Origin of the sequence: Sphingomonas mollis (assembly GCF_016427505.1) — a bacterium.
GTDB classification, from domain to species: Bacteria; Pseudomonadota; Alphaproteobacteria; order Sphingomonadales; family Sphingomonadaceae; genus Sphingomonas; species Sphingomonas mollis.
This window is the reverse complement of the sequence record NZ_JAELXS010000014.1, coordinates 1-40,922: the sequence shown is the minus strand read 5'-3', so window position 1 is coordinate 40,922 and position 40,922 is coordinate 1. Positions and strand designations below refer to the sequence as shown.

The window sequence follows — 40,922 nt, the reverse complement described above, 5'->3', positions numbered from 1 at the left end:
GCGGGGCAGCTCGGTGCGGTCGATCTCGTCGTCCGCATTGCGGTCCAGCGTCCGGAACCGCCGCGTCATCGAGCTGCTGTAATCCAGCCGGTTCCGAGGTTGCCTAAACCACGCAGCCATTCACGAACATCGGCGCTGCCAACTCCATCGCCCTACGTGCCTCACGCCGCCAGGTAAACAGCTGTGACGGACACCGTTTCACTTGGTAGTGGCAGTTAAACTGCCATATAAAATACTGATTTATAGACGTATTTTTCCCAAGCTCAGACCGGCGCGCCCGGGAAAAGCCTATAGTGTCAATGTAGGCTCAATGTTCATTCGGCGGATCTGTCCACGCGTCACTCCAGAGCCATCGATGAAACGACCAAAGGAACGACGATGCTGTGGTTTAAAGAGCAGCTGCCAATCCGGCAAAAAACGCTGGTCTTATTGGCGGTCACCATTGCATCTACCGCGCTCTCGGTGGCGGTGCCATTCGTGGCGGCTTTCGTCGGCTATCCGATCATCGGCGGCCTGGCAGGCTTTGTCATCGCCGCAGGCATGATCATGCTGGCGCATGGGATGCGTGAAGCGATTTGCGAGCCGTATATATCGACCGTCGTTCGCATGGAGGCGCTGGCCGGGGGCGACCTCGATACGATGATCGCATACACGCAGTATAAGGACTGCGTGGGTCGCATGACGAAGGCGATGTTCACCTTTCGCGAGACTGCGATCGCCCATGGACGACAGGCTGAAGCGCAGCAAGACCTGGTAGCGGTGCTGACCTCACACCTGACGTCGTTACGTAACGGCGACCTCACCGCGCTGATCAAGGCCGATCTCCCGATTGAGTATGCCGCGGTAAAGAGCAATTTCAACGATGCTATCGAAGGGATCCGTGCCCTCATCGCTGCCGTGTCGGATAGCGCGACTGCCATACGGATCGGATCGAGCGAGATCGCGCAGGCCTCGGAAGATTTGGCTCGTCGCACCGAGAGCAATGCAGCCTCACTGGAGGAGACTTCGGCCTCGGTGCTGCAGATGGACGGCCGGTTGCGCGCAACTGCGATGGCAGCGACGCGAACTGTTGAGCGAGCTGACCAGGCAATGGCCACTGTTCATGGGGGTCGGGCCGTTGCGGATGAGGCAGCTCGGGCAATGGCGGGCGTTTCAGAAAGCGCAAAAGGTATCGATGACGTTATCGAAGGTCTCGATAAAATCGCCTTTCAAACCCGGGTACTGGCTATGAATGCTGCGGTGGAAGCCGGCCGGGCGGGCGACGCAGGGCGGGGTTTCGCCGTAGTTGCCGACCTTGTGTCGGCGCTCGCAATGCGCGCCGAGGAAGAGGCGAAGCGCGCTCGCGACCAGTTGACGGTTACCCAGACCCAAATTGTAACGGCAGCCGACGCGGTGGCGAAAGTTGATAGTGCGCTGGCCGGCATCTCAAACGACGTGACGGAGGTCAACGCGCTACTGGCGACCATGGCGGCTGACAATCAGGCGCAGTCAACAGCAGTCTCCGAAATCTCGTCGGCCGTCGAGACCATGGACCGGTCAACGCAACAGAATGCTGCCATGGTCGAGGAGACATCGGCCGCGGCACGCAATCTCGCCAGTGAGGTTGCGACTTTGACCAGCAAAACGAGCCACTTCAAAATTTCAGTGCGCAATCAGCAACAAAATCGACGAGACATCACCAGGCCAGACTATACCAGGTCACAGAGCTATTCGTCATCTGGTGATATCTCAAAGCAATTCGCTCCGTTGACCGCCTGTGGCGACGATGATGACTGGAAGTCAGCTTAGATCGATCGGCTGACATCAAGGCGGACCTTACCCGTCCTCATACGCTCCCACCAAGATCTGGCGTTCTCCGAATAAATCAAAGGCTCTTGTCGAAAAGAGTCGTTGATTGATCGTGGCCGCTTTTTGAAAGGCGGGGGCAAAACGAGCGATGTCCAAAGACATCATGCTCTCCAATATCAAGGGTTATGCATGCGTCATCATGCCGTCGAGCCGCTCGTGACTAAACGATGCATTCATCGCTCCTCTCGCCTTGGTCAGGCGACAACAGAGCAGGGCAACAGCGAGGGCGTACCCTTGCTTTATCGTCCGACCTTTTGGCGATCTGCCGCAGCTTTGGTGTTGATGACCGGTACACCCCTGCCACTCTGGGCCGAATTGAATACGCCTATTGCAGCACGGGTGCTGACATTTCTGTTGCCGGCGCCAAAGGGGCCGATGCAGGCGGCGATCATATTCAACCCAGATAATGCCGCATCAATTGCCGATGCATTGGCGATCGAACATGCCATCGGCAGCGGCATGCCGGTCGGCAACACGGTTATCCGAACCAGGCGGATCGCCACCACGACACTGGATGGCCTGCGTGGCTATCGTGCTGCCTTCGTTACTGCCGGCCTGCGCAAGGAGCAGGAGGCCATCGCCGCTGCGGCGATCCGCAATTCTGTCGTGACGATCACGTCGGACCTTGCTTGCGTACAGGCCGGGCGGTGCGTGGTTGGCATCGGATCAGGTCCGCACACACAAATCACCGTCAGCCGCGCCGCATCCCGTGCGGTGGGTGCGAGATTCGGATCGGCATTCCTGATGCTGGTCAAGGAGATATGACCGTGAACTGCATGCGTTATCTTACTGCGGCGTCTGCCGTTGCTTTCGCAGCGCATCCTGCGATGGTCGGCGCTCAGACGATCGACTATCAAGCGCTTCAGGCAGTTGTCGGAGAGCCGGTCACCACCAGCGTGACAGGTAAGCCGCAACGTGCGTCGGAATTGCCTGCGTCGACGCTCATCATCACCGCAGATCAGATCGCCCGCTCGCCGGCGCGCGACGTGCCGGGCATTCTGAAAAGCTATGCCGGGATCGACGTCAACCGCTGGACAGCAGGACAAAGTGACGTCGCTGTGCGTGGCGGCGTGCAGACATACAATGCCCGATTGCTCGTGCTCGTCGACGGGCGGCAGGTCTATCTCGACCATTATGGCATGACCGACTGGAATCTGCTGGGGGTGTCCAACCAGGATATCCAGCAGATCGAACTGGTACGTGGACCCGCCAGCGCCCTGTTCGGCTTCAACGCCGCGAGCGGTGTGGTGAACATCGTGACCAGAAAGCCAGGGTCAACAGGTGCATTGAAGGCGACACTGAGTGCCGGCAATCACGGCGTCAGTCAGATGACGGCATCGCTGTTTCTGCCGATCACCGACTTCGTTGACGCCAAGCTGACCGGGGGGCGGCTGCGCGAGGACGAGCGCGACATTCCCCCCGGCATCGTCGGCAGGCCCCAATATCCCGTCGAGGCCGATCACGTGTCGGGAGAATTCCACTTTCAAGCCGACAGGACCAGCGCAACGTTCGGTGGGGGATACGCGTCGAACCGACAGCTCGAGTTCCTCCCGAGCCAATTATTGTCGAACCAGTTATATCGTAATGCCGACGTGCATGCCACGGTCAGGCAGGATACGGCCTGGGGCGGCGTGTCCCTCGACGGATTCATCAACTGGCTGGACGCGCGCTACGGCACGGATGGGAGCATCGGCGGCTTGACCCGCAGTCTCGAGCTCGCCAACCGGATCATGGTAGGCAAGGTGTCGGCCCTTTATCGCTTGGGCCGCGCCAATACGCTGCGCGTTGGTATGGAATACCGCAGCAACCGTCTGACCAGCGATGCACAATATTCCGATGTTATTTCTTATGAAGTAGCCTCGGCGAACGTGATGATCGATCTGAAGCCGACCGATCGGATAACGACGACCGGAGCTATCAGGATCGACCGTTTGTGGCTGGATCAGTCCGGCGTCATCGCGCTTCCGGCCGTGAACGATCCGGCGGAGTATGACCGGTTCTTCGATCGGATCAGTTTGAACGCAGCGATATTGCTGCAGGCCGGGTCCGATGGCCGGTTCCGTATCAATGTCGGTCGTGGCTATCAGTTGCCATCATTGACGAATTACGGTTTCCGCCTGTCCGTTCCCCTGCCGCCGCCCTATTCGATCGTTGTGGCCGGATCGCCGACGATCGCCCCGGTAGCTACCTGGAGCGGGGAGCTCGGCTATACCCGGCAGCTGCGGGGTTTCCGTGTCGATGCAACGGCGTTCTATACCCGCACGACCGGCACCATCGCGCCTCCCGTGCTGGCCTCACCCGAGCGGACGACGCTGATCTTCACGTCAAAGCCCACGATCGTACAACGATACTATGCCGCAGGCGACTATACGACCTATGGAACCGAGCTGTCGGTCGCAGGGCATGTGTCTTTTTTGACATGGCGGGCAAACTACACCTGGACGCATACGCGCGAGTCACTCGACGATCAGGGTTCACCCGCACCCATACCGCTGTCGCCATCCCTCACGACGCCGCGGCATAAGGCGAACATCGTGTTGGAATATGATCCGGGGGGTCAATGGAATTTCTCGACGGTGACCCGTTATACGGCCGCTACACGGCAATTCGCCACCGCCCCGGCTGTTCCGCTGGGGCAAGTAGCGCTGTTCGATGTCGACAGTGCGGTCGCATTGGACGCCCGGGTCGGCTTTCGCCCTTCCAGGGCATGGGAGGTGTTCGCCTCTGGTGAAAACCTGACAGTGGCCGGTGGCGCCTCGCTATCGCCGCTTCCGGCCGATCGGCGTGTCCGCATTGGATTGCGTCTCGGCCTGTGAAGCGCTCGTTTGCAATCCCGCACCACATGCTCACATTTGCGGATCGTTGCGCCGACCGTATCGAGTTGCGTGCGCGTCTCGCTGACCAGCCGTTCAGCAGGAAGGTGGCAGCGACACCTGTATTGCTACTGGCGCTCGTTCTGTTCATCGTCGCTATCAGTACGTTTGCCCTGATGATCGCCGACCGCAGCGTCGGACGGATCGTACGCACCGACATGCGCGACGTCAGCGAACTCAACATGGCGGCATTGCGCTTCGAATCGGTCGATTCCGCGCTGTACAGGTTATTGGTTGCGAAGGCTGCCAACCCCGAGACTGCGGTCGGCTTGCGTGCCGACGCGATAACGCGTGATCTCGGGATTGTACAAGGCCAGCTGATGGAGTTCCAGAGCAGGCATAAAGACGATGCGGCCGCACTGGACGCCGTTCAGGCCGATCTGGAACGCTATGGCGCGACAGTGAAGGTCATCACGTCGATGCTCGATGTCGATTTCGCGAGCAGCGCCGAAATGGTCGCTCCGTTCCATGCCCACGCTCGCCGCGTTGAGAGCAGGCTCAGAGCGATGGCGGCGGCGGGTGTGGAACGTGCCGACGCCGACGCGGCCGATGCCGTCTTCACAACGCGGGTAACCGTGATTGGTATCCTCTGCGGTTCGACGTTCGCCGCGGCGCTGGGAATGGTCATGGCCTATGTGATCAGCCGTTCGACCGTTCGATCGATCACCGGCATCACGACCGCCACCGATACCGTCATGCGCGGGGAAGAACCTGATTTTGCCGCACTGCGCCGCGGCGACGAACTTGGCCAGATGGTCCTCACCCTTCAAAGCTTCCATGAGCAGCGGTGCGAAACCAGATTGCTGGAACGACAGGCCACGCTACTTCGTGAAGACGCGCTGCGACAGGAAAAATGCCGGATCGAGGCGATCCGCCGCACCCGCGACGAAGCCGAGGCGAGCCGTCGCCGGGACCTGGCCGCGCTCGCGCAGACATTCGAGGCCAGCGTATCGACTGCCATTTGCGAGGCGCAGAAAGCAATGGCGCATCTTGACCATCACGCTGGCAACCTCAGCGAGGCGAGCGACGGCGATCGCAGGTTGGCCGTTGACCTCGATACGATTGCACGCCTGTTCACACAGGAAATGCTTGATGCCAGCAGAGCTACCCAGTCACTCAGTTGCGCGTTCGATACGATTGACCGCGCAGTCGAGGAGACCCGACAGGCGGCACATTCGATCATGCAGCATGCATGCAGCGCTTCCAGAGCGGTGGCCGGATCGCAGGCACAGGCGGCGACCATCACACATATCGCCGGCGTCATCGACGACATCGCGAAACAGACGAATATGCTCTCGCTGAATGCAGCGATCGAGGCGGCACAGGTCGGAACGGCCGGCGCTGGCTTTGCCGTTGTCGCAGCGGAGGTAAAATCGCTGTCAAAGCGCACCGGTGCTTCCACCAACGACGTGCGCCTTCAGATCAATGCGATGCAGCAACAGATATCAACCGTCGTGTCGAGCACCCGGAGCTTGACAGAGCTTATCGCGGACATGGACACCATTACGGAACGCGTAGCTGCAATGTCGCGGGGACAATCGTCGTCGATCGACAGGATCAACGGGCAGATCGGACAAGTGAGGGAGCGGACTGGCGCCCTTGCCGATGCAAACGAACGGATCAGCGCTTCAGCGGAAGAAAACCTGAATGCTGTGTTGCGACTTCGAACTGCAGGCGTGACGCTGGATCGAGCACTTGCCGGGCTCGCAAACGATGCGCAAGCATTCACTCGAAAGCTGCTCGTGGGCTGAAGCAAGGGACCAAGCAATCCGTTTATCTGCTCGAAGGGTCATTCACTGTGGCAGACGCCTGTGACATCCCGATATGCTTTATACCGTAAGCGCGGCGTGAAGGCCGCAGATTATGCGGCTTGCGCGGTAGGCTGATTTGCCGGGGACATCAGCGTGGTTGATACACCGCCTTGTTATTGAGCGTGGTTCTTTTGTGAGGCGAGTTTGCCGGCTTGACGGCGGATAGCGATGACGGCGACGGCGCGGCGGATGAAGCGTTCGTCGATGTCTTCGGCGTTGTAGGGGCCGCCGTACCATTCGCGCAGGCGGTCGTGTTCTTCGTGTGTCGGGTTGATCTTTCTTTGGTCTGACGGACACGCTGGGTTAGCCGGTCATGCGCTGCTCGGCTTGCTCAGGGGTCAGATACCCGAGGGCCGAGTGCATCCGACGCCGGTTATAGTAGCCTTCGATGTATTCGAACAGTGCCTGTCGGGCTTCCGCCTTGGATCTCCCATCGGCATTGGTGGACCAGTTCAACCGTCAGGGTGTGGAAGAAACTCTCCATCGGGGCATTGTCGTTAGCAATTGCCGGTGCGGCTCATCAAGGGCACGGCGCGGATCGCCGACAGGTAATCGACATAGGCACCGGCGGCATATTGCGGCCCGCGATCCGGTGGCAGATGAGGCCGGGCGCTGGACGCTGCCGCTGAGCGGCCTTCATCATGGCAGCGAGTGGCGGTTCGGTTCGCATATGGTCACGCATCCCCTCCGTACCCTTTCCAACGATGCTGCGCATCGCAGTAACCTTGGTCTGCTCCGCCCACCCGACGATCTTGCGAGTTGCCAGATCGAGTACCGCGGCCAGATACAGCCAGCCTTCGCCGGTTGCGATGTAGGTGATGTCGGCGAGCCAGATCCGGTTCGATGCTTTTGCTACGAAGCGTTGCGCCAACAGGTTCGGGGCAATCGGCAGATAGTGACGGCTGTCGCTCGTGCATGGTCGGAACCGGCGCCCGGCCAGCGCGCGGATGCAGTGACGACGCATCAGGCGCTCGATACAGTCACGGCTGCACTGCCGGCCCTCCGCCCGCAGGGCGGCATGCATCCGGGGAGACCCGTAGCGCCCCTGATGACGCACCTGGAGCCGATGCACGTCGCCGAGCAGCGCCATGTTCGCCGTCGTTCGCGCGATCGGGCACGTCAGATGCCACTAACCACTTGCCGAACAGCGCAAAGCCGCACGATTTCGCAAGGGCGACGGATGCAAGGTTGTCGAACTGGCAACGATATTGCGGCTCGTATCCCTCCCGGTGCGAAAAGTCGCTGATCGTCAGGACGACCGCGCGTGCGAAACCTCTTCCCCGAACATCGGAAAGCGTCAGGACGCCCAGGTCCGCGACCGGAGCGTTTTCCCAGCGACATGCGCTGGCGGCGCTGACCAATCGATCGCCGTCAAAACAACCGAACACCGCCCAATGATCGAGTTCGACGAACGCATCGTCGCGGTCCTGCTCTGATGCATCGGCTTGGAACGCCTCGAACGCAGCGCGATCCTCGATTGTGAGGCGACGTGCGGCAGTTGATCGACCGGATACGGCGTGTGTGTCCGCAGGAAGGTAAAACAGATAATCGGGATCGTGCAGGCTGACGCCGCCGCGTTCCAACAGGTCCTGTATGTCGGCAATCGACGCGACATCCGCCGCGGTAGGATGAAACCGGTCGATCAACTCGGGTCGCAATACGGTTCGCACCCAGCCATCGACCCCTTCCAGCACCATCGCCGGGCGTTTGGGGTTCAACTTTTCGCTTACCGCCCACGTCGAGCTGCCGTCACCGGCGAACGCTTCATGCCAGTAGTCCAGAACGGGCTTGGGGAAGATCGTCATGCGGCTGCCTTACCATAGCGGTACGCTGCCCCGTCACCCCACTTTCCCGTCGGGATCGGATAACGGGAAGCCGACCAGGCAACCCATGCCATATTGCGACACGTCCGGGTTATCCTGGACGCGACCGCCCGGTCGTGGAATGTCATTCGAGGAACGCGGCCCGGATCGGCAGCATCGCGGCGCCGATCGCCGCGGCATCGTCGCCGATTGCCGACGCCACCACCTGCGGTACAGGACGGCGATGACCGCGCCGAACCGGGTTGGTAAAGTGCAGCTTCCCGATCATCCGATCGGCCAGCTCCGGAGGCAGACGTCCTCCCAGCACGATCGTCGCAGTATCGAGCACGCCCGAAATCGCTGAGACTATGAGGTTCAGCGACGGCGCGCACCGATCGAGCCACTCTTCGACGGCGGGCAGAGACGGATCGAGATCACGCAGCATGGCGCGCAGGCCGTCATAGGAGGTTCCGTGCTCCGCCAGATGGCGGCGCAAGCTTTCGAGGTTGGGCTGCTGCCATCCCTCAGGCAGGATCGACGCGAATTCGCCGGCATTGCCGCTTGCCCCGCGCAGCGGCGCGCCGCGTGCCATCACGCCGCCGCCGAAGCCGGCCGCGAAATAAAGATAGGCGAAGTCGGTGCACGTTCGGCCGACCCCCAGCATCGCCTCGCCCACCGCCGCCACGTTGCCGTCGTTGTCGACCCACACCGGCCCGCCAAGAACCTCGGCGAGCAGATCGTCAAGCGGCAGCAGCGCCCATGGATTGAGCGCGGCGGGCGGGTTGAGCCGCGCGCCGTCGCCGATGAAATAGCCCGTCACGCCGCAGCCGATGCCCAGCAGGCGCGTCGGATCGAGACCGGAAGCCGCGACCGCCCGCGCGATCAACGCGGCGATCTGCCGCGCCCCAGCGTCGAAATCGGTCCGGTCCAGCGGTGCCGCCGCACGGAAGCGGATCGTGCCGGCGAAATCGACCAACACCAGCGTGACCTCGTCGGTCATGACCGACACGCCGACCGAGAAGGCCGCATCGGCCGCGAGGCGCAGCGGCGCGCCGGGCTTGCCGCGCCCGGCGATCTCCGGCGCGCCTTCCACCACCAGACCGCGCTCCAGCAGGGGTTCGATCAGCCGGCCGACCGAATGCGGGGCGAGCGCGGTCACGCGCGCCAGCTCGGCGCGCGAGGCGGCGCCGCGGCGCGAGAGGAGCGACATCACCACCCGCTCGTTCGCGGTCGCCGTCCGCTGTCCGTCTGCTCGGAGGAAGCGGGGATCGAAGGTGCCGGCGAAACGGTCGGTCATTCTGATGTTTGCGCCTTGCCGCGCCACGATTGTCAAGCGCCCCGGCAGGAGCAGCAGCGCGGCCATGAGACGCCCGGCCGCTGCGCCGACGGCGAGATCGTCAGCCCCGCAGCCGTGAAATGGCTGCAGCCATCGAGCGTCCCGTCATCGCCAGCCTCGCGCCAGCTTACCAACCATCGTATAGCGAGCATAGCTTCCCGCCCCCCGCGCGGGCCGTGGAAGCAACGCCCAACCGACGAAATCGGTGACGCCCACGATCGCGCCGAGCAGTAACGGCAGCGTCACGCCGCCGATCGCACGCAACACAGGCCGCACCAGCATACAGGCTGACCAGCGCCTGGATCGTCACCAGATCGCTGGCGGTCCACAACAGGCTCGTCACCCCATGAGCGACGTAATAAGCGGCGTGGACGCGAGCAGGTGTCAGCGAATCCAGCGCACCTTGTAGAGGTGAATGCCGTCGAGCGCGATGCGCCGTCGGTCGCTGCCGTCCGCCGCCATCACGGTGAAACCGCGCGCCCACCAGCTCTGCTCGGCCTGCACCCATGCGATCCTGTCGCCCGCCGCGCTCACCGACTTGATCCGCAGCGCGGGGTTGAGCGGCGCATAGGGCGCGAAGCTGCCGTCGTCGGGATCGAACCGCCATGCGCCGTCATCGGTGGTAACAAGATAGCGTCCCGTCTCCATTGGCGACAGGTCATGCCCGTCGCGACGGCCCGGCAAGGTCCAGCGCGTCGTCTCGTGCAGCCGTGCCCCGTTACCGCGGCCGCTAAGGCGGAACGCCTGCACCAGATCGTGCGACAGGGCGAACAGCCGCTGCCGCTTCGCATCCCAGACCGCGCCGTGTCCCGAAGGGAGCGGCAGGGTATGGATCACCCGCTCGCTGCGTCGCCGATCATAGAGCTGCAAACGGTCGCCGACGGGCGCGATCGACAACGCGATGGCGATCCGACCACCGGGCAACAGGTCCGCCGAATGCGCCATCGGCACACGCGCGCGAAAGACCACCCGCCCCGACACGCGATCGATCAGCACCGCCCCGCCGGTCGAGGCGGTGACGAGGATCAAGCGCCCGTCGTCGACCGGCTTGCACTCGTCGATGTGCGCGAGCAGCCGCTCACGATAGTCGGCGGGCAGCTCGGACGCCTCCCGCGCCGTCCAGCGCCACGTCTCCGCCGCGCGCCCATCCTCGATTCGCACTTCGCGGACCTGATCATCGCCGCAGGCATAAGCGAGCGGGCGCTCAGGTCCGACCGATCCCGACAGAAGCGCCAACCACATCAGCATGATTCATCACCGTTCGATCCCGGCAAGCCGCCATAGCATGCCGTCATCTTTATGTCACCTATAGTGAATAAATGACATGCAGATTGCTTCTCAGGGGGATATGAAATGTTGCGATTCACGGGGACGTTGCGGGCGATTATGCTGTCCACCGCCGTTCTTCCGCTTCCCGTTTTCGCGCAGGAGGCACCGCCACCGGTTTCGCCGGAGGCGACGGACGACATCGTCGTCACCGGTTATACGCGCCAGAATACTCAAGCCATCGCCGCCAAGCGCGACAACGACCGGATCGGCGAGTTCCTCGCCAGCGACGAGATCGGCCAGCAGCCCGATTACAACATCTCCGACAGCTTCCGTCGCCTGCCCGGCGTCACCACCGTGTTCGACGAGGACGAGGGCCGCTATGTCGGCATCCGCGGCCTGAGCCCGAACTTCACGGTCGGGACGCTCGACGGCGCGGTGCTGGCCACGGCAGAGCGCCAGAACCGGCAACTGAACATGGAGGCGATCCCGACCACGGCCGTCTCGGGGCTCGAGGTCATCAAGTCGCGCACGCCCGACGTCGAGGGCAACGCCATCGGCGGCATCGTCAATCTGCGCAGCCGGTCCGCGTTCGATCGCGGTATCCGCACCTTCGTCGGCAACGCCTTCATCGGCATGTCCGACAGCCGTGGCGTGCCGGGCAAGGGCTTAAACCGCCCGTCCGACGACGGCCTCAATTATCGCGCGGACGCGACCTTCGCGACCCGCTTCGGCGCCGACGAGCGCTGGGGGCTGGTGGTGACCGGCGCCTACAGCCGCAAGCGTCGCGACCAGGAGCGGCTCAACCCGACCAGCTACACAATCGTCAACGGCGTCACCGTGGCGAGCGGCATCATCTCCGCGGCCTACCCGAACACGGTGGATCGCTACGGCGGCACCGCGAAGCTCGAATGGCGCCCCGATCCGCGCGTCCAGGCAGAGGTGTCGGGCACCTATTTCCAGCAATCGGATAACGAGCTGCGCCATCAGCAGCAACTGACCCGCGGCACCGTGGACACCGCCCGCACCGCCAGCGATACCGCGCGGGTCAATACCGCAGGCGGCTTCCTGCGCTTCAACGACTTCCCGCTCGAAAAGCCGCTCTATGTCGCGCAGGGCAGGTTGCGGTGGACCGGCGACGACGGGCATCATGCGGCGGCACGCGGCAGCTGGTCGCGCGCGGTCTTCTTGGAACCGTCCAACCAGCTCCAGTTCAATCTGCCGACCAGCGCCGCCAACGCCTATACCCAGACGATGACAGGGGGCGTGCCGATAGCGGTACTCGACAATCCGGCGACCTTCACCGATCCCGCCGGCTACGCCTTCGCTTCCTACACCCCCTATCGCGACCGCTCGGTCGACATGGTGCGTGAGGGCCAGATCGACTGGGGCTATCGCGACACCGCGAAGGATCGCGGCCTGGGCCTGGGCGCGGGCATGAAATATCGCGCCGCGACACGCGGCTTCGACACCCGACAGGCGGTATGGGGACCGGCCAACGGCACGACGCTGACTGCCACCAACTTCGTGCTGCCCGAACGGTGGTCGCCGCTCTACACCGGCGCGCAGAACCTACCGCAGCCGCTGCTCGATTTCGCAGCGTTCCAACGCTACTTCACCGATAATCCGACCCGCTTCACGCTGAACGCGGCGCAGACGGGCCTCAACGAACGCCGGTCCGACTATATCGTCGGTGAGAAGGTGATGGCAGCCTATGTCCTGCTGCGCCATACCGGTGACCGTCACAGCCTCATCGCCGGCATCCGGTATGAGGACACAGAGACGACGATCGACGGCTTCCGTGTCGCCGGCAACACGCTGACGCCGCTTCGCCGCGGATCGGGCTATGATAGCTGGTTGCCCTCGGCCACGTTCAACTACGACCTGTCCGACCCGCTCAAACTGCGTCTCGCTTATTACAAGGCGATCGGACGGCCGAGCCCGAGCGACCTTGGAACCAACGAGACGCTGAACCAGACCACGCTGGTGCTGACGCGCGGCAATCCCGATCTGCGCGCGCGGGTTGCCCAGAATTTCGACGCGAGCCTCGAATATTACATGCCGGGCGATGCGGGGCTGATCTCGCTTGCGACCTTCTACAAGGACATTCGCGACGACATCTATTCGCGCGCAGCCGGCAGCGCAGTGATCGACGGCACGACGTATCAGGTGACGCAGCCGCAAAACCTGGCCGGATCGCGGGTTTTCGGGGTTGAAGGGGCGATCGTCGTCAACAAGCTGCGCTTCCTGCCTGGCCCGCTCGCCGACTTCGGCGTCTCGCTGAATACGACCTATCTCAACGGCAAATCGCGATTCCCGGACGGCGGCAGCTTCGACCGGCTGATCCAGCAGCCCGGGTTCCAGGGCAATGCCGCGCTGTTCTACCAGCGCGACTGGTTTCAGGCGCGAGCCAGCTACGCGCATATCGGGCGGCAATATACCTCGATCAGTCCGACTGCGCCGTTGACCAACCGTTATGATCGACCGTTCGATCAGCTCGACCTGCAGGCGCGGATGACCTTCGGCGCGATTCAGGTCATCGGCGAGATCCGCAACGCCACCAACGCGCATCGGGAGAACTTCGACGGACTGGGCACACGGGACCAGAATTTCTTCGGGCGCCAGTTCTGGCTGGGCGCGGCGGTGAAGCTGTGAGCGTGTGGCTTGCGGCCCTGGCCCTGGCCTTGGCAGCGGCGGGACAGGCGGCGTCCACCACGGTTCCGGACAGGCAGCTGTTCGACGGCGTCACCTATCGTGAGGAGCGGCGCACCGACGCCGCCGGCGAGCCGATGGTGATCCACATCGTCACCCTCGATCTGACGCGTCCGCGCCTGCGGATGGGGGTGACGCCACCCGATCGGTCGCGCGGCATGGAATATGTCGCCCACACCGTCCGCGACGCGCTGGTTGCCAACCACGCGCAGGTCGCGGTCAATGCCAGCTACTTCCTGCCCTTCTTCGGCGGGACACCGAAGGGCAGCGACTATTATCCACACACCGGGGAGCCGGTTTCCGTATCGGGCGCGGCGATCGGGGCGGGCCGCGTCGCATCGCCGGTGGAGATCGACCAGGATTTGCGCGTCTCGGCGATCCTGTGCCTCGGCCGCCGCAGCGAGATACGCGCCGGGCAACGCTGCCCAGCCGGGACCCGCGACGCGATCGCCGCCGGCCCGCACCTCCTGCATCACGGTCACGCCGTTCCGCTCCACCGCTCGCTCGCTGCGGAAGGCGGCAAGGGGCCGCGTACGGCGTTCGGCCTGTCCGCCAACGGCCGCCGCGCATGGATCGTCGTCGTCGACGGCCGACAGAAGGGCTACAGCATGGGCGCGGACAATGCAGCACTGGTCACGCTGTTTCGCGAGTTGGGCGGTAGCGACGCGATGAGCTTCGATGGCGGCGGCTCATCGACGTTGGCCATCGCGGACGGCAAAAGCGCGACCGTCCTCAATCGCCCCATCCACACCGGCATACCGGGGCGCGAACGGCCGGTCGCCAACGAACTTCTGGTTTACGCACCTGTACTCCTCGCCGAAGGGCGCTGATATGCGATGCCGACCGGCCCATATGCAACAATAGTGAGGCCGTTGAAAAATGCGCTGCTAATGGCCGGTCCGGTTGGGGGCGGAATAACACCCAAAGGTTTGCGATCCCGTCCCATTGGGATCGATACTAGGAATGCCCTGACCGTCTCATTCCCCGTTCGAGAGCGTCCGAAAACTTCCTGGCGTTGGGACCGACGTAAGCGCTTCACGGCAAGGTAGCGCGGGAGCTGATATTTTAATCCTCTGGGCGCCGGTGAGGCCGGGATAAGCGTCGTGTAGGGCGATATCGGGCTTGGAGGTGACGCGTTTGGAGGCCCGGATCAGGCCCTTGCCGCCCGGATCAGCCCCGGCACGCCGATGAGGGTGATGGCGCGCCTGAGATCGTAGGCGAGGGCGGTCAGGCTGAACTCGGCGCGGACCTTGTCCAGCCCGCGCATCAGGAACGCGCCCTGGTTCATTCATTGCTTGATCGAGCCGAACGGGTGCTCGACGGTGGACTTGCGGATGACGAGGATGTCGAGGCGCTTTGCGAGGCGTGTCGCCATGCGCTCGATGACCGCCTCGTGCTCGCCGCGATTGATGCGCTGCCAGCGACCCGTGGTGCAGCGCGCCTTGATCTGGCAGCCGGCACAGGCGGCGGGGCTGGAATACTGGACCGACAGATGCCCGCGCGTCACCGAACCGTAGCGGGTGTCGAGAACCTGCCCGCCGGACAGTGATAGGCGTCGGTCACGGGATCGTAGCGGAACCGCTGGGGCAAATGCCGCACGACGCTCGACGGCCTCGTCGGTATCCTTCGATACCACCCCGCGCACGGCTGCCTAAACCGTCACTGACCGCGATCATCTGGCCTAAACAGATCGAAATCGCAGCGGTGCCAGACTGACCTGGTTGGTCCCATGACCTACGATCTCATTTGGACGTGGCGCAAACCCGGCATCGAGATACGCGCAAATAACCCGATCGCTCCGTCAACCGTGAATTTGTGTCCCTATAATACACGCGGGCCCCAGTACGAGAATCGCCCAACTGGCCGTACGCATACGCTATATAATAAAATCCGGGATATGATATGAAGACAGCATTGGCTGGCAAGTTGTTCGCTACGACATTTCTGGCTGCAACCGGCCTGTACGCCGCTGATCAGAAGAGTGTCTTTTCGGCTAGCTCGATAGTGTCGATCGTATCGGGTAACTTGCGTGCCACGCCCCTGCCTTCACCTGATAAGGCAGTCCCGTTGCCCGTCATGCAAAGCGTTCACGCCGGCGTATGTACGACAGCGTCGTCGAGTTACCCTTGGCGTGCACTCGAAGTCCGGATGTGGACACCCCGCCTCACGCAGCAGTCAGAACCGATGGCGGACGAAACACTGGGTGCCGCGTTCGGTGCGCCGTTCGAGGCGCGGCTGGTGATCGCCTATGGCCAGAACCGGGGATATTCTCATCGTACGGCGGTGTTCGAGACTATTGATGGATGTCGCAGGGAATACCGGACCGATTCACTATCAGCGCAAGATGTCGCGATCATCGATGAGCAGGTCGCTCGCCATCCCTATCCCGTCGACCCCGCCGCCTATCCACTGGAATACGTCCCGGACGTCACTACAGAGGAGCGGCTGCGGGACGGGATCCTCGGAAATCACCAGACCCAGCACTTCACGCTTTGGTTCGGCACCAAGACAGGCAGCGCCAGCTATCGCTGGGCGCGTGACAACGGCCATGAGTGGAACAGCTACATGCAGCAGGTCGGCGCATGGCTCGAATACACTTGGGCCGTAAACAAGAACGCGCTGAATGCGCCGATGCCGTTCGGAGGCTCGAGCCGGAAACGAAAGATGGATGTTTTCATCTGCGGCACAGGCCTGCCGTGGTACGGCGCCGACGATGAAGTCCGGTCGGCGTGCGGGCCAAGTGCGGCGGAGAGCATGCAGTCCCCGCTGTGGGATCTCGCACCTGGTTCAACGACGGTGGTCCACGAGTTCGGGCACATGATCCAGTTCTACTCCGGCGGCTTTCGTGGTCGCGGCGGTCCAATCTGGGAGGTGGGTGCAGAGTGGAATTCGTTTGCTGTCAGCCCCGGCTCGGCCCGACGCGATGGTGTTTATCTAAGCAATCCCGAAAGCGGGCCGTTGTTTTCGAACGCCCGCTATGCGGCTTATCCATTCATGCAATATATCTACGAAACGGACCGCACCCGTGAGCTGGTCTGGCGCACCTGGCGTGAGAACCGGCGCGATGCGAATGGCGATACGCAGGAAGATTTCGTCGAGGCGCTTGTTCGATTAGGACAGGCCAGCGGTGCTTTTCCCCTCGGCTATTGATCGTTCGGCGATTTCATGGGGTGGTATGGCGCCCGACTGGTGTCGATGGATTTTGTCAATCGACGCGCCCTGCTGGATAACATCAGCGCGACGAAGGACGCGCTTTACCTCTCGCACTTTTACACGCCGCTCGCCACCGTCGCGTCCGTGCGCGATCCGAAGGTCTTCGCTGCACCGGCGGCGCGATCGCTGCTGCAATGGGGCACGCATATCGTCCCACTCACGCCCTCCGCCGCAAAGGTTTCCATCGCGCTCACCGGTGGCACGCGTGTGAACGGGGCGGCATGGCGCGTCAGCATCGTTTCGGTCTCGAGCGATGGCACGGCACACTACTCGCCGCTGGGCTCTGTGGAGGGAACCGGAACCGGCTCGACATCGCTCGACGTGGCAGCCGGCGGAAGGATGTATCTTGCCATCACAGCGACCCCATCTGTCTACGAGAGCCTCGAATGGCAACCGGACGGGGCTCCGACGAAGGGAACAAAATATCCCTATCGCGTGAAGATCGACGGGGCCGTGCCGTTCATGGGTGCTGCATCAGCGTGCAACCCGGCCGCTGTGCCTGCGTGGAACCTCAACTACAACACGAACGGGTTCCTCGCGGGCGGCAAGCCCTGTTGAGTCCTGCTTCACCCCACCATCACTGCATCAGGCAATCATCAGACACAGGATTTGATCGATGAAGAACGTTGTCGCCAGGTTTGCCGCTCTGGCCCTTACCGCCACCACTGTTTTCTCGGCATCGTCAGCCCAGGCGGCCAAGGTGGTCTATTCTTCCTCCGGACTGTTCGACGGATCCCTCGACGGAACTGCGTTCACCGGGAAATCCGTGGAGTTCGTTGGGATTGGCGACAATGCCGATACCTATGATGCGTTTGGAGAGCAGACGACGCCGCTCTCGTCGCTTCGTCTTGTGCTGAACGGCATAACCTATGCCATCGACGGCAAGACGTCAGTATTCGTCTCCTACGATGACGGGTTTGCCGGCTTCATCGGCGATGGCGACGCCGGAACCTTCGGGATCCTGCGTTTTGCCTTCAATCCAGGCGTCACGGGAGCCTCCTGGCCGGTAACCTTCTTTTCTGGTCCACTGACCAGCCCCGTCGTCACCACGGGCGGCATCCTCATCGTTACCGCTGGCACTGATATGACGTTCAGGAATAGCGATACCATATCCGCGGTTCCCGAACCGTCGACCTGGCTGTTGCTGATCGCCGGCTTCAGCGTCGTCGGCGTCGCCCTGCGATATAGGCGTACTGACAATGCCCCGTCCTCCGCCCAGCCTCGCGTCTGACGGAACCAACAGCGGTTTGTCTCAGGCGGATCCGGCCGATCGGACTATCGACCCTCAAAACGCCTTTCTGGTCGAATGGAAGGACTGAAAGTAGACGGTCAGATACCGAGGAGGTGTCACCAGCAATAGCTGGGAAACGCGGGGAGCACGTTACAGCCGGGGATTATGTCATAGGTGACGAGCCGCGCGTCAACCGAGGCGAAATACGTCGCCAGCCGCTCGCGGTTGAAGCTGCGCGCCCGCCTCCTCACCGGCTTCAGCCACGTCCGTCCACCGCCAGCAGTTCGTGCCCGAACAGCTCGACCTGGCCGCGATAAACTCGCGGAACACCGCCGGGTTGTATCGCGCTGGAAATCGGCGATGGTTAGGGTCGAGACTCATTCAGAGCCAGAAGGCCAAGGCGGTGGCGAGGGCTACGCCTGAGAGGAAGTTGGCGGCGAGCTTGTCGTAGCGGGTGGCGACGCGACGGAAGTCCCCTTCGACAAGCTCAGGACAGGCTTGAGGCGGCAGAAGGCGTTCTCGATGAGGTGCCGACCGCGGTATCGGTCCTTGTCGTAGCGGATGATGCGCTTGCGGTTGCGCCTGCCAGGGATGGGATGACCGGAACGGCACCCGCGTCGCGCAGCGAGCGGCGCAGCCGGTCGGCATCGTAGCCCTTGTCGCCAAGCAGGTAGCGCATGCGCCCGGCGCGTTCGAGGAGTACCGGTGCCGCTTTGATGTCGCTGACGTTGCCGGCGGTCAGCATCAGCGCATACGGGCGGCCAATGACGTCGGTGAGCGCGTGGACCTTGGTCGTCCATCCACCGCGCGAGCGGCCGATCGCTTGGTGCGAGTGCCCCCTTTTGCACCGAAAGCCGCGCGCTGAGCTTTCACGTAGGTGCTGTCGATCGCGGTGCTCCTCGTCACCGCGCCTGCATCCACCAGCGCGTCGAGCAGCTTGAGCCAGAAGCCTCGGTGCGACCAGCGGTTGAACCGGTTGTACACCGTCGTCGACGGCCCGTACTCGGCCGGGCAATCGCACCAGCGGCAGCCCACCTTCAGCACGTGCAGGATGCCCGAGATCACCCGGCGGTCATCCACCGCCGCGCGCCCGGCTGGTTCTTGGGCAGGTGCGGCTCGATCGATGCCCAAGCCTCGTCCGACAACCAGAACAGCGCCATGCCCGCATCTCCCGTGGTCCACCACCGTAGTGAATCAGGAAAGCCACCCCGCCTCAACCGGCTGATTGAGTTTGAACCCTATGCGACCGACCGCAAAGAAATCTTACCATGGGGAGCCGAATGTTTCAAAGCGAGGTGGTCAAGTGAATAGAGTAATCAGGCAAGTGGATGCCAAGCTCGTCGAAGTGCGGCATCGCTTTCGCTGGCACCATGAACAAAACGGACACAGCCAGCGCTTTAGCTGCGACTCTGCGACCTATTTGTGAGAGCCGCTTCCATAGCCAGCCCGCCGTGACGTAAAGCGGCATCAAGGCCGGCCACCCCCAGATCAATCCAGTGGCTGTTGAGAATTGATCGTGCATGATATCTTCCGACCAAAACGCCGATAAGCACCAGCCCAAGCCGAAGTAGCTTTCCCAGACAAGGTTCGTGCCCCACTGACCCGCCAAGACTTCAAACATCATTGTCGGGAAAATTGAGCAGGAGATCAGCGGGACTACCTGGAAAACAGCGCAAAACCGTGCTTTGCCAAAGTCCAGCATGCCGGAAAGTGTGGATTCCCATCCTAAAACAGCAATCGCGCATGTCGGCTTTCAGGAACAGCTTCAAAGCTCGCCTGTGGTAATATCCGGGCGACTGCCGGCTGGCCGCTCGGATCGCTGCCAATCGGAAGCGCGACCGGCGCAACATGGCCGACTGTGGAAGGCAGCTATGTGGTGCCGAAACCAGCCTCGCGTGTCCTTATTACGGCCTACCACGCAATCGACGCCCCGAGTTTCAATGTCCGCGGCCGAAGCGGCGTATATTGAGTCCGTCTCGTCAAGACGAAAGGATTGCCGCCGGCGAAGCGATCGCCCTTCACATCAAAGACGTTATCGAGCGTCGCGGTCAGCCGCAGCTTTCCCGTCGCCCATGATCCGCCCAAATGACCGGTGCCGAATTCGCCCTGCGATACGTCGAGGGGCGCCTGCGTGCCGACCGTTGACCGGCCGACATAGCGCCAGCCCGCCTCGACCCCGGCATCGCCATCGCGATCGATCGACCATCGATAGCCGACCCCCGCCGACAGGGCGAAGGGCGGCGTGTTGGGCAATCGCACGCCCGTCTTGTAGCGGGGCGCGGTATCGGCGGCGGCGACCGCGGTGTCGTTGAAGAACATTGCCAGATCGACGCGAAGCCCCGCCAGCGGCACCCAGTTGGCGCTGGCCTCGACCCCGCGGATGCGGCTGTCGCCGATATTGGCCGTGAACGGAAAGCCGAGCCGATCGACGAGATCGGCCTGGATGTTACGCCAGTCGGTGAGCGACAAACCGACCGACCCGGCCAGCCCCAGGGTCCCGCGGCGATCCTTGCGGATACCGATCTCGGCGACGCGGATCGTGTCTGGCTTCAGGTCGGCGACGCGGCCGACGCCGGACGCCACCGTGATCCCGCCGGTCCGGAACCCGGATTGATAGCGGGCATAGGCGGCGACCGATGGCGCCACCAGCCATGAGGCGCCGATCGTCGGATCGATCCGGGTGACGCTGCGCCCGCGGATATAGGCGTTGGTGCGCTGGCCATCGATCGGATCGCCGTCGGTGCGCTGATGCGTGATGCGCCCGCCGGTGGTGAGCGTGAACGACGGTGACAGCGCCATGCCGATCTCGCCGAACAGCGCCGTATCGAGCGTGCGGTTGGTGACGCCGGTGATGGGGCGCAGCCGGTCCGGCGCGCCATATGCCCGCGCATAGGTGTCACGCGCATGGATCACCGCGAACCCCACCAGCCAGCCGGCACCGTTCGCCCCGGTCCGCGACAACCGGGTCTCGTGCGACAGCAGGCGGCTGCGCTCTTCGGTGTCATAGGCGATCGGTGCGTTCGGGCGGGCGGGGCGTGTGGCGTCGAACCGGCTGTCGGCGTCGCGGCTGACGATACCGGTCGCCGACACCAGATGCAGGCCATCGTCCCAGCGCTTGTCGAGCACCACCCGCCCCAGCAGATAACGCTGGTCATAGGGCTGGGCCAGCAACGACGCCCGCGACAGGGCCGGCAGTCCCCGTTCGGCATATTGCAGGTCCCGCGCCGACACCCATTGCGCGACCATGCCCGCATCGATCGTCCACCCGGCGGCGGGCGCAGCGCGCAGATCGATGCGGGTGCCCGTCGTTGTCGTACCGTTGACGTCGTGCATACCGCGCCGGACGTCGTCGATATAGCCGCCCTCCGCGACCTGATATCCGACCGCGCGCAAGCCCAGGACGCCGGTGCTGATCGGCAGGTTGACCATCGCGGCGATGTCGCCACCGGGCTCCCCCGATTTCGTCGTCTCGATCCCGCCGGACATGTCGGCGGCGACTTGCGACAGATCGACCGCATGGGGCACCAGCCGCACGATGCCGCCGATCGCGCCGGCGCCGTACAGCGTGCCTTGCGGCCCCTCCAGCACCTCGACCTGATCGACGTCGTACAGGTTCAGACCGGGATCGGGGCCGTTATAGGCGACCGGAACTTCGCCGAAATAGACATTGGCGGTCGTCTGCGTCGGGCCGGTGAAGCTGCTGTCGGCGACCCCACGGATGAACAGCTTGTTGCGGCCGGCGCCGAGCGCGGTGCTTTGCAGGATCGGCGACGCGGCGATCGCCTGATCCATCCCGTTGGCGGCATCGTCTCCGAAAGCGAGACCCCCGCCCGGTCGCAGCACGGTGAGCGCCCCCGGAAACCGCAGGCGTGAGGTGTCGCGCTTGGTGGCGGTGACGACGATCTCGGGCGCGGGTTCGACCGGCGGCTTCGGGGTCGCCCGCACCGGACGCGACTGCCGGGGCAAGGGCGGCGGGCGACGGACGATGCGAAAGCTGTCGGGCGCCAGCTGTTTCGCGACAAAGGGCGTTCCCGCCAGCAATCGGTCCAGCGCTGCGGCGGCGGTCAGCCGGCCGCGCACGCCGCGCGTGGCGACGCGGCCCAACCCGCTTTCCGCGCTGCCGATATCGACGCCGGCCTGCTGCGCCAGAATCGCGATGGCACGATCGAGCGACACCGCCGCGACACTGATCTGCCGCCGCGACGCCGCATGAGCGGCAACGGGGTGCGTGACGGAGAGCGACAGCAGGACGGACGGCAACAAGACGTGGCGGACGTTACGGACCGGCGTGACCTCCGCCGACCAGCGTCCAGCGTCCGGCGCCGTTCTGCACGGCGCGCGCACCGATCAGCGCCGCCGCGCGCGGCACGATCCGGTCGGCGTCACCGGTGGTCCGGATCGAACCGGTGAACGGCGTGTCCGCCAGCGCCGGCGCGACATCGACCGTCGCGCCCGTGCTGCGGGCCAGTGCCGCCGCCACCAGCCGTACCGGCGTCTGCTGGAATACCAGCCGCCCCTGTCGCCAGCCGCCGACATCGCCGACCGCGATGCCCGACATGCGCGGCGCCTCGCCATCGACATGCGACAGCGCCGCGCCGGAGGTCAGCATGATGCGGTCGCGATCGGGCTGGAACAGCACCGCGCCCTCGGCCACCTGCACCCCCAGATGCGGACCGACGCGCGTGACGTTGAACACGGTGCCGACATCCTGCAACCGCGTTTCGCCCGACTGCACGACGAACGGCCGGGCGGCGTCGTGCGTCACGCGGAACGTCGCCTCGCCGCGTTCCAGCGTCACCAGTCGCGACGCGCGTTCGTCGATCGCCAGGCGCGTGCTGCCGTTCATTTCGATCCGGCTGCCATCCGCCAGCACGATCGCACGGCGGATGCCGGCCGGCGTCTCGACGATCCGCGCCGCGCTGGCCGGTTCCTCATTCAACATCAGGACGGCGCCCGCCAGCCCGACCGCCGCCAGACCACCGAATGCACCCATTACCCAGCGACGGCGCGCCGGTGGCCGGTCGTCATTGGCGGCCACCGGTGGCACATGGTCCGACCAGTCGGGCGGCACCAGCGCATCCTCCAGCTCGGCATCGGCACGCGACAGCGCGTCATAGGCGCGTGCGTGCGCCGCATCCGCCTCCAGCCACGCCGTGAACACCAGCCACTCGTCGGCACTGGCGGTCGGCAAACGAAGATGCCATGCGACCGCATCGGCGGCAGCCGGCATCGCATCGTCTTCGTTATCGGCCATCGCGACGGTCCTCCTCAGGGGTAAGACGTTCTGGCGGTCCGACGTCCGCACCAGAGATTGATCGCTGAAGATGGATTCTCCGATAAGCGCGGTGCAGCAGCTTCTCGACCCCGCTGACGGTGATGCCCATGCGGTCGGCGATCGCCCTTTGGGGCAACCCCTCGAACCGGTACAGCCGGAACGCGGTGGCGACCCGTTCGGGTAGTGCCGCCAGCGTCGCCTCGACCCGCGCAAGGCGTTCGCGGGCGATCATCGCGCGCTCGGCGTCGGGCTGTTCCTGCGCGGCGGGTCGCGTTTCCATCCAGCCGGTGTCGCGATCGATGCGCCGTGCGGCCTGCCGTCGTCGGTCGACGGCGATGTTGTTGGCCATGCGGAAGAGATAGCTGACCGGCTCAGCGATCGGGCCACCGCTCACCGTACCCAGTTTCAGCCACAGGTCCTGCAGCGCATCCTCCGCCTCCTCGATACTGCCGAGCCGGGTGACGAGCAGCCGCAGGAACATCGCCCGTTCGGCGAGGAAGACCGCGCAGAGTCCGCCCTCGGTCATGACTGCGCGTCGATGCGGAACATCGCCGCCAGCGCGACGATCGCGACGCCGTTCTGCAACAGCGCATGCCACCCCGCGCCGTCGGTGCCGAACAGCCATAGCATCAGCGGCAGCAGGGGATAGAGCGCCAGACTGGTCACCAGCCCCACCGTCATCGACCGGCCGGGCAGCCCCAGGGCGGTGAGGCCTGCGGCCAGCGGCGCGCTGGCCAGGCCGGCGGTGCGCGCCCCCGCGACCAGGATCATCAGCAGCGTTCCGCCGGCGAAACTCGCGCCGCCCAGCGTGACGAGCAGCCAGTCGCCGATCAGCGCCAGGACCAGCACGATCGGGATCGCCACGGACAGCGCCAGCACGACACTGCGCCACACGGTATGGCGTAACGCCGCCAGTTCGCCGCGCGCGACCTGCGCCGCCAGCACCGCGTAGCTCGCCTGACTGAGCAGGACGGTCGGCTGGGCCAGTAACGACGTCGCCCGCTGGGTCAGCGCCAGCAGCCCCGCCGCCGCCGGTCCGAGCAGCCAGCCCACTGTCAGCGGCGCCAGATTAGGCGCCAGTTCGCGGACCGTGATGTCGAAATTGGTGATGAGGATGAAACGCTTCAGCCCCTCGGTATCACGCGCCGCGCCCCGCCATGGTCCGCGCACCGGCTCGCCCGCCGCCAGCCGTCGCCACGCAATCAGACCGAAGCCCCACATCGCGATCCCCTCGGCGACGGCCGCCACCAGCCAGACCGTGATGAATCCGATCAACCCGCCACCGGCAAACCAGACCCCCAGCGCGCCGATCAGCCGGATCAGCGGCGACACCGCCTGATGAAGGCCGATCAGATCGAACCGCCCCGCGATCTGCAACAAGCCTTGCGGCGTCGCGCGGACGGTGGCGATCACCGCGAGGCTATAGGGGACGGCGATGCGGATCGTATCGGCCGACCAGCCCAGCCGGGGCCCGATCAACGGCACCAGCAACGCCGCGACGATCACCGCGACCGCACCACACGCCAGTTCGATGACCGCCATGAACCGGACGATCCGGGCAAATCCCGCGCGGTCCCCCGATTCCAATGCCAGCCCGCCATAACGGACGACACCGTGGAAGCCGGAGAATGCCAGCACGCTGCCCACCAGCACCGCATAGGCGTTGACCAGCACCAGCACGCCATAGTCGGTCGCGCCCAGCCGATGGGTGACCAGCACCAGATAGATCAGGCTGATGAGCCCCGCCGCCACCTTGCCGCCGAGCAGATGACCGAGATTGGCCAGCACCAGCCCGACGCCCGATCGGCCGGCCGGCGGTGATTCTCCCGTGGATGACGCGCGACGAATGAGCGATCGCATCGCGGGCCTTTAGGAGAGACGCGCTGCGCCAGCGACCAAAAAGTTCCCTGTCGCAGCGAAACTAATGATAATTTTAATGAGGAAGATCGCGGTCGTCGCCGTCTACCGCATATGAAAATCGGTTTTCTGTTCAATCACGATCAGGTCCATCAGGTCGCCCATGCCCTGCCGACCGCGCTGGCGATGGCCGAGGGTTATCCGCAGGCGGAAATCGTCGTGGCGACCACGAACGATCGACTGACGCACGAGGTGCGACGCCTGTGCGAGCGGCTGGGCGTGACGGTGCCGCTGATCCAGCTGGGCCTGCGTCGCCGATCGACCCGCGCGCTGGCCGGGGCGCTGGAATGGGGACTGCCGGTCACGAAGGTCGGCGTGTACCGCGACAATCTCGATTTCTTTCGTTCGCTCGATGCGCTGGTAGTGGCGGAGAAGACGTCGCTGCTGCTGAAGACGCGGTACGGGCTGAAGGATCTGAAGATCATCCACACCCGCCACGGCGCCGGCGACCGCGCGATCGGGTTCAACAAGCATAGCGCCACGTTCGATCACGTGCTGGTGTCGGGCAACAAGATCCGCCAGCGCCTGATCCGCGAGGCCGGCGTCGCGCCGGACCGGATGAGCCTGATCGGTTATCCCAAGTTCGACCTGATGCCCGATCCCGCGCCGCGCCTGCCGTTCCAGGCGAACGGCAAGCCGACCGTGCTCTACAACCCGCACCCCTCGCCGCATCTGTCGTCCTGGTATGCGCAGGGCCGCGCGGTGCTGGAGCATTTTCTGCACGACGATCGCTACAACCTGATCTTCGCGCCGCACGTCATGCTGTTCCATCGCAAATTCGTGATGACGATCGACAAGCTGCGGATCGACCGTGCCGGCACGATCGACCAGCGTTTCCATGACGCGCCCAACATCCATATCGATCTGGGCAGCGCCGCGTCGACCGACATGACCTATACGGCGGCGGCGGACATCTATCTGGGCGACGTCAGCAGCCAGGTGTATGAATTCCTCCACCGGCCCCGCCCGTGCGTGTTCGTCGATGCGCATGCGACCGCGTGGCAGGGCGATGCGAACTACGCGCACTGGCAGGCGGGCGAGGTCGTCACCGGGGCTGATCGGTTGGGCGAGGTGCTCGACCGCGCGGTGGCGCAACATGATCGCTATCGCCCGGTGCAGCGCGCGCTGTTCCAGCGCAGTTTCGAGCTGACCGAGGAGCGGTCCGCCGTTCGCGCGGCGCGGGCGGTGATGAGCGTGCTGGGGCAGGCGACGCCCAGCATCCTGCCGGAACGCGAAGCGGCCGTGGCGGCGACGGAGGGCTTGCGCGTCGCCTGAACGGCGGCGACAAGCGCGGCATCAGGGCGCCGCGGCGTCATCCGGGAATCGACGCAGGCATCGTGGCTCTACGCAAGGACATCTGGCGCCCCGCCATCGTGATGGCGACCGCCGCCGACATCGTCGCGCGCGGATCGATCGACGGCCTGCCCCTCGTCTGGCTGCCGCCGATGGGCAGTTTCCGGTTCATCGCCGATCCGTTCGGGATGTGGCGGGACGGGCGGCTGTATGTGTTCGTCGAAACCTATGACTACCGGGTCCGCGTCGGCGCCATCGAGGTGCTGGTGTACGATGCCGAGTTCCGGCTGGTCGATCGCCGGCCGGTGCTGAACGAGCCATGGCATCTGTCGTACCCGCTGGTCTTCGAGGCGGAGGGCGAGACGTGGATGCTGCCCGAGGCGCATCGGTCCGGCCGGCTGACGCTGTACCGCGCGATCGACTTCCCCGATCGATGGGAGCCGGCGCACGTGATCGCGCTGGATCATGTCGCGGTCGATGCGACGCCGGTGTTCCATGACGGGCGCTGGTGGCTGTTCTACACCTCCGCCGATCGCGAGCCCGACAAGATGAGCGCGCTGCACGTCGCCCATGCCGACCGGCTGGCCGGACCGTGGACGCCGCATCCCGCCAACCCCGTCCGCATCGATGTCGCCAGCGCGCGGCCGGGCGGCATGCCGCTGGTGATCGACGGCCATATCGTCCTGCCGGTGCAGGATTGCAGCCGTACCTATGGCGGCGCGATCCGACTGCTGACGATCACGACGCTGACGCCTGAAGACTTCGTGGCCGAGATGGGCGACGCGCTGGTGGCACCGGCATCGGCGGCGCCGTTCGTCGAGGGGTTGCATACGCTGGCGGAGGCGGGGCCGGTGACGCTGGTCGATATGAAGCGCACCGAATTGTCGCTGCACGGCCTGTCGATCGAGGCGGTGCGCGAATGCCGCAAACTCGGCCGAGCGATCAGAAAGCGCGCATCCGGGCGAGGATAGCCCGCCCCGACGCGATAAAGCGATCCGGCGCGAACCGGTCGAGTATGCGCGCGCGCGCCGCCTCGCCCATCGACGCCAATCGCGCGGGATCGGCGAGCATTGCTGACAGGGCGGCGGCCAGCGCGACGGGATCACCGGGCGGCACGGTGGCGCCCGTCTCGCCGGCGACGATGCTGTCGGGCAGTTCGCCCACCGCCGACGCCACGACGGGAAGCCCGGCCTGCATCGCCTCATGCGCAGCGACGCACAGCCCCTCCGATCGCGATGGCTGCACATAGAGATGGCACCCGGCCAGGAAATCCGCCGGCACCGCCGCATAGCCGGCAAACCGCAGCGTCCCGATACCTAGAGAGTGGGCGCGCGCCTCCAGCGCCGCCCGCTCCGCACCGTCGCCGGCGATCACCATTTCATACAGCGTGGTCGTATCGATCAGCGCCAGCGCCTCGATCAGGACGTCATATCCCTTCACGCGGTGGAGCCGGCCGAGGCTGCCGATGCGGACGGGCTGGCCCGGTTGCCATGGCGACGCCCGGCGCGCCGCCGGATCGGCACGGAAGATCGACCATTGGACCAGGCGATCCGGCGGCACGCGCAGGCGCTCCGCCGTCAACCGCGTCACCGCCGTCGAATCGCCCACCCAGAGCCGCGACAGGCGCTGCATCCTGCGCAACAGGAACTCGTTGGCGGGTTTCAGGAAGGCGGCGTGTTGCCAGCTGACCACCGGCCAGCGGCGGCGCGCCCCGACGATCTGGCCGAGCAACGTCGCGCGGGTCAGCGACGTCCACAGATGCGTCGGCCGCCAGCCCCGCAATGTCGCATCGAGCCAGCGTAGCGCCACGACGTGATCCGTCTCGCCGCCATCGCGCACGTGCACGTCGAAGCCCGCGGCCCGCATCGCGACCTCGCCCCGGCGGTCCCGCCCGGTGAGTGCAAACACCGCGACCTCCGCCCCGCCATCACGCAGCACGCCCAGCACCGCCGGCACCGGTGATGCCGCGCCGCCGCCCTCGACCGAGTTGATGACATAGGCGATCCGCATCGACCGATCACTCATGGCCGTACGCCCGCGAACAGATCGAGATAGGCGGCGGCCACGGCCCCGATCCGGTGATGTTCGACCAGCGCCGACAGGCGCGCCGGATTGGGCGCCGCCTGTGCCAGCATCGCCGCGATCGCCCGCGACAGGGCCGCGCTGTCGCCCAGCGGCACGACCATGCCCGCACCCGGCGCATCAAGCAGCCCCGTGGCGGGCGTGCAATCGGTCGCGACCACCGGCCGCCCCGCCGCCAGCGCCTCGACCAGCACCGCAGGATACCCCTCGAAATCCGACGCCAGCACGAACAGCCGCGCCGTATCCAGCCACGGCCGGATATCCGCGACATAGCCCACCAGTTCGACCCGGTCCGCGATGCCCAGCGCCTCACTCTGCTGCCGCAACGCCGCCTTCTCTGGTCCATCACCGACAATGACGAGCCGTACCGACGCATCGGGCAACGCCGCGACCGCAGCGATCACTCGCGCAAAGCCCTTTTCCGGCACCAGCCGCCCGGCCGCTACGATGACCGGCGGCGATGTATCCGGGGTCGGCAGCGCCGCGGGGGCATAGTCGGCAAGGGCAGGCAGCGCGATCGTCGTCGACACGCGCCGTCGGAGAATGCGGTCGGCCTGATCGCGCGCCCTGTCGGACAATGTCACGACCGCGTTCACCCCGCGCAACAGCCGCCGCATGCGCATCTCGAACGCCCATTGCCGGATCGGCCCACGCTGCGGCTTGTCGAGCGCGGCGCTGACCTGCGCTGTGACCCCTATCCCCGTCCCGGCCAGCGCCGCCGCGACCGGCCAATGGAAGTTGCCCGGCACGAAGACATGCCCGAACCGGCGTCGAGCGACGAACGCACGCGCCGCGCGCGCCAGTCGCCGACGCGAGCCGTGCTTCCTCGATATCGGCGGATCGGCCACCACGATCTCGACATGCGAGCCAGCCAACGCCCGTAACGGACCATCGTTCGACCCGGCAAAGATCGTCACCGCAACGCCTCGCTCCGCCCAGCCCCGCGCCAGCCGGATCGCCACGCGCTCGGTGCCGCCAAGCGCGAAATCGTGCAGGACGATAAGGATCGACGGAAAGGGCGCGGCCATCGCCCGCGCGGTTAGCGCCGATAGCCGGCGGAAGCCAAGTCAAACGACGAATCAATGCCGCCCCGGCCGTCGCGATCTGTCCGCGCGCGATGGCACCGGCCAACCGGCGCCATGCACCTGCCCCGCACCCCCGCCGCCATCGACGACAGAAGCGAACGGTTCGCGCCTCTCGCTGCGCCAACGCTGATAGGGCCGGGGTCATGGCGGATCGCCATCATTCTGCTGGTCGTCGCCATCGCCGCGCGAGCGCAGGAGGTCGGCAGCGCGGTGGTCAGCATCGACGAGCAATTCTAATTCGTTCGTCGGCGGCCAGATGCTCCACGGCGCGCTGCCGTTCGTCGATACATTCGATCGCAAGCCGATCGGCCTTTTCATGATCTATGCAGCAGCGCATCTGCCGGGCGGAAACGGCGCCCTCGCCTATCACAGCCTGCCCTGCTTTGCGTCTGGGCGACCGCCTACATGGTAACGGCAATGGCGCGTCGCGTAGCAGCGCCGGCCGCCGCGCTGGTTGCGGGTGTGCTCTACCTGCTGCTCGATGTGGCAGGCGGCGAAGCGGGGCAGGCGCCGGTCTTCTACAACCTGCCGGTCGCGATCGCGGCGTGGATCGTGATGACGCGATCGGCGACCACGACCGATGGCGATCTGCGTAGTCCCGGTCCAGCCGTCATGGTCGTGATCGGGCTGGCGTTGCAGATCAAATATACGGTGGTGTTCAAGGGCATGTTCCTTGACCTGTGGCGGCTCGCGACCGCGCATGTCGGTGGTCGGCGGGCGGGGCCGCTGGCGGTGGACGCGACGCTATGGATCGTCGCCGCGTTGGTGCCGACGATCGCGGCGGCGGGCGTCTATGCGATGCCAGGTCATCTCGATGCATGGATGTTCGCGAACGTCTTCTCCATCCTTCATCGCGGCGGTGAGCAACCGGCCACCGTCGCCGTGCGGCTGACGGTCATGGCCGCCTTGACACTGCCGCTGGTGCTGTCGGTGGCGCTGCGGCGCTGGACGGGCTGGATGCGCGCTGAGGCGGCCGGCGACGCTGGGCGCTGGCGCCAGCAGGCAATCCTAGGCCGCGGGCGGTGGGACGCGGATGCTCTGCGCGACGTCGTGCGCGGGTATGTGATCGAGCATCCCGGCGCGGACGATGCGGTGCTGGTCATCGACGAGACCGGGTTCCTGAAGCAAGGCAAGGCGTCGTGCGGCGTGGGGCGCCAGTACACCGGATCGGCGGGCAAGGTGACGCACTGCCAGATCGGCGTGTTCGCCGCCTATGTATCTGTCAGGGGTCACGCCTTCGTCGACCGGCCGCTGTACCTGCCAAAGAGCTGGCCGTCGGGCGGCGTCGCTGACCCAACGCCTGCTTGCCTTCTCGCGTCGGCAGACCCTCGATCCCAAGCCGACCGACGTGAACCGCCTCATGGCGGGCACCGCGAAATTGACGTCTTGATACGCGGCTGACCCAGACCCGGACATTTACGCCGGCCTCCCCGCTTCCCATTTTTCACGCTCATTCATCTCAGCATTCTGACCGTTTTTGCCACGATCGCAGCGAATGTAATTTCGGGATGCAACACCTAGTAATCCAAATAAAAGCACCATCCGGCGACTATGCGTCAGCCTGGGAGGCTTAGTGGCCGGGCCTTCGTAGCCCGGACCCATTGGGAAAGATCCGCCGTCAGCAGTTCCGCCGTGCGCCGGATCAGGCGGCGCAGCTGGTCGAAGCTTGGCGCCTCGTCCTGGGCCACCCGGCGCACCTCGTCGAGTTGAACCGCCAAGCTCGCATTGCGTCTGGCTGCGCCAGCGAAGTCGCCTTGCATTCGGATACCATAGATCGCCGCACCGATCGCCGGCAGCGAGGCGCTAATCACCGTGATGCCAAGGGGCAGCGCATGGTTGGCGCCCGGCGCGTGCGTCAGGGTCCAGACCATCTCGATGCCCAGCACCCCGGCGCAGATCAGCGCCGTGATCATGAACAGCGCGCCGCCAAGCCGGTGAAGCCGATGCTCGAGCATATGCATACGCGCCGCCTCGCGCCGGACATAACCGATCTGATCGTCCAGCAGCGCGACGAGGTTTGCATGCGCCGACGCCATATAGGCCGCGTCTACTCGCGCTGACGGCAGGCCGATCCGGCGGGCGATGTCACGACGCTCCTGTCCGGCGACCTCGCTGTCGTGCGCATGCGCGCCGCGCAGGAACAGGTCGCCTAACGAAGCCGAGACCGCAAGGCAGCGCAATTCCTCCGCCAGCGTGCGCTGGTCCAACCAACGCTGATGCCAGCCCGCCCGTGCACCCCATTGGGTCACGATAAGAATTATCGCGATTGATGTGAACTCGCCCGCAGCAAGCAATGGCTTGACCGCGACGGGGACGAGCAGCCCCAGCAACGCCAGGGTCACCGCGATCGCCGCCAACGCGAAGCTGCTGACGAAAGCACTGCGGAACTGTTGCGCGGCGAGGCTCGCCTCGCAGTCCGCGCGGTCGAATTGGGGCCAAAGCTGGCCATCGATGCGCGCGTCCAGAGCGCTGGAGGGGCCGGCAGGCGAGAGCCGCGGCGCCGGACAGGGCTTGCGCAGATCTGCGACCCGAAGCCGCCTTACACCCGTCAGCGCGAGCAGCAGTGGATAGGCGACCGTGAACATCGGTGGTGCGTCTGGCGCAACGCGGCGCTCGCGCGGCTTGTCGGCGGTCGGTAAAGCAAGGGCAAGCCGGGCCATGAGCCTCGGCAGATCGACAAGCCCGCCGCGCGCGACGGTGTCCACGGCTTCGGGACCGGAGTCATGGCTGTTCAGGCCGCTCCAGAGCAGGACGGGCGCCTTGGCGGTGTCCGGATGGACCACCAGAACGGGTATCGCATGCGCGACCGCCTCTGCGACGATCTGGGCGGCTCCACCCCGCCCGCGCGGGGGATCGCCGTCCCATATCGCAAGCAGGAGATCGCATTGCGTGAGCACGACCCGTCCGGCGCGCTCGTAGGCGGCAGCCTCACCGCCAGGATCGTCACGCCGGCCCGGTAGTTCGAGTACGTTAGCGGACCGGTCGAGCCCTTGGCCAAGATCAACGGCCCCGGTGCCATCGAAGTCGTTGGCATAATCTTCGCGCGCGAACGGCAGTACGGTGTCCAGCTGCCAGCCGCGGGCGAGCGCGGCGTCGGCGGCGATCATATCGGCCCCTTCCGCAAGACTGCCGACCAGCCGGAAGCGGCGGCCCGGGGCGGCCGTTTCGATCGCGCGCATAACATCGGCTAACCGCGTTGCGAGCTCAGGGAGATCGACCGCCGCGAGCCGCTCCAGGCGATGCCCGGTAACGCCGACCCCGATGGGCGCGGCAGTGGCAACGCCGATAAAACTAGCGTTGATGGGGACCGAGTCCGTCCCGCGTGCGGTCAAAGCGAGGTTGCTCAAAGGCATGGATCCTTCATCTCACCGAGGCGCGCACCGCCACCAGCGAAGAGTCCGTGGCGACATGGCACAGGGCAACTGCCCGCCTGGAACTATGCCATCGTCCGGTAGCGGCCGCCCCGGCGACGCAGCGCGGCTCCCGCCACGCCGAAGCCCAGGACCATGCTGATCCACGTCGCGGGTTCGGGCACGCCGGATACGGTGTCGATCGCACTTGGGATATAATTGTCCACATAGGTGATCGGCGCATTGGGTGGGGGCACGGTAACGCCCAGTTCGGGCGCATCGGAGCGCACGAAGGCGAAGGGTATCGTGCTGGCGTCATATTCGCGATCGATCACCGCGTGGACGCCGCCATCGATACCCTGCTCGAAGACAGCGATACCACCCGCCCCGTTTCGTGCGACAAGGTCCGTGCCCCCGCCTCTGGTTCGCGGATCACCGAACACGACCTGTGCGGCGTTGCAGTTCAGTATGTCGGTGCACGGAACGGAAGAGTTGACCGAGTAGCTTGCCGTGTAATCGACGTAAAAGGTCTGACCGGTGGCAATCGCACCCAGTTGCACGCTCAATGGAGTGGCGCTCCAGTCGTAGTAATAACCAGCACCCAAATTATCGCCCGCGATCGTATTGCTGAACGGATCCTGCTGTCCATCGGCGGAAACCCGCAGTCCAGACCCGTCCGCATAGCCATTGGCGGTATAAAGATTGGTGGTCGGGCCGGTCGCTTGTCCACGGACCACATCCGTCCTGCTGACCGTGAACGCAAAGGAGGCGGTGCTGAACCGATCGTCGGTGATCGCCACCTGCGCGAGATGTCCCGGCGTGATCAGCGAATCGAACCGCAGACCTTCATAATTGCTCGCGTCCGCAACGAAGACCTGGAAGCGGATCGTGGTGCTCGAGGAAATCTGACATTGGCCGACACAATAGTCGTTGTGCAGGAAGAAGAAGCTGTCGGGGTTCGCCTGACCCGTGAATTGGACACCGAGTTGAGACGAGGGATCGGGGCGCCGGTCCGATGCCAGAAAGGTTCCTGTCTCACCACCGGTCGTCAACGGTGGCTGCGCGTCACCGAACGTATAGGAATATTGGTTGATGACGCTAACGCCCTGGATTTGGATACCCGGCAGAAAGTCAGCAGCAGCAGCGGGCGTAGTGACTATCCCCGTCAGCATTGCGGCCGTCCAAGCTAATCTAGCATTTTTTATATATAACATACCAACCTCCCACCTTTTCTGTTCTTTTAAACAAAGTTCAAGAAATTGAGAAGAGTTTAGTCGAGCGCTCGTATGCAGTGACCTCGCCTATTTCCGCTGCCGACAGAATGCGCGATAGCGCCTCTTACCGGATCAGATGACCGTCCGGCACTCAATGCGGTCCGCTGTGACGACTTGGTCCCTCCTGTCTAAAAGTCTGCGAAGCGCTATTGCCGCGCGGCAAGCCTGTACCGATTGTTCGGGCCGCCCGGCTGCGGCAAGGATACGGGCGCGCAAAGCCAAGAGTTCGACCTGATCCGGGTCATGCGAGCCATATTCGTGGTCATAGATTTCCTTGACGACACCCGCCCTCGAGAGGGCATCGCGCGGTCTGCGGGCCGCAAGCTCCGCCTCGGCCGCATAGAACTGCGTGTCGCCGACCTGCGCACTCTTCGCCCCGTACAGCTTGCTGTAGATCGTCCGAGCGCGTTCGAAGCTCAGCAGCGCCGCGTCGGACCGGCCTGCCTTGGTCTGGATGCGGCCCCGGAGGATCAGCGCCATACCTATGAGAGGATGCGACGGGTCGAGGACACGCTCGTATATGGCCAACGCCTCTTCGGCTCGAGCGCGTGCGGGGTCGAGGTGCCCGGTTTCGAGATCCGCCATCGCTTCGTTGCGAATTGCGTCGGCGGTGCGGACGTGGTTGCGGCCGAAGAGCTCCTGGAACGAAGCCGTCGCCCTTGCAAAGACGCGCTTCGCTTCGACGACGCGCCCGGTTTGCAGCAATGCTTCGCCCTGATTGAGCCAGGCACGACCGGCATCCTCGCGATGCTCTCCGCCAAGCGCGACATAGCGCCTGGCGGCGTCGCCGAGCAGATCGGCGGACTCGGCATATCGCCCCTCCAGTGTTGCCAGGCGACCCCGTCGCTCTGCCACATCGGCATTCAGCGCCTCTGCGTCAGCTGTCGTGCGGCCGTAGCTGGCGACCGCCGCGTCGATCGCACGGCTGCTCATCTTGGCATCGCCCCGCTGTCGGTAGATGCGCGCCAGCATCAGCAGCGTACGGGCACGCTCCTCGCCCTTCGGGGGCAGGCGGGCGAGAGCCAGCTTGAGATCACGCTCGGCTTCGTTCGCCACGCCTAGATTGGCATAGATTTCACCCGTCGCCCGAAGCAGCCGGGCGCTCACGGCCGGCTCGTCGGCCAGTTCCCGTGCCGCCCTGCGACTTGCACGATCGAGAATGGTCAGCGCGGTGATCGTGCGCGGGTTCTCGGTTGCCGGATTGGCGATCTGGAAGGTGCCGATAAGAAAGCCGAGGCTCTTGTCGGCGAGCTCCCGCTGGCGGACGGCAATGCGGCGCTGCCCCTCTGCATAGATCGCCAAACCGATGGTCATCGCCGCCACCGCCAACGAGGCGGCGGTGACCCATATCAATCGCCGCTGCCGCCGTGCCGCGTCTCGTCGCACGAGCGCATCGAGCGGCACGGCGGCGATACCCGCGATGATCTTGAGGGAGGCCAGCCGGCGGCCGTCCTTGCCGGGCCGGATGTCTGCGGCGATCGGCTCGGCCGGCAGATCGGACAGCGCGCCGTCCGCGCCAAGCCGGAAGCGGAGCGCCGGCGGAAAACATTCCCGTTCGTCATTGGCATAAGGTTCGCCCGAGGCAATCACGGCGAGCGTGCGGTGTTCGCCATGCAACCGTTTAAAGCTGCGGATCTCCTCGTTGACCCATTTCGACCGTGCGGCTTCGGGGCTGCACAGCACGACCTGAAACCGCGAAGCTGCGAGCGCTCCGCGCAGTTCCGCGCCAAGATCGCCGCTTGCCGGCAATTCGTCGCGATCGCGAAAAACGGGCGGGAGACGCCGCGCGACTGAGCCGAACGTCGTCGAACAGCCGACCAGCGCGCGCGGCATCCGGAACGTCTCGAGCCGATGGTGCAGCCAGCGGGCGGCACTCGCATCCGCGTGGCTGTAGCTGATGAAGGCGGCATAGCGCTCGGTCACACGGCCATCGGGCGACTGCGGATCGGTCGGAACGGCCTGCTCGACGACGGGTGTGCTCGCCGCGCTTACCACGACGGACGATTTCGAACGTGATCCCTGCCTCATCTCCTATCCCCCGAGTCGATTGGATCAGACCATCCGCGTGCCGACCTCCAAGCGCAAGAAAGCGTCAGGGCGCGGATTACATAGGGACTTGGGTCAGACGCTTTTCGATGCAAAAACATCTCTTCATGCTTTCTGCCACTGTTGGCTTGGGTTGCGTCATTTACTCAATTTCTGGCAGAAGGACCCAGCACCAGACATTCACGCCCCCTTGCCCACTTCCCAACTTCTGCCGCTCGTTCTCCTCCGCGCCATGAACAATTTTGGTGCCTGATCTTGCGGACCGGCGAGCGGCACATGCTTGGGATCATCTTCCACGATGCGGCGTAGAGCAGGCATGCGCGACCTGTTCCCCGACGACCGTGAGCGCTTGTCGCTCGATCCCGGTGCCGTGCTGCTTGGCGGTTTCGCGCTACCGGTCGATCGCTACCTTCTCGAGGTGATCACGCATGTCGCCGAGACCGCGCCTTTTCGCCATCTCGAGACCCCGGGTGGCCGGCGGATGTCGGTGGCGATGACCAACGTCGGGAGGCTGGGCTGGGTCTCGGATCGGCATGGCTATCGCTACAGCCCCCTCGACCCGCTTACCGGACGGCCATGGCCGACAATGCCTCCAGACCTCGCCGCTCTCGCCACCAATGCTGCCGCCACTGCCGGCTTCCCCAACTTTGCGCCCGAAGCGTGCCTCATCAACCGCTACGCGAGCGGCGCGAAACTGTCGCTCCATCAAGACCGCGACGAGCGCAATCTCGACCAGCCGATCGTCTCTGTCTCGCTCGGCGTCGATGCACGTTTTCTCTGGGGCGGGCAGTCTCGCACCGACCGCCCGCGCCGCGTTGCGCTACACGATGGCGACGTCGTCGTCTGGGGCGGGCCTGCGCGACTGACCTACCACGGCGTCGACACACTGATCGAGAGCTCGCATCCGCTGACGGGCACGCTGCGCTACAATCTCACGTTCCGGACAGTGACCTGGGCAAGACCACGGCGACAAATCTGCATCAGAGCACGCCATCGCCGACCCGTCGGGGAACGCTTCGACACGCCTCCGGTTCTCACGGGCGAGGAGGTGAAGCAGGATGTCCGACTTGATTGTACGCTGCCCGGCATGCGCCACCGCGAATCGCGTTCCGGCTGACCGCCTCGGTTCCGGCGGCAAATGCGGTCGGTGCGGAGCAGCGCTGTTTCAGAGCGAACCCGTCACGCTCACAAGCTCCAACTTCGACGCTCATGCGTCCCGTAGCGACCTGCCCCTACTGGTGGACTTCTGGGCAGCGTGGTGCGGACCCTGCCGCCAGATGGCGCCAGCCTTCGCGTCGGCGGCCGCATCGCTCGAGCCCGCCGCCCGTCTCGGCAAGCTGGACACCGAAGCCGAGCAGGGCATCGCCGCACGCTATGGTATCCGCTCGATCCCGACGATGATCCTGTTCGCGCATGGCCGCGAAATCGCTCGGCAGTCCGGCGCCATGTCGGCAGCCGCCATTGTGGAATGGGCGCGAGGCGCCTTGCCGCGCTAATCTAAACCCTGCTTGACCAGTGAATCGACCCAATCATGGCCATTCACGCGGCCTTTCCCGCTGCCCTAAACCTGCTGCTCGTTCACGTGCGCGGAGTGAACCGCCCCGGGTTTGTCGGAGGCTCCAACTCCTGAGAAGGTGGAGCCTGTATGAGCAAGACGGCGAACAAGTTTGCGCCTGAGGTCCGCGAGCAAGCGGTGCGGATGGTACTGGATCACGAGCGTGACCAACCCGTCGCGATGGGCGGCGGTGGTTTCAATTGCGGAGAAGATCGGCTGCGCGCCACCGACGCTGCATGAGTGGCTGAAAAAGACCGAGGTCGACAGCGGCAAGCGCGCCGGGGTTCCGACCGAGGTTACCGACAAGCTGAAGGCGCTGAAACGCGAGAACCGCGAGCTTCGCCAAGCCAACGAGATACTGCGCAAGCCTGTCCTGAACTCGTCGAAGGGGCATCCGCGTATTTTGCTCAGGCGAAGCTCGACCGCCCGTTCAAGCGATAACCGGCTTCATCGACGAGCAACGTGAAGCCTACGGGGTCGAGCCGATCTGGAAGGTGCTGCCGATCGCCCCATCCACCTGTCATAAGCATGTCGCACAGCGGCAAGATGCTACGCGCCTGTCGGCTCGGGCGCAGGAATATCTGGCTCTCAAACCCGAGATAGCCCGTGTGTTCGCCGAAAACTTTGGGGTCTACGGCGTGCGCAAGGTCTGGCGGCAGATGATGCGGGAGGGCTTTGCGGTCGCGCGATGTACCGGGGAACGGCTAATGCGCGATATGGGCGCAGCGGCCCAAGGTTCCGGCGATGCAAAGCATCGTTGGAAAGGCTGCGGAGCGCTGGCAGGCGTGATCCGGGGCAAGCCAGTTCGCACGACCATCAGCGACAAGGCAGCACCATACCCGCTCGATCACGTGAACCGCCAGTTTCGTGCTCCGGCGCCGAACAGGCTGTGGGTATCGGACTTCACCTATGTCGCGACCTGGGCAGAGTTCGTCTACGTCGCCCCTTCGACAGGCTTGTCTGTCCGGAATGGTGTATTCACGCGGTGCCTGAGCGGGGTGGCCACCCCGCTCAGGCGGCGGATGTGAGGCCGTTCGACAGTCTGGTCGGAAAAGACCGTTCCTGAGCAGGGCCGCATCCGTCTTCCCAAACCCCGGACAGTTGCATGGGGCCTTACGCGGGACCCCGCATGACAAGGCTGGGAAACCGGATCATGTCACAGCCCGACCTCTTTGTCGGCATCGATGTTGCCAAGGACGAACTGGTTATCCACCTTCATCCAACCGGAACGCTGTGGCGGGTCGCCAACAGCAAGACCGGTCTGACCACGCTCGGTTGCAAGCTTACCCGACTTGCCGGCACGGCATGCCTTCGGATCGGCTTTGAGGCGTCGGGCGGGTATGAGCGCAAGCTCGCAATCCTGATCGACCGGCTGGGACTGACCGGCTTTCTTCTCGATCCGGCGCGGGTGCGCAACTTCGCGCGCGCCGAGCGACGGTTGGCCAAAACCGATCCGCTCGGTGCCGCCGTGATCGCGCGATGCCTGGCAGCGCTGCACGCCGAACTCACGCTCTATTTCCATGACCCGCAAGCCATCAGGCTGACCGAGCATGTCCGCTCGCGTGACCTCGCCGTCGCGCAGGCGGTCCAGTTCGGCAACCAGCTCGAAAGCATCGCTGATCCTGCCATGCGTCGCCTCATCGCCGCCCGGGTCGCACGGCTGAAAGCCCTCGCCCTGCGGATCGAGAAAGCCATCGCCGCAGTCGTTGCCGCCTCTCCGATCTGGCAGCGCGCGACGCACTGTTGCGCAGCGCACCCGGCGTCGGTCCTGTCGTCGCGGCATGCCTGCCGGCACGAATGCCCGGGCTTGGACGCATCGCCAGCAGACAGGTCACGGCCCTTGCCTGTCTTGCTCCGTTCGATCGGCAAAGCGGCACAACCAGTCGGCCCGGACGATGCTCCGGCGGAAGGCCGGCGGTCAGACGCTGCTTCCATCTTGCAGCCTTGATTGTTGCACGCTCCGGAAAAGGACCCCTCGCTGCGACAGCCAGCCGGCTGCGCGCCGCTGGCAAGCCTTACAAACTCGCTATCGTTGCAACCATGCGCAAGCTTTTCATCACACTCAGCACCATAGTCAAAAACAACACCGAGTATCGATCCGCTCAAACACAGTGCCCAGAAGAGGCGTGGCGCTCCCGTAACGAACCTGTCCCATACGGTTTCCTTCCATTCCAATGAAAGGATTGCACCATCAAACCATGGGATCAAATATCTAGCATCGGTGATTTTGCCTGCATCAGCAGGCGCAGGCGAATGTTAAGGGGTTCACACTTCTATGCGATGATTTGCGTGAAATCGTGGAAGAGATGCAGGATTGTTAACAATTCCTTGAATACGGAACTAGAGGAATTCTAGAGATAAGTGAGGACCGATACTTGGCGCTCGTCCGGGCGGGCGAAAATCGACGCCATGTCGATGCATGATAATTCTCTCAGTCGCAAAAATCACTTTAAGAAGTAAAGATTTTCAAACGATACCGAATCGGCCGCATCTCTAAAGAGATAATTGAACCATGCCTGTTCAATCAGTATGATTGGGTTAGCTTATCCATCAATAGCGATTTCATTCGGCAAATTGGCAGTCAGAACCTATATTTCTATATCATACCGATCTAAATTGGTAGATTATACATTCAATGTATATTACAATCGAAAAGACGCCGCCATCATAATCAACAGGTTGATTCGGTTGACGACTTACAATATATTTCCGTTACATATATTCTAATAGGTCACTAGGGCTGCCAGTGCTTTTTGTATCTATGTCGCTCGTCACTTGCCTACCGGCGATGTTTGGCTTTCAGCAATGACGGTCGCCGTCGGAGTTGACAAGCAGGCGCATGGATCGCGTAGCCGGAATCTCATGGTACCATCGTACGACGATGGGAAAATCTGATGCCGCAAACCGTCTTCGTAGTGGACGATGACGAGTCCATGCGAAATGCGATCGCCGA

Annotated in this window: 30 protein-coding genes, 7 pseudogenes and 1 other annotated feature; of the genes and pseudogenes, 18 read left to right on the top strand and 19 right to left on the bottom strand. The window is 64.4% G+C overall.

The features are described 5' to 3' along the window. The first annotated feature begins 378 nt into the window (after positions 1-378). The 5 genes from JAO74_RS17240 to JAO74_RS17220 all read left to right on the top strand — a co-directional run bounded on the left by JAO74_RS17240 (position 379) and on the right by JAO74_RS17220 (position 6,822). Complete coding sequence (locus JAO74_RS17240; RefSeq protein WP_199041116.1) at positions 379-1,788, top strand: methyl-accepting chemotaxis protein; 1,410 nt, start codon at positions 379-381, stop codon at positions 1,786-1,788. A gap of 189 nt (positions 1,789-1,977) precedes the next feature. Further along, positions 1,978-2,613 carry a hypothetical protein gene (locus tag JAO74_RS17235; protein WP_199041113.1) on the top strand — a complete coding sequence of 212 codons (636 nt, stop codon included), beginning with the start codon at positions 1,978-1,980 and terminating at the stop codon, positions 2,611-2,613. Between the two features lie 11 nt (positions 2,614-2,624). After that, positions 2,625-4,664 (top strand): TonB-dependent receptor plug domain-containing protein, encoded by a 2,040-nt coding sequence (locus tag JAO74_RS17230; protein ID WP_233151151.1) that lies wholly within the window; start codon positions 2,625-2,627, stop codon positions 4,662-4,664. Next, entirely contained in the window at positions 4,661-6,472 is a 1,812-nt protein-coding gene (locus JAO74_RS19185; protein ID WP_199041107.1) for a methyl-accepting chemotaxis protein, read from the top strand. Before JAO74_RS17230 ends, JAO74_RS19185 begins: the two co-directional genes overlap by 4 nt. 212 nt (positions 6,473-6,684) lie before the next feature. Next, positions 6,685-6,822 (top strand): hypothetical protein, encoded by a 138-nt coding sequence (locus JAO74_RS17220; RefSeq protein WP_199041104.1) that lies wholly within the window; start codon positions 6,685-6,687, stop codon positions 6,820-6,822. Positions 6,823-6,835: 13 nt separating this feature from the next. Here the strand turns inward: JAO74_RS17220 and JAO74_RS17215 are convergent. The 5 genes and pseudogenes from JAO74_RS17215 to JAO74_RS17200 all read right to left on the bottom strand — a co-directional run. Next, positions 6,836-7,661: pseudogene (locus tag JAO74_RS17215) on the bottom strand (DDE-type integrase/transposase/recombinase); the annotation flags it as partial. 19 nt (positions 7,662-7,680) lie between these two features. After that, a pseudogene (locus JAO74_RS18915) lies at positions 7,681-8,229 on the bottom strand (GNAT family N-acetyltransferase); the annotation flags it as partial. Between the two features lie 250 nt (positions 8,230-8,479). Continuing rightward, positions 8,480-9,631 (bottom strand): ROK family transcriptional regulator, encoded by a 1,152-nt coding sequence (locus tag JAO74_RS17210; RefSeq protein WP_199041101.1) that lies wholly within the window; start codon positions 9,629-9,631, stop codon positions 8,480-8,482. A 144-nt stretch (positions 9,632-9,775) separates the two neighbouring features. After that, on the bottom strand, positions 9,776-9,952 hold the full coding sequence (locus JAO74_RS17205; RefSeq protein WP_233151150.1) for a hypothetical protein: 177 nt from the start codon (positions 9,950-9,952) through the stop codon (positions 9,776-9,778). 102 nt (positions 9,953-10,054) lie between these two features. Continuing rightward, positions 10,055-10,912, bottom strand: a complete 858-nt coding sequence (locus tag JAO74_RS17200; RefSeq protein WP_233151149.1) for a DUF6528 family protein — start codon at positions 10,910-10,912, stop codon at positions 10,055-10,057. Positions 10,913-11,023: 111 nt separating this feature from the next. On the opposite strand from JAO74_RS17200, the gene JAO74_RS17195 reads away from it, so the two are divergent. Both JAO74_RS17195 and JAO74_RS17190 read left to right on the top strand, forming a co-directional pair. Then, the gene (locus tag JAO74_RS17195) at positions 11,024-13,591 is read left to right on the top strand and encodes a TonB-dependent receptor (protein WP_199041095.1); all 2,568 of its coding nucleotides are present in this window, start codon (positions 11,024-11,026) and stop codon (positions 13,589-13,591) included. Beyond that, positions 13,588-14,478, top strand: a complete 891-nt coding sequence (locus tag JAO74_RS17190; protein ID WP_199041092.1) for a phosphodiester glycosidase family protein — start codon at positions 13,588-13,590, stop codon at positions 14,476-14,478. The genes JAO74_RS17195 and JAO74_RS17190 overlap by 4 nt, the downstream gene beginning before the upstream one ends. A 320-nt stretch (positions 14,479-14,798) precedes the next feature. On the opposite strand, the gene JAO74_RS17185 is transcribed toward JAO74_RS17190, so the two are convergent. Next, positions 14,799-14,936, bottom strand: coding sequence for a hypothetical protein (locus tag JAO74_RS17185; protein ID WP_199041090.1), 138 nt, complete (start codon positions 14,934-14,936; stop codon positions 14,799-14,801). After that, the gene (locus JAO74_RS18910; RefSeq protein WP_233151148.1) at positions 14,937-15,293 is read right to left on the bottom strand and encodes a hypothetical protein; all 357 of its coding nucleotides are present in this window, start codon (positions 15,291-15,293) and stop codon (positions 14,937-14,939) included. 257 nt (positions 15,294-15,550) lie between these two features. Between JAO74_RS18910 and JAO74_RS18905 the strand changes: the two are divergent. Continuing rightward, a pseudogene (locus JAO74_RS18905) lies at positions 15,551-17,419 on the top strand (DUF6055 domain-containing protein). A 58-nt stretch (positions 17,420-17,477) separates the two neighbouring features. Further along, a complete protein-coding gene (locus JAO74_RS17165) occupies positions 17,478-18,092 on the top strand; it encodes a PEPxxWA-CTERM sorting domain-containing protein (RefSeq protein WP_199041079.1) in 615 nt (204 codons plus the stop codon). Between the two features lie 381 nt (positions 18,093-18,473). On the opposite strand, the pseudogene JAO74_RS17160 reads toward JAO74_RS17165, so the two are convergent. The 6 genes and pseudogenes from JAO74_RS17160 to JAO74_RS17135 form a co-directional block, all read right to left on the bottom strand. Continuing rightward, a pseudogene (locus JAO74_RS17160) lies at positions 18,474-19,252 on the bottom strand (IS5 family transposase). 125 nt (positions 19,253-19,377) lie between these two features. Continuing rightward, positions 19,378-19,794 carry a hypothetical protein gene (locus JAO74_RS17155; RefSeq protein WP_199041077.1) on the bottom strand — a complete coding sequence of 139 codons (417 nt, stop codon included), beginning with the start codon at positions 19,792-19,794 and terminating at the stop codon, positions 19,378-19,380. Positions 19,795-20,003: 209 nt separating this feature from the next. Beyond that, positions 20,004-22,355, bottom strand: coding sequence for a TonB-dependent receptor (locus JAO74_RS17150; protein ID WP_233151147.1), 2,352 nt, complete (start codon positions 22,353-22,355; stop codon positions 20,004-20,006). 13 nt (positions 22,356-22,368) lie between these two features. Beyond that, a complete protein-coding gene (locus tag JAO74_RS17145; protein WP_199041073.1) occupies positions 22,369-23,346 on the bottom strand; it encodes a FecR family protein in 978 nt (325 codons plus the stop codon). Next, complete coding sequence (locus JAO74_RS17140) at positions 23,336-23,893, bottom strand: RNA polymerase sigma factor (protein WP_199041071.1); 558 nt, start codon at positions 23,891-23,893, stop codon at positions 23,336-23,338. Before JAO74_RS17140 ends, JAO74_RS17145 begins: the two co-directional genes overlap by 11 nt. Continuing rightward, positions 23,890-25,227: a lipopolysaccharide biosynthesis protein gene (locus JAO74_RS17135; RefSeq protein WP_233151146.1), complete on the bottom strand. Its 1,338-nt coding sequence runs from the start codon at positions 25,225-25,227 to the stop codon at positions 23,890-23,892. Before JAO74_RS17135 ends, JAO74_RS17140 begins: the two co-directional genes overlap by 4 nt. Before the next feature lie 111 nt (positions 25,228-25,338). Between JAO74_RS17135 and JAO74_RS17130 the strand changes: the two genes are divergently transcribed. Beyond that, positions 25,339-26,559, top strand: a complete 1,221-nt coding sequence (locus JAO74_RS17130; RefSeq protein ID WP_199041069.1) for a hypothetical protein — start codon at positions 25,339-25,341, stop codon at positions 26,557-26,559. Positions 26,560-26,621: 62 nt separating this feature from the next. Continuing rightward, positions 26,622-27,548, top strand: a complete 927-nt coding sequence (locus tag JAO74_RS17125; RefSeq protein WP_199041067.1) for a glucosamine inositolphosphorylceramide transferase family protein — start codon at positions 26,622-26,624, stop codon at positions 27,546-27,548. On the opposite strand, the gene JAO74_RS17120 is transcribed toward JAO74_RS17125, so the two are convergent. Further along, positions 27,520-28,602, bottom strand: coding sequence for a glycosyltransferase (locus JAO74_RS17120; RefSeq protein WP_233151145.1), 1,083 nt, complete (start codon positions 28,600-28,602; stop codon positions 27,520-27,522). The genes JAO74_RS17125 and JAO74_RS17120 overlap by 29 nt on opposite strands. Continuing rightward, on the bottom strand, positions 28,599-29,687 hold the full coding sequence (locus tag JAO74_RS17115) for a glycosyltransferase (protein WP_199041064.1): 1,089 nt from the start codon (positions 29,685-29,687) through the stop codon (positions 28,599-28,601). The genes JAO74_RS17120 and JAO74_RS17115 overlap by 4 nt, the downstream gene beginning before the upstream one ends. 111 nt (positions 29,688-29,798) lie before the next feature. On the opposite strand from JAO74_RS17115, the gene JAO74_RS17110 reads away from it, so the two are divergent. Beyond that, positions 29,799-29,981 carry a hypothetical protein gene (locus tag JAO74_RS17110; RefSeq protein WP_199041061.1) on the top strand — a complete coding sequence of 61 codons (183 nt, stop codon included), beginning with the start codon at positions 29,799-29,801 and terminating at the stop codon, positions 29,979-29,981. Positions 29,982-30,566: 585 nt separating this feature from the next. Continuing rightward, a pseudogene (locus JAO74_RS19310) lies at positions 30,567-31,100 on the top strand (transposase); the annotation flags it as partial. A 200-nt stretch (positions 31,101-31,300) separates the two neighbouring features. Here the strand turns inward: JAO74_RS19310 and JAO74_RS17100 are convergent. The 3 genes from JAO74_RS17100 to JAO74_RS17090 all read right to left on the bottom strand — a co-directional run bounded on the left by JAO74_RS17100 (position 31,301) and on the right by JAO74_RS17090 (position 36,396). Then, complete coding sequence (locus JAO74_RS17100; RefSeq protein ID WP_199041058.1) at positions 31,301-33,091, bottom strand: DUF4231 domain-containing protein; 1,791 nt, start codon at positions 33,089-33,091, stop codon at positions 31,301-31,303. A gap of 89 nt (positions 33,092-33,180) precedes the next feature. Beyond that, entirely contained in the window at positions 33,181-34,266 is a 1,086-nt protein-coding gene (locus JAO74_RS17095) for a PEPxxWA-CTERM sorting domain-containing protein (protein WP_199041055.1), read from the bottom strand. 174 nt (positions 34,267-34,440) lie between these two features. After that, on the bottom strand, positions 34,441-36,396 hold the full coding sequence (locus JAO74_RS17090; RefSeq protein WP_199041053.1) for a tetratricopeptide repeat protein: 1,956 nt from the start codon (positions 36,394-36,396) through the stop codon (positions 34,441-34,443). A gap of 334 nt (positions 36,397-36,730) precedes the next feature. Between JAO74_RS17090 and alkB the strand changes: the two genes are divergently transcribed. The 5 genes and pseudogenes from alkB (at position 36,731) to JAO74_RS19300 (ending at position 40,147) form a co-directional block, all read left to right on the top strand. Next, complete coding sequence (gene alkB / locus JAO74_RS17085) at positions 36,731-37,531, top strand: DNA oxidative demethylase AlkB (protein ID WP_199041051.1); 801 nt, start codon at positions 36,731-36,733, stop codon at positions 37,529-37,531. Further along, positions 37,473-37,910: a thioredoxin TrxC gene (gene trxC, locus JAO74_RS17080; protein WP_199041048.1), complete on the top strand. Its 438-nt coding sequence runs from the start codon at positions 37,473-37,475 to the stop codon at positions 37,908-37,910. The genes alkB and trxC overlap by 59 nt, the downstream gene beginning before the upstream one ends. 149 nt (positions 37,911-38,059) lie before the next feature. After that, positions 38,060-38,913, top strand: a pseudogene (locus JAO74_RS17075) (IS3 family transposase); the annotation flags it as partial. Beyond that, positions 38,365-38,481: a sequence feature (AL1L pseudoknot), on the top strand. Its footprint overlaps the pseudogene before it by 117 nt. A gap of 161 nt (positions 38,914-39,074) precedes the next feature. Continuing rightward, positions 39,075-39,572, top strand: a pseudogene (locus tag JAO74_RS19305) (IS110 family transposase); the annotation flags it as partial. Positions 39,573-39,766: 194 nt separating this feature from the next. Then, complete coding sequence (locus JAO74_RS19300) at positions 39,767-40,147, top strand: transposase (RefSeq protein WP_416194321.1); 381 nt, start codon at positions 39,767-39,769, stop codon at positions 40,145-40,147. Between the two features lie 593 nt (positions 40,148-40,740). Here the strand turns inward: JAO74_RS19300 and JAO74_RS18900 are convergent. Further along, a partial coding sequence (locus JAO74_RS18900; protein ID WP_233151144.1) for a hypothetical protein occupies positions 40,741-40,922 on the bottom strand: 182 nt, incomplete at its 5' end.

Coding starts and splice junctions, on each gene's coding strand:
- JAO74_RS17240 (WP_199041116.1), top strand. CDS start 379: ATGCTGTGGTTTAAAGAGCAGCTGCCAATCCGGCAAAAAACGCTGGTC.
- JAO74_RS17235 (WP_199041113.1), top strand. CDS start 1,978: ATGCGTCATCATGCCGTCGAGCCGCTCGTGACTAAACGATGCATTCAT.
- JAO74_RS17230 (WP_233151151.1), top strand. CDS start 2,625: ATGCGTTATCTTACTGCGGCGTCTGCCGTTGCTTTCGCAGCGCATCCT.
- JAO74_RS17210 (WP_199041101.1), bottom strand. CDS start 9,631: ATGACCGACCGTTTCGCCGGCACCTTCGATCCCCGCTTCCTCCGAGCA.
- JAO74_RS17205 (WP_233151150.1), bottom strand. CDS start 9,952: ATGCTGGTGCGGCCTGTGTTGCGTGCGATCGGCGGCGTGACGCTGCCG.
- JAO74_RS17200 (WP_233151149.1), bottom strand. CDS start 10,912: ATGTGGTTGGCGCTTCTGTCGGGATCGGTCGGACCTGAGCGCCCGCTC.
- JAO74_RS17195 (WP_199041095.1), top strand. CDS start 11,024: ATGTTGCGATTCACGGGGACGTTGCGGGCGATTATGCTGTCCACCGCC.
- JAO74_RS17185 (WP_199041090.1), bottom strand. CDS start 14,936: ATGAACCAGGGCGCGTTCCTGATGCGCGGGCTGGACAAGGTCCGCGCC.
- JAO74_RS17165 (WP_199041079.1), top strand. CDS start 17,478: ATGAAGAACGTTGTCGCCAGGTTTGCCGCTCTGGCCCTTACCGCCACC.
- JAO74_RS17155 (WP_199041077.1), bottom strand. CDS start 19,794: ATGCTGGACTTTGGCAAAGCACGGTTTTGCGCTGTTTTCCAGGTAGTC.
- JAO74_RS17145 (WP_199041073.1), bottom strand. CDS start 23,346: ATGGCCGATAACGAAGACGATGCGATGCCGGCTGCCGCCGATGCGGTC.
- JAO74_RS17140 (WP_199041071.1), bottom strand. CDS start 23,893: ATGACCGAGGGCGGACTCTGCGCGGTCTTCCTCGCCGAACGGGCGATG.
- JAO74_RS17135 (WP_233151146.1), bottom strand. CDS start 25,227: ATGCGATCGCTCATTCGTCGCGCGTCATCCACGGGAGAATCACCGCCG.
- JAO74_RS17130 (WP_199041069.1), top strand. CDS start 25,339: ATGAAAATCGGTTTTCTGTTCAATCACGATCAGGTCCATCAGGTCGCC.
- JAO74_RS17120 (WP_233151145.1), bottom strand. CDS start 28,602: ATGAGTGATCGGTCGATGCGGATCGCCTATGTCATCAACTCGGTCGAG.
- JAO74_RS17115 (WP_199041064.1), bottom strand. CDS start 29,687: ATGGCCGCGCCCTTTCCGTCGATCCTTATCGTCCTGCACGATTTCGCG.
- JAO74_RS17110 (WP_199041061.1), top strand. CDS start 29,799: ATGCACCTGCCCCGCACCCCCGCCGCCATCGACGACAGAAGCGAACGG.
- JAO74_RS17095 (WP_199041055.1), bottom strand. CDS start 34,266: ATGCTGACGGGGATAGTCACTACGCCCGCTGCTGCTGCTGACTTTCTG.
- JAO74_RS17090 (WP_199041053.1), bottom strand. CDS start 36,396: ATGAGGCAGGGATCACGTTCGAAATCGTCCGTCGTGGTAAGCGCGGCG.
- alkB (WP_199041051.1), top strand. CDS start 36,731: ATGCGCGACCTGTTCCCCGACGACCGTGAGCGCTTGTCGCTCGATCCC.
- trxC (WP_199041048.1), top strand. CDS start 37,473: ATGTCCGACTTGATTGTACGCTGCCCGGCATGCGCCACCGCGAATCGC.
- JAO74_RS19300 (WP_416194321.1), top strand. CDS start 39,767: ATGCCCGGGCTTGGACGCATCGCCAGCAGACAGGTCACGGCCCTTGCC.